The organism is Intestinimonas sp. UBA1698 (genome assembly GCF_002320075.1).
GTDB lineage: Bacteria > Bacillota > Clostridia > Oscillospirales > Oscillospiraceae > Intestinimonas > Intestinimonas massiliensis.
Map to the genome: position 1 here is coordinate 114,995 of NZ_DCJO01000033.1, position 57,163 is coordinate 172,157.

Sequence of the window (57,163 nt, forward strand, 5' to 3'; positions counted from 1 at the left end):
CACTTGGTAATCGGAGGCGACTGCACAGACGTAGTTTCCGTCCGAGTCGGGCTTGACAAGGCCCTCAAAGACGTTAAACATGACTTCTCTAGTTCCTGCGGCCGTCATTTGATACGGGTCAAGACTATCATCCAGGTCCTGGGCGATGCCCACGGTGAGTTCGTTCGCGTGGACCGCCCCGGAAGAAGGCGTAGTTTCGTCGCTGGGGGCGGGCGTCTGAGTCGTTGCTCCTCCGCATGCGCTGAGTGAACACGCCAGAGCGGCCGCCGCCAGGAAAACTGCAAGAATACGTTTTTTCATTGCTGATTCTCCTTCCGCCGTTTCCGAAGAGACGGCGTTACAACAAAATAACTTCTTCTCCCATTATTAAATTGTCGCGTCCTATTGTAGAGCATAACGGGCAAAATTACAAGTGCTCTTTTCAAAAATATCGGTGGAGCCGCATATTTTTCCGTTGGTCCACTCCTCCGTGCCCGGGGCGAAGGGCCGCAAAAAGGCGCAGAAGCCTCGGTCGGAGGCGCTTAAACCAGATCGGAGCATCTCCGTCGATGCACAGCCGGCTGTCTGGCTCAAGTCTGTTTTTGCCGTTTCAAAATCAACTGCCGGATGCCCAACGGGCATCCGGCAGTGTCCTATGTCTTTGGTTGGGGTCCCATAAACCGGGAGCTCAGCAGCGCCACCAGCGGGACCGTCAAAACGATGCCGATGGAGCCCGCCACACCCCGGATGACCTCGACGGCCATAGCATCGGTATTGGCGATCTGGATCAGGGGATAGTCATAGACCCGGAACAGAATCAGCATGTTCAGCGAGGCGCCGGCAAAAGCTAGGATCAGCGTATTTGCCATGGTGCCCATGGCGTCCCGCCCGATGTTCATACCGGAGCGAAACAGCTCCGCCCGGGTCAGGTTTGGGTTCAGCTCCCTCAGTTCATTGCAGGACGACGCGATGGACATAGCAACATCCATAACCGCCCCCAGAGAGGCGATCAGGATGCCGCTGACCAGCAGCCCGCTGATGTGCAGCTTCGAATCGCCGGCCCGAAGCACCAGTTCCTCTGCCTCCGACAGGTTGAATCCGTTCAATGGGGAGATGGTCCCGGCCAGGCCGGCAAAGATTCCCGCCGCCGCCACGCCGCCGACGCAGCCCAGCGTCGCGCACAGCGTCTTGCGGCTGAAGCCGGTGAGCAGAAGAAGGGACGCCGCCGTGGTCAGCGCCACCACGCCGATGGAGACCAGAATCGGGTCCGCCCCCCGGAGGATCAGGGGAACCAGCAGATACCACAGGCAGGCCAGCGTATAGGCCAAGCCCAGCAGCGCCATGGCCCCCTTCTTTCCCCCGATGAGGACGAGCAGCGCTCCAAACACCACCAGCAGTCCAGCCAGCACGAGTCCCCGGTCATAATTGGGCACCGAGATGATGTAGGGCTCCCCGTGATCGTCGTAGTCCAGGCGCACCACGATGCGCGTCCCCAGGCGGCAGTCCACGTTGGTATAGGCGTTGAGATAGTTGGAGGTCTCCAGGACCGTACCTTTGAACGGGCCGGTGAGCAGCTTCACCTCGATGTACTGTTCCCCCAACCGTCTGCCCTCGGTCCAGGTGTCCTCCGCACTGTGGTCCGCCAGCACATCCGTAACCCTGGCAACGGCAAACAGGCGTTTCCGGGCGGCCCGCGCCTCCCGTTCGCCTTCACCGCCCCGCAGAGCCGCGGCCGTGACGACCAGCACCGCCAGCAGGAGCAGGGCCGCGCCGATCTCCCAGACACGCCGCCCCTTCAACGGCTTTACCACAGGCTGTTTCTTCCCCTTTGACTGCTTCATGGTGTTCCCCCTCGGGCAGGAATGGCCGGGGCCGCCTCCCATGGGAGCGGCCCCGGCATGCAGGGATGGGATGCTTTTTAGGTCTGTTCCCGCTCAACGTACCGCATCAGCAGGGCGGCAAACTCGGAGCGGGCCGCCTGGTCCAGGGGCCGCAGGCAGCCGGCGGCGTCCCCCTTGAGCAAGCCCACACCCACGGCCCACCGGACGGCAGGGGCCGCCCATTCGCTGACCTGCCCCGCGTCCTTGAAGCCGATGAGATTGGTATCCTCCCCAACCGATACGTCCTCACCCTTGTACCGGGCATAGCGGTACAGGATGGCGGCCAACTGCTCCCGGGTGACCGGGTCGTTCACGCCAAACCGTCCATCGCCGTAACCCTTGGCGATCTCCCGGGCGGCGGCCCAGCTCACCCCTGTACCATACCAGGCCCCGGCGGCCATATCCCCAAAGGTGGCCGCTGTGCCGGTGTAGGTCTCGCCGGAGAGGCGGTAGAGCACCGTGGCAGTCATGGAGCGGGTCATCGGGTCATCTGGCCCGAAGGTGGTCCCGGACGTGCCCTGGAAGAGCCCGGCGCCATAGACATAGCACACCGCGTCGTAGTACCAGGCATCCTCGTCCACATCCAGGAAGGGCAGCGTCTCGTCCGGTTCGGGCTCCAACGGCACATCGGGGTTCGGAATGGTCTGCCCGGCGCTGGAGGAGCCGGAGGAGGGACGTTTGCACACGACATCCGCCCGGTCCCGGATGCGAATCCGCGGGAAGGGGCCGTCCGGAGCATTGAAGGTGTTGTCGTAGGACGCCAGGCCGGTCGCGGTGATTTTGCGTCCCACCCGCAGGTTCTGCACGTCCTGGCCCGTGGTGATATAGCCGTCAATGAACACGCGGGCCAGCTCGCCATTCTTATCCCGGACCATAATGGTCTGTACCAGGCCGTTGGCCTTCTCAAAGCTGGCCACCGTTCCGGAGATGGTCACCAGGCTGCCCAGGACACTGCCGTCGTTGAGCTGTCCGGCCGTGATCGTCTTGGGTTCCACATTGCCCTCCCCGACAGCTTTGATGGAGGTCACGGCAATCTGGCGTTCGCCCTGATAGGACGAGGTGGTGCCGGTGATGCGGACCCTGTCGCCAACCTTGTAGTCGCCAGCCACGGGGAAAGCGTTGATGCCGGCGGTGTCGTCCTGAACATAGATGCAGTCGAAGAAGGCGGTATCCTTGTCATAGCCGGAGGCATTGGAGGTGACCACGCCCTCGATGGTGAACTTGACGCCTTCGGACTCTGCCGCTTGGACATCCGCGATGGGAGTAATGGAAGTAGGATTGAGATACTGCACCAAATTCTCACAAATGGTGTAGTTGGCATAATTCTTTTCGGAACCGGAATCCTCGATGGTGGCCTGGACCTCAAAATTGGACATGAAGGCCGCGCCGGAGACGATGACCATGCCCCGGTCCGGCTGCCGCTCACTGGCCATCACCAGCAGGCGGTCGTCATTTTCGGCATAGGCATATTGGGGGATGCTGTCACCACCCAGCCCGTCTTTGTCCACGTCCACGGAATAGGTGGTGGCGTGGCCGAACACCACCGGGCTCACGGTCTCCGGGAGAGTATCAATTGGGTTGCCGGAGGCGTCCACCGCGTAGATGGAGGCGCCGCCGTAGTGGCTGAAGACCTGGGTATACATCCGGTCGAAGGGGTGGTTCGCATCAAATTCGACGTTTTCCGTCAGAAGGTTCTCCCAGTTGTAGCTGGAGAAGTAGAGCCTCCATTTGTCCACGCCGTCGGCGGCGCTGCGGACGTCGTCATACGTGGCGTCGTCGCTGATGCGCAGGCTGGAACCCAGCGCCGCCAGCAGCTCGTTCTGCGTCGCGGCCATGTGCTTGATATCCGGATTGCCCTGGATCACGTCATAGTTCTCATAGTTGTCCGACCAACCGGCCAGAATCACCATGCCGCCCGCCTCGTGGAAGGCCTTGACGGCGGCCAGCTCGGCCGGAGAGTAGGTCCTGGGGTCGCTCTGCGCATCGGCCAGACGACGGGAGGGGGCGGTAAAGATCAGCGCCTTGTATTTTTCGTTGGCGCAGGCGGCGATCAGCTCCTCGCTGGACTTGAGCTCCACCGTCCGCACACCGTAGCCCGCGGCCAGGTTGCCGAAGTTGCCCATGGAGTCCTTATAATTGCCCGCCACATACTCGTTGTAGTGGGAGGCGTCGATGCCGATATACACCAGCTTGGCGGAGTCCAGCACGTCCAGCGTCACGTCCATGGCGTATTCATATTCCACACCCTTCTGCTCCATCAGGACCGTCACGGTGATGGTCATGACCTTGGCAGTCGTCGGGGTATACCGGAACGGGATCTGGAGCGACCCAGAGGCGGGGACCGTGTAGCCGGCGGCGTCCACGCCCAAGGTCTCGCCGCCGCTGGTGTAGTTCACCGATTTGACGGTGGCGTCCGCGCTCTCGCTGTTGAACAGAGTGGTGGTGATGGTCAGTTCCTCGTCGGTAACGGGGGTGGAGGTGCCGCACACCACGCTGGAGATGCCCAGCTTCAGGGTCTCGCCCACCCAGACCGGCGCGGTGACCGCCATATCCCCGTCACCCTCGGTGACGCGGATGTAGTAATAGCTGTATGTGGGGTCCAGGGTGCAGCTCAGCAGGCCGGAGGCCAACTCAGCGGGGTCATCCCAGGCATAGGCCACCCGGCCGGAGTTGACGATGACCTCGACCTTGGAGATAGAGTCCGTCCGGTCGGGATCGGAGACCTGAACGCTGAGGTTCAGCTCTTCCGGGATCTCCTCAAGGATGGAGCCCAGCGGCTGCTCGTTGACCGTGTAGTAGATCTCCAGGTTCTTGTCCTCCGTGGCGTACATCCGGTGGTTGCGGATGGCCTCGTAGATGCCCTGCTCGCTGAAGTCGTCGGTGAGAATGACGTCTCGCGCGTCATTGGCGTTGCCCCACTTGCCCTTGTGGTTGTCCTGGTTATTGGTGGGGGCCACATGCCAGCCCTTATCCAGCGCCATAGTGTAATACTCATAGCTGGGGTAATAGCCGCCGGCACCGATGGCGCCCTCGCCGTTGCCCACCTCCACCATATACATCCGGCTGTCAATGAGGGCATCCCAGTAAGAGAAGTCGGAGAAGGTGCCGAAAGTGGAGCCCGGATGGTTGAACTGGGACAGGGAGTCCACGCCCTCCGGCTGACTCAGCAGGGCGTAATAGGCCTTCAGGCCCGCGTCTTCGGTCTTGTTGTTCAGGGCCGTGTTGTTCCGGGACACGATACCCTCGGTATTGAAGGTGTTGATGTGGCCGGGGCCGCCGGACCAAGTCATCTCAAACCCGCCCAGAGCGATCTTGCCGTTGTTCTCGGCGTTGAAGGCGTCGATGGCCGTCTTGTAGGAATTCCAGGTCTCCTGGCTGTATGCGGTGGCCAGGCTCATATCATAGAGGGCCCCTTCCGGATTGGCCGCGCCGGACTTGTCAAAATAGTTGGAGTGGTCGGTGAAGGCCACAAAGTCCACGTTGGCGCTGTCTGGCAGGTTGGCCACATAGCTCAGGGCGGACTCCAGCGTGCCGGAGCCGTCGGAGTACTGGGTGTGGGAGTGGAGCTGGCCGAAGTAGAGCCGCTCGGTGGACTGCCCCACCGTGAAGCTCCAGGTCTTTCCGGAGGACTTCCCGTCCGCGCGGGTGACCGTAACCGTGGCGGTATACCGCCCGTCTGTCAGGTCGGTCTCCGGGATGTAAACCGCCTTGCCGCCGTCCACGGTCATGACCGCCTCATCCAACGCCGTACCGCTGGACTTCAGGGTCAGCACAGCGACCGGGGCCTCTCCCCCGTTGCTGAACTCAGCCGAAATAACGGGCCGCTTCTCCGCCCCGGTCTCCGCGCCGGCCGCAGGCGTCACCGCTCCGATGACGGGTTCGTCCTTGACGGCGACGATAGCGGTCCCGGAAATGGCCGTGCCCTTGGTGTCCTGACCGGTCACGGTGATGGTGATGCTCTCGCCGTTGACTGCATCCACGGGAATGGTATAGGTGCCGTCCCCGTTGGCGGTGAGCACGGTCTCCCCCGCCTTTACGGTGAGCCCGGCCTCAGACACGCCGAACACCGCGTCCACGGTGAAGGTAAAGGTATACGACTGGCCCACATAGGCGTCCGGCAGGGTCCCAAACACGACCTGGGGGAGATTGACTACGCCGTCAGTCACCTTCACGCCGTCCGCCACAGGGTAGAACTGGAACGTATAGATGTCCTTGTCGGTGACGTTGTACATGCTGTAGGTCTTGTAGGCTCCGGCATAGTATTCCAGGTACTGGCTGTACTTGCCGTTAAACTTGGCCGTCCGGCTCTCCAGCGTAAAGCCGCCGTTGTACTCCGCCAGCGTCCAGTCGGCATCCTCCGCAGCCTCCTGCTGGTAGAAAGCGTTGTTGCCGGTGCCGTTGGAACAGAGGTAGCCGTCATGGGCCGTCTTGAAACGGTAATAGTCTCCGTTCTTCTCTACCGTGAAGACCCGTCCGCCATTGGCCGCCGCAGCTTTTCCGTCCGTGAGCTCAGCCGCGGCGCTGGTAATGGAGGGGCTTCCTGTGTTGTCATCCTGCCCGGCCAGCACGCCCTGGGAGGAGTGGTTATACAGCACCACCTGATCGCCGGCAGCCGGGAGCGCGCCGCCGGGCGTCGGGATGTCTCCAGAAACCTTATAGAACGCCTGCGCAAAAAGGCTCTCCTTGTCAGCCGCGATGGTTCCATAGGCACTCCAATTACTCTTTTCCGCATACCACTCCAGGTACATACCGCGTGCCGCATTTTTAATGTAATAGCAGTTCTCCGTCTCTGCCTCAGAGACCTCCCAGGCGGTATTTACATCATCGAGAGGCGTACTGGAGTAGCTTGCTCCCATAGACAGTTTCTTGCCATCAGCGGTCGCAAAAGTATACGTGCCGTCCGCATTAACGCCCACCGTCCACACATCGGCCGCCGTAAAGCCGGAGAGCGTCCCCTCCGATATCGTCACGTCTGTGCCCATGTTATAGTACCCGTTGTAGGTCGTGGAAAGCGACTTGCCATTGGCAGGGTTGTAAATCACTACCCTGGCACCATCGGTCAACGGGCCCTCAGGTTCAGGATCGGGGTCGGGCGTGGGGTCCGGCTCACTGGAGCCTTCGTCCAGCTTATATAGGGTAAAGTCGGAGGGATATCCATCTGGATTGCCGGATACCGTTGCACTCTTATATGCCCTGAATTTGTTCTCCGATCCCTTATTGCTGGCCAATATCACCGTGTCCTCGCCATGTCCAGCAAACTGGAAGGTCCCTGTTTCAGAGCAGGTAACGCCCCAGCTATAGGCACCGGATTGGATGCCGTTATTATTTCCTCCCTTCGGAGCAATCGTGACTCCATTGCTGTCCGTCAGGGTCACCACAGAATCTCCTACCGTGATATCCCAGACCGTATTTGCAGCCGGATTCACCACTTGGTTGTCAGATGATGATGTAATGGCTTGGGCAGATACCCAAGTTCCATCCAAAACACCTGGTCCATAATCCGTACCGACTGCCATTACATACTTGCCCGTTACCAATTCCTCCATGGAACTGATTCTTGTGTATGTGCTGTCGCCCGTTGCCCAAGCCACCGCCGGCAGCATGGTCACGACCATCACCGCAGTCAGCAGCAGTGCCAGCATGCGGCGTCTGAGTCTGTTCATAGTGATCCTCCTCTGATTTTTCACAGTGATCCCTTCGGGGGTAATCCCAAAAAGAATATCCGGGGTTCTCACCTGCTCTAGCCCAGTACGCTTTGGCCCATCACTCCTCTGTTCAGTCAAATCGTCACTCATCTTCTGATCCATCCGTTCCTGTTCCTTTTAAACTGTTTCAAATTCAAGTTTTTATGTGCAGGTTCACCTCCAACTGTTACAATTTTACGAATTCAAATCCGTATAGATCTATTGTAACGTTAATTCCGGTTACATTCAATGTACTATTGTAAAATTTACACATATTTCTGTAAATTGCCGGTCAAGTTTTCGGCAAATCGATCGCCTTCAGCCGTCTGCACATCGACCCTCGGCCTGTCTTTCCCCGTCCATGGTCACTTTCCCTTGAAAACAGCCGTTTTTAGAGGTAGATTGAAACAGGGTGGTGGCCATATGAAGCGGCGCTCATTGTTCTTGGCATCCTGCTGCTCCTTCCATTTCTCTTTATTTTTCTGGCCTATGGCTCCTTCCGTTACCGCTACTGTGATTTTCCCGTAGACGGCGTGCAGGCGGATATCGATCAAAAGCGCGCTGAGCTCTCCCACTTCTTTTTCCGGCCCCCTTCTGGAGAAACGTGTAGAGAGGAAAAAAGCCGTGCCGTGGATGAAATCCATCCACGGCACGGCTTTTTGCTCTCAGAATTATCAGCGGACCGCCTTAACGGCATCAAATTCATCACAAATGTCCTGCGCCGGAGAGGCGGTAGCCAGGGAGACCGCCACGATTGCCACACAAGCCACCAGGAAGGCGGGCAGCAGCTCGTAGATATTCCAGGCCCCGCCGATGGGCCGCACCAGGTATTTCCACACAAAGACCATGACACCGCCCGTGATCATGCCAGCCAACGCGCCCCATTTATTGCTCCGCTTCCAAAACAGCGCAAAGAGCATTACCGGGCCAAAGGCGGCGCCGAACCCCGCCCAGGCAAAGGAGACGATGGTAAAGACCGAGCTGTTGGGGTCCCAGGCCAGCACGACACTGACCAGCGCAATCGCGATGACCGTTCCGCGGGCGACCAGCATGGAGGCTCTTTCGCTCATTTTGACATGGAAGAAGTCCTGAAGCAGGTCCTGCGACACGCTGGACGCCGCAGTCAGAAGCTGGGAGTCGGCCGTGGACATGGTACAAGCCAGGATACCTGCCAGCACCACCCCGGCTGTCAAGGCAAAGAACGCGCCGTGCCGGCTGAGCAGGTCAGCCAACTGAACGATCACAGTCTCCGACTCCGCGCTGGAGGAGAACACGGGAATCTTCCCGTTCAGGGATACGCTGTAGCCGATAATGCCGATGAGAATGGCCACAAACATGGAGATAACCACCCAGACGGAGGCGATACGGCGGGATATCTTCAGCTTGTTTTCGTCCCGGATAGCCATAAAGCGCAGGAGGATATGGGGCATCCCAAAATAGCCCAAACCCCAGGCCAGAGTGGAGACAATGCTCAATGCACCGTAGGTCGCCGCCTCACCCGTTGCCATGTTGTGTCCCTGGGCCAGGTTCAGATAACCGGGCAGAGCGCTGGCATTCTGCATGACTACATCCCAGCCGCCCGCCTGCTGGATGCCGAAAAAGACGATGACCACCAGGGCGATTGACATGACGATGCTCTGGATCAGGTCTGTCGTCGATACCGCCAGAAACCCGCCCAGGACCGTGTAGCCGATGATGACCACGGCGCCCACGATCATGGCCACATGGTAATCCACCCCAAAGAGGCTGTTGAAGAGGGTGCCCACCGCCTTAAAGCCGGAGGCCGTATAGGGGATGAAGAAAATCAGAATGACCACCGCCGCAATGCACGAGAGCACATGGCGGTCGTCCCGGTAGCGGCGGGAGAAAAAGTCGGGAATGGTGATGGCCCCGGTGCGGACCGAATAGCAGCGCAGCCGTTTGGCCACGATCAGCCAGTTGAGATAGGTGCCGACCGCCAATCCGATGGCGGTCCACCCGGGTTCCGCGATGCCGCTGAGATACGCCAGCCCCGGCAGGCCCATGAGCAGCCAACTGCTCATATCCGACGCTTCTGCGCTCATGGCCGTAACGATGGGTCCCAGCTTCCGGCCGCCCAGATAGAACTCGTGCGATGATGAGCCGCTGCCCTGCCGGCTGAAGTAAAAGCCCACATAGATCATAAGGATCAGATAGATGATGATTGCCGCGATGATACAGAATTGTGCCGTAGTCATGGAAGTCCCCCCAAACAAACATTACCGCAGTCACACCACACCCAAAGCGCGAAATACGGCGAAACAAGAATGGACCTATCATACCACGACCAAAAATAGACTGCAATGCAGAACAATGTATAGACTATAGTCTATACATTGTTCTGCATTCTTCTAAAAATCATTTGTTATTCTAAGATTACAGTTCCATACTGTTTTTAGGTTTTCTATCAGGCAATAACCCGCTCAAAAAAGAGGGAAGCACCTGAGATGCATAATCCCGCAGGGAATATTCCCCGCCGCACAGGCACCAATCGTACATCAGCGCCCGCTCGCACAGGGCGTAGAGCTTGACCATATCATTGACGCTGCGCCGGGTGGACAGCTCCCCGGCGGCCTGCCCTCCGGAGATGATACGCCGCAGCAGGCGGTAATAGGTCCGCTGGTGATCCAGCAGGTGCTTCGCCCCGCTGGTCACCAGTTGAGTGGACAGCAGTCGGGCCAGCAGATCAATGGAGACGCTGTTTTCGATCATACCGAACAGCTCGCTGTTGAGAAAAAGGAGCTGTTCCATTGCGGTCATGCCGGGGTCCATGGTCTCCTGCAACGCCTCGTACTTCTCGTCAAACAGATCGCTCAGTGTACTCAGAAGCGCGTCCTTGCCGTCAAAATAGTGATAGAAGGAACCCTTGGAGGTCTGAGACTGGTCAATGATCTCTTCTACTGTGGTGTGCTCGTAGCCCTGCTCGTAAAAGAGCTGCCAGGCTGCGCTGACGATCCTGCCCCTGGTATTGCGGGCGTTTTTCTTGGCCATACGTACATCCTCCTTTTTCTCCTTGATTATAGCGGTTTCGGTGACAAAGAGCAACCTTTCCGCCGTCCTGCGCGAAAAGGACCCGGCCCCCAGCCCAGTGCCATGAAGTTAAGATTTTTGCCGAACACGAAAAAGTACCCACCCTATTCAAAACAGGGTGGGTACTTGGGGGCGCATGCATGAATGAGCTGTGTATTCTATATGATGCCACATTTCATATCATGTTTCGGAAAATTATGGGCAAACCTGTTCGAAAACTGGAATTTTGCTATTTCATTTTTTCTTGGCACTCGCTACATTCTCTGTCGTGCATAGAAACAATGCCACCGCATTTAGGACAAGTATATTTGGCTTTCTGCTGTTCCATAAAATGTTCTAAACCATGCGCTTGAACAAAGCGGCTATTTTCTATAAGACTTGCTTGATACCGTTTGTGATAGCTTTTTTCTAAGTTTTTAATCAGCTTACATGAATATTCGGCACATTCAAAACAGTAGGACAGAGATTTTTCTTTGATACAGTCCTTTATTTTGCATTTGCGACAATGCTCTGGTTTTCCTTTATCGCTATTCAAGCAACCAGCGCAAGGTTTTTTATGGTAACAGTGCTTATAACAAACCTTGCTTTCTACAACTTCCAGGTTGTCTGTCTATCTTCTTGAACCACATTATATCATCGTTTCAACCGAAGTAAAAGGGGAAAAATAGACTTTTCCTACAAATCGCTGTACTTTAAACTACATTTCGTCGACTTGTTGTATTTTCTGGCTCTGTCGCAGCGTTTTTCCTGCCCTGTCAAGTTAGGGCGGTGACTTCGATACCGGCGATAGGTTCATGCTCTGCCGTTTCGCTTAACAGGAAGCGTAGAAAGATACCCCGCCGGTCATGGGTAGATGGTACACATCTGCCCATGACCGGCGGGGTTCACGCTTAATGACATTGCCCCCAGGGCGGGTCCTTTTGAAAATCGGTTCGATCACTGCAGGTCCTTGACCATGACCAGCTCGCCGATCCCGGGCTTTACCGCATCGGGAAGCGAGCCCAGCAGCCAGTATCCCCGGCTCCGGTAAAACGCCTGAGCCCCCTGATTGAAGTCGCTGACCATCAGCGTGACCCGCCGGGCGCCGGCCCGCAGGGCCATATCCTCCAAATGCTCCATGAGGAAGCTGCCCACACCCTGTCCCCGGAAGGTATCTCGGACACCGATCAAGCTCAGATAGGGGTACAGGCCGCAGAAGCCTGTCATCACCACCCGCATGGCGCCGGCCAGCTCGCCGTCCTCGCTTACGGCCAGGTACAGTTCGCCCTGCGCCGCCGCCCGCCGCAGGCTCAACTCCAGGCGTCCCGGATCCTGAAAGTATCGCTCGTAAATGGCGCTGTTCCGAAAAACTGCCTCGCAATCCGCCGGGAGCTCCGACGCCGCACGTTCCAGCCTCAAATGCACGTCGCTTCCCTCCCCGCTGGCAGCGACAGCTTGCCCATGACCGCCGCTTCCCGGGCCCCTGTTACACTGGGAAGGGTGTTGGGTCTCTCGCGGACGCAGCAGTCTGCCAGAAGCGCAAAGGCCACGGCCTCCTTGGCGTCGCTGCTCCAGCCCAGATCCTCCTGGGTCCGCACCGCCACCCCGCGGGGGGCGAAGCGGCGCTTCAGAAAGCCCAGCAGCGTTTGATTGTAGCTGCCTCCCCCGCCGACAACAATCTCGCTGGCGTGATACCGCTGGTGCACATACCGCTCGTAGGCGTCCACAATAGACCAGGCCGTCAGGTCGGTGACCGTGGCCACCAGATCGGCGTCGGAAAGGGGATGGGTCCTCCGCCACTCCAGAATCCGGGCCGTGTACTGCTCTCCGAACAGCTCCCGTCCCGTGGTCTTGGGCAGCGGCCGGGTATAATAGGGCTCCTGCTGAAGCTGGGCGAGCAGCTCCGGGTCCACCCGTCCCCCTGCGCCCAGACGGCCACCCTCGTCAAAGGTCTGACGCCCTTCGGACAGGGCGGTCACCACCGCGTCGATGATCATATTGCCCGGACCGGTATCGAAGGCATAGACCTCTTCCGGCTTTGCCGCCGCAGGCAGAACCGTCATATTTCCAATGCCGCCGATGTTCTGGAGCAGAATGGTCTCCTTCTCGCGGCGGTAGAGCAGGTATTCGGAAAAGGGCACCAGAGGGGCGCCCTGGCCCCCCACCGCCATGTCGGCCACCCGGAAATCCGACACGGTCGGGATTCCGGTCCGCGCCGCGATCACAGAGCCCTCCCCGATCTGCACCGTATAGCGGATGGGGTAGCCGTCCTTCCCGCAGGGGGACGGCTCATGCCAGATCGTCTGGCCGTGGGAGCCAATCACGTCGATATCCTCCGGCCGCAGTCCGGCCTTCCGGATGGCCGACAGGGCGGACTGGGCGTAAAGCTCCCCCAGGAGGAAGTTCATATAGCCAACCTTGTCCACGGTGGCCGTCTCCGGGCGGAACAGGGCAAAAATCTGCTCCCGCACCGCCGGAGGATAGGGCTGGTTTTCAAAGGCCAGCAGCTTCACCTGCGGCTCTCCGGCGCTCCCGCCGATCTCCACTACAGCGGCGTCTACGCCGTCCACCGAAGTGCCGGACATCATGCCGACCACCCGGCGGACCGGCTTTTTCTGGATCTCCCGCAGCATCACCGTCTGCCCCCTTCCGCGGCCTGAATCGCCTGGGCCAGACGCCCGCCGCACTGCTCCAGCAGCGCACGGGCCGCCCCGGCGTCCAGGCCGCCTTTCAGCATCAGAATGGCCAGCTTTACATGCCCGCCGGCCTGCTCCAGATACCGGCCGGCCGTCTCGGGGGCCGCGCCGGTGGCGTGGATGATCAGACGGCGGGCCCGGTCCTCCAGCTTCTTGTTGCTGGCCTTCAGGTCCACCATCAGGTTGCCATAGACCTTGCCCAGCTTGATCATCGAGCAGGTGGTCAGCATATTGAGGACCATCTTCTGGGCGGTGCCCGATTTCATTCGGGTGGAGCCGGAAATGACCTCCGGCCCCACCAGTGGAGCGATGGTCACATCGCAGAGTCCTTCCAGCCGGGAATGTGCGTTCGTGCACAGCCCGATGGTGACGCTTCCCCGCTCCTTTGCCCGGCCCAGCGCGGCCAGGACATAGGGCGCGCTTCCGCTGGCGGTGATCCCCACTACCGCGTCGGCGTTGCCCACCTCCAGGCGGTCCACCAGGGCGATCCCGTCGGCCTCGCTGTCCTCGCACCCCTCCACTGGGTGCCGCAGCGCCGTGTCGCCGCCTGCGATATAGCCCTGCACCAGATCCGGGTCCACTCCAAAGGTGGGCAGACACTCCGACGCGTCCAGCACGCCCAGACGTCCGGAGGTCCCGGCCCCCAGATAGATGAGCCGCCCCCCCTTCTGAAAGCACTGATAAATCAAATCCACCGCCCGGGCGATCTGATGCCGCTCCGCGGCCACCGCCCCAGCCACCAGGGCGTCCTGACGGTTGATCAGGTCCACCATTTCCTCCGTCGAACACAGGTCGATGTTCCGGGTATCCTCATTGATGCCCTCCGTCGTCAGCCCTGCCAGATAGTCATCCATGCCACCACCTCCAACTCGTTCCCTCTCAGACTATCTTATCCATTCGGCTCTGTCAATAATATTTCGCATTCTTTGGTGAATTGTTGAAATATAATTTTAAAATATATGGACTTATGCCCTTAACTTTGCTATACTGAATAAAAAGCACGGGAGAGTTATTGCTATGGGTTGTACACTTTTGATTAAGGAATGCCTGAACAGCCTGACTGAGACTGAGCAGCGGCTCGGCTGCTATCTGTTGGACCACACCTCCGAGGTCATCCATATGAACGCCAAGGAATACGCCTCGGCCTGCGCCTCGTCCCCGGCGGCGGTGGTCCGCTTTTCCAAGCGGCTGGGCTTCAAGGGCTTTACCGCCCTGAAGCTGGACCTGGCTCGGGAGTCCGGGCAGGGCGATGTGGACGATTTCCAGGCCGTCATCCGGGACAACGACGATATGGAGACCATCGTCCGGAAGGCGGAGCGCATCCACCTGCAAAACACCTCCCTTACCTATCAGATGCTCAACGTTTCTATTCTCTCCCAAGCAGTGGAGGAAATCTGCGCCGGCCGACGTATCCACCTCTTCGGCGTGGGGGCCTCGGGGCTGCTGGCCATGGACTTTCTCTACAAATCCTCCCGCATTGGCATCCCCGCCACCTACCACGCCGACGCCCACACCAACCTGGCCACCGCCTCTCTGCTGGGGCCCGAGGACATTGTCATCGCCATCAGCTACAGCGGCGAGACCCGTGAGACCGTGCTGGCCGCCAAGGCCGCCAAGGAGCGCGGCGCCAAGGTGATCGCCATCACCCAGGCCAACCGCAACACTCTGTCCCGGATGGCCGACTATCCCCTCTTCGTCCCGGGCGAGGAAAAAGAGCTGCGCGTCGGCGCCATGACCTCCCGCACCTCCGGTCTGCTGATCCTGGATCTGCTGTACCTGGGCATCGCCAAGCACGATCCCCAGCGGACCGAGGAAAATCTTCGCCAGACCCGGGACCTGATCCGGGCCTTTCAGGAGGAATAAAGTTTCAAATTATTTATCTTTTTATTGAAATCTAATTTTATATATGCTACGCTAGGCACCAAGAAACACAAACGCATAATCCGAAGGGCGCAGCCTTTCGCACAAGGTCGTGTATTCCTGGAGCAGAGTGGAATATAGGGCCCTTTTTTGTATCCAAGGCCGTAAAGGCGGCAGGACGGAGGCATTTTCCATGGATTTTTCGGCGGTCAGCCGTATTTTGGAGGACTACCGCGGGCGGGGCTACTACCCGTCGGCGGTGTGCCAGATTTTTGATGAAGCGCGCACCCTGTACCACCGGGCCTTCGGCGACGTGACGCCGGACACCTGGTTCGACCTGGCCTCGGTCAGCAAAATCATCTGCACTACCCTGCTCCTCTCCGCCATGGACGAAGGGCGGCTCTCCCCTGAGGATCGGGTCCTGGAGTTCCTCCCGCCGGAGCGTCCCGGCCCCGTCACCCGGAAGCGCCTGGAGCGGGTGACGGTGTTCCAGCTTATGACCCACACCTCCGGCATTGTCCCCTGGTACCCCTTTTATGCCGATGGCCGGGCGTTCTACACCGTGCTGGAGCACGTACTGAGCAGCACCCCCGTGGAGCCCGGCATGGCCTACAGCGACCTCAACTTTATGCTGCTGGGTCTGATCTTCACCCAGGTCACCGGCCTCAGCCTCCGGGAAGGGCTGGAGCACTACATCAAAGGCCCGCTGGGCATCTCAGACCTCTCCTACGGTCCCGTGGACCCCGGACTGTGCGCCCCCTCCTGCTACGGCAATCAGATCGAACAGCGCATGTGCGCAGAGCGGGGTATCTCCTTCCAGGGCTGGCGGCCCAACGGCGTCCCGGTCCGGGGCTCCTGCAACGACGGCAACGCCTATTACTATTGGCGCGGGGCCAGCGGCCACGCCGGGGCGTTCGCCACCTCGGCCGCCCTCGTCAGGCTCTGTCAGTTCTATATGACCACACAGAAGCCCGTTTTCCTCCGCGCCATGGCGGAAAATGTGTGCGGGCGGGGCCTGGGCTTCGATAAGAGCGCCGTATTCCCCGACGGCTGCGGTCACAGCGGCTTCACCGGCACCAGCCTGTGGCTGAGCCGGGAGCATCACATCGGCGCGGTCATTCTCACCAACAAATACTTCAGGTCCCAGGGCGAACCGTCCGGAACCTCCAACGAGTTCCGGCGGGACGTCCACTACGCCCTGTTGGGCCGCACGCCTCCGGCTTCGGTATAAGCAAGGAATCCACCTTGTGAAATACGATCACCTTATGAAAGAAAAGAGGTTATCTCCATGAACAACGTGAAGAAGTGGCTGTCTCTGTCTCTTGCGTGCGCTATGCTCATGGGCGCCCTGGCCGGCTGCGGCGGCGGGGGCTCCGCCAGCTCTCCCTCCCCTTCCGGCTCCTCCGCTCCCAGCGAATCCGCCTCCGCACCCACCAGCGCCATCCTCCGCTGGGGCACCGACTCCGAGCCCACCGGCTTCGATCCCCACACCAACTCCGAAGAGGCCTCCCTCCGCGTCATGAACCAGCTCTATGAGACCCTGGTCAGCCGTAACGAGGATATGACCTTTTACGGCCGTCTGGCCGAGAGCTGGGAGATCCCCGATGAGACCACCTACATCTTTCATCTCCGCCAGGGCGTGAAGTTCCACTCCGGCCGCGAGATGACCGCCGACGACGTGGTCTACACCTTCGACCGCATCCTGGGCAAGACCGAGGCCGGCGACATCGGCGCTCTGGGCAGCAAGGCCAGCTACTACGGCGGCGTCGCCTCCGTGGAGGCGGTGGACCCCTACACCGTGAAGTTCACCCTGGCGGAGCCCAACGCCGCGTTCCTGGGCAACCTCACTAGCAACTACGGCGCCATCGTGGACAAGGACGTCATTGCGGAAAAAGGCGACCTGATGCGCGCCGACGGTGGTACTGGCCCCTTCCAGCTGGGCGAGTGGCTGCCCGACAACTATGTGACCATCACCAAGTTTTCCGACTATTGGGAGGCCGACCGGGTGAAGCTGGACGGCATCACCTACTTCCTCATCGGTGACGAGGCTGCCCGTCTGGCCGCCCTCCGCACCGGAGAGATCGACTTCGCCAGCCTCTCCGCCACCAATGTCACCGCCGCGGAGAAGGAGGCCAACCTGAAGGTCATCAGCTATCAGACCAACGACTACATCGCCGTAGGCTGCAACCTCTCCACCCCCGCCCTCCAGGACAAGAACGTCCGTCAGGCCATGAGCTATGCTATGGACCGCGCCGCCATCATCAACGTGGTCTACGGCGGCCAGGCGCTCCCCTGCTCCATGGTGCCCCCCGCCATGGGCCACTGGTCCTTGGACGTGTCCGACATGGACCTCTACCAGACCAACGTGGAGAAGGCCAGGGAGCTGATGGAGGCCGCCGGCTACAGCGACAACAACCGGCTGACCCTGAGGGTGGCCGCCGGCCTTATGGATTCCATCCGTCAGGCCGCGGTGGTGCTCCAGCAGCAGTTGGCTGAGATCTACATCGACCTGGAGATCACCAATCTGGAGTCCGGTGAATATGTGGATATCTGGGGCAAGATGAGCACGCCTGAGGCGGGCTTCGACCTGATGATTGTTAACGACGGAGCAGGCACTGACCCCAACCGCTCGCTCTCCTTCTTCTTCGGCACCGGCGCCGGTGCCAACGTCTTCGGCTTCTCCAACGAGCGCGTGGACGAGCTGTGCGCCCTGGGCATCGCCACCACTGACGAGACCCAGCGCGAGGAGTACTACAACGAGGCCCAGCTCATCTGCATCGACGACTGCACCAAGATCTGCATCGCCAGCCCCATGAAGTATTTCGTGACCGCCTCCTATGTGGAGGGCTTCGCCCCCTCCGCCGCCGACGCCAGCAACTTCCGCGACACCAATCTGGCCCGGTAAGATACTCTGCGGGGATGAGGCAGGGGAAAACCACCCGCTGCCTCATCCCGCTTCCATCCTCTAGCTTTGAGGACTGACCATCCCCCATCGGCCGGGCCACCCGGTTGGGGATGGTCAATGCTCAATGGTCTGCCAGGAGTGTGACAGTATGAAAAACTATGCCATCCGCCGTGTCCTGCAGCTGATTCCCGTCCTGCTGGGCATCAGCATCCTCATCTTTGCCGTCATGAAAATGATTCCCGGCGACGTGATCTCCGGCATTCTCGGTGTGGAGGCCACACCGGAGCTTCGCGCCCAACTAGCCGCCAAATACGGCCTGGACCGGCCCTATGTGATCCAGTATCTGGACTGGATTGGAGGCGTGCTCCGGGGGGATTTCGGCGAATCCATCCGTACCTCCGCCCCCATCCTCCCCGAGATCCTCACCCGCTTCAAGGTCACTGCGGAGCTCACCATCCTGGCCGCCGTCATCTCCTGGTGCATCGCCATTCCCCTGGGCGTGCTGGCCGCCGTAAAGCGCAACACCCTGGCGGACCGCTTCGTGCGGGTCTTTGCCCTGCTGGGTGTCTCTGTCCCCGGCTTCGCTCTGTCCATCCTGCTGATCCTGGTGCTCTCGCTTGCCTTTAACTACTTCCCGCCGCTGGGCTATGTGAGCTTCTTCGAAGACCCGCTGCGCAACCTGCAGATCATGATCCTGCCCGCCGCCATTCTGGGTGTGAGCATTTCCGGCTCGGTGATGCGCATGACCCGTTCCTCCGTGCTGGAGGTCCTGCGGCAGGATTTCATCAAAACCGTCCGTGCCAAGGGCGCCAGCGAACGGGTCGCTATCTTCAAGCATGCCCTGCGTAACGCCCTCATCCCCATCATCACCCTCATTGGAATGCAGATCGGCTCTCTGCTGGGCGGGGCCGTCATCGTGGAGCAGATCTTCTCCCTACCCGGCCTGGGCCAGATGACCTTGACCGGCATCAACCAACGCGACTACCCCGTGGTCCAGGGCTGCGTGCTGTTCATCGCCTTCATTTACGTGCTGGTGAATCTGGTGACCGACCTGCTTTACGCCTATATCGACCCCCGTATCTCTTACGACTGAGGTGATCCGCCTTGAAAAGACTTGGACAGACCATACGGGAGCTCTGGCGCGATCCCATGGGCCGCATCGGTATGCTGGGCATCCTCATCGTCATTCTGATGGCCGTCTTTGCCCCTCAGCTCTCCCACTTCGGACCTGAAAAAATGGTGGGACTTCCCAAATCTCCCCCTGACGGGGAATTCTGGTTTGGTACGGACAACTATGGGCGGGACATCTTCAGCCGCATTCTCTACGGTGCCCGCGTCTCCCTTCAGGTGGGCATCATCGCCGTCGGCATCGCCGCCACCGCAGGTTATGTGCTGGGCCTCGTGGCCGGCTACTTTGAGGGCTGGGTGGACCGCGTCATTATGTGTGTGATGGACATTTTCTTCGCCTTCCCCTCCATCCTGCTGGCCATCTTTATCTCCGCCGTGCTGGGCCGCGGGCTGGTCAACACCATGATTGCCATCGGCATCGTCAATATTCCCGTGTTCGCCCGGACGGTCCGCGCCTCCGTTATCTCGGCCAAGGGGCTGGAGTACGTCCAGAACGCCAAATCGGTGGGCGTCAGGACCGGCACCATCCTCATCCGGCACATCTCCCCCAATGTGGTGGCGCCCTTCACCGTGCAGGCCACGCTGGCCCTCTCTAGCGCCATCCTCACCGAAGCCTCCATGAGTTTCCTGGGCCTGGGCATCCAGCCTCCGGACCCCTCCTGGGGCTCTATGCTCTCCGAGGCCCGCACCTATATGGAGCAGGCCCCCTGGATGGCGGTCTTCCCGGCGCTCTTTATTATCGTCACCATCCTGCTCTTCAACATTCTGGGCGACAGCCTCCGCGATGTGCTGGACCCCAAGCTCAAACTCTGAGAGGGGGCGAACGCTATGGATCATTTACTGGAAATACGCAATCTTTCCATTGAGCTCCCCAGGGGGAAGCGGAAGCCCCCCGTCAAGCTGGTGGAGGGCGTGGATCTCTCCATCGGCAAAAGGCAGAACTTCGGCGTGGTGGGCGAGTCCGGCTGCGGCAAGAGCATTACCTGCTCCTCTATCATGGGATTGCTCTCCTTTCCGCTGACTGTGGGCCGTGAGAGCTCCATCCGCTTTCAGCAGAGCGACGGCCGGGAGGTGGACATCGCCTCCCTCCCCCCCTCTGCGCTGCGCAAGCTGCGCGGCAAGGACATCTCCATGATCTTTCAGGAGCCCATGACGGCGCTGGACCCCATGTACACCATCGAGGAGCAGATCTGTGAATCCCTGCGGTTTCACACCGATCTGAGCAGGAGCGACATGCACGAGGCGGCCCTCGCCATGCTCAAAAAGGTCAAGATCCCCCGGGCCGAGCAGATCCTTCAGGATTACCCCCACCATCTGTCCGGCGGTATGCTCCAGCGGGTGATGATCGCCATCGCCCTGATCAACAACCCCCGGCTTCTCATCGCCGACGAGCCCACCACCGCCTTGGACGTGACCATCCAGGCCCAGATCCTGGACCTGATGAACGAGCTGCGGGAGAGCTACGACACCTCGGTCATCATGATCACCCACGATCTGGGCGTCATCGCCGAGACCTGCGAGGAGGTGGCGGTCTTCTATGCCGGCCAGGTGGTGGAGCAGGCCGGTGTGGACGCCATCTTCCACGAGACCGCCCACCCCTACACCACCGGGCTGCTGCGGTCCGTGACCTCGCTGGGCGGCGCGCAGAAGGAGCTCTACACCATCCAGGGCACGGTCCCCACGGCAGGCCACTTCGGCCCCGGCTGCCGGTTTGCCGACCGCTGCGAGCACTGCATGCCCCTCTGCCGGGAACGCGTCCCGGGACTGACGGAAGTCTCTCCCGGACATCTGTGCCGCTGCTGGCTCCACGCCGGCGGGCGAGAGGAGGCGGCGGTATGAGCGAACACAACGTAATTCTGGACGTCCAAAATTTGCGGACCTACTTTCCCATCAAGGGCGGCGTCGTGCGGAAAACAGTGGGCTATGTCCACGCGGTGGAGAACGTCTCCTTCCAGATCCGGGAACAGGAGACCTTCGGCCTGGTGGGCGAATCCGGCTGCGGCAAATCGACCACGGGCAGGACCATTCTGCGGCTCATCGAACCCACCGCCGGGCAGGTCCTTTTCGACGGCGAGGACCTGTGTACGCTGGACAGGGAGGCTATGCGGCAGAAGCGCCGGGATATGCAGCTCGTCTTTCAGGACCCCTACGCCTCCCTGAATCCTCGCATGACCGTGCGGAAGCTGCTGGAGGAGCCTCTCCGGACCCATTTCCGCCTGGCACAGGCCGAGCTGGACCAGCAGGTGTCGTGGATCGCCGGCGCCGTCGGCCTGGCGGAGGAGCAGTTGGAGCGCTATCCCCATCAATTTTCCGGCGGTCAGCGCCAGCGCATCAGCATCGCCCGCGCCCTCATCACCAAGCCCCGGTTCGTGGTGGCCGACGAGCCGGTGTCCGCCCTGGACGTGTCCATCCAAGCCCAGATCCTCAATCTGCTGATGAATCTGCAAAAGGACCTGAAGCTGTCCTATCTCTTCATCTCCCACGACCTCAATGTGGTGCGCCACATCAGCAATCGGGTGGGTGTCATGTATCTGGGCCGCATCGTGGAGCTGGGCGATACGGAGGATGTGTACTGCCGGCCCATGCACCCCTACACGCAGGCCCTTCTCTCCGCCATTCCCAAAAAAGACCCCGCGGAGAAAAAAGTCCGCATCCGGCTGGAGGGCGACGTACCCAATCCGGCCTCCCCTCCCCCGGGCTGCGCCTTTCACAACCGCTGCCCCCACTGCATGGACCTCTGCAAAGAGCAGGCGCCGGAGTCCAGAGAGCTGGAGCCCGGCCACCGCGTCGCCTGCCACCTCTATGACGTGCCCCGCTCCTGAAATCATAAATCCCCCCCTGAACCAGGTTCAGGGGGGAGCTTTTCGTTTTTTCCGCATCAGTGAGAGGTCAGCCGCCCGGACGGGCGTCTTTTTCCTCTTAGAATTTTTCTTTAAGATTTCTTAAGAAGTTGGAAACCATTTGTCATGTTTTTACGTCTATAATCGTTGTAGATGTAGGAGTGGTATATTCGCCGCCCTATCACAGGAGTTTGGAAGGAGCCGTTTCTATGAAACCGAAAAAACTGTCCCGTTTTCTGTCCGCAGTTCTGGCGCTGGCCCTGGTTGCAGGCCTGATGCCCGCCGCATTCGCCGCCGAGGGCGAGGATATCATTGAGCAAACAAAACTCACCCTGAAAATCGGCGATACCGAGGCTCTGATCGCTACTTCCGAGGAGGTAGACATCGAATGGAGCAGCGACAACGCAGACATCGCCGCCGTGGATGACAGCGGCACCGTCACCGCCAAATCGGAAGGCATCGCCATCATCACCGCCAAGGCAGGCGATAGCGTCGATACCTGTTCGGTCACTGTGGAGGAACCCGCAGACCCGAAGGTCACTGGCATCACGCTCTCCCCTGACACGCTGGACCTGACCGTTGGGGACACCGAGATCCTCAGCCCAGAGGTCACCGCCGATGAGGGCGCCGACACCACCGTGACATGGGAAACCAGCAGCAGAAACGTTGCCACGGTGGACAACGGCAAAGTCACCGCCGTTGGGCCCGGCACGGCCACCATCACTGCCAAGGCTGGAGATCAGGAGGCTACCTGTGAAGTCAAGGTCTCCGCCCAGGAAATGCCCGCCGCCAGCATCACCGTGGCCCCCACCAAGCTCAGTCTGATCGTCGGGGAATCCAACACCCTGGCCGTTGCAACTGTCCCCGAAGGCCAGGCAGTCTCCTGGACCTCCAGCGACGATAAGATCGCCGCAGTAAGCGGCGGCAAAGTCACCGCCGTGGCCAAGGGCACCGCTACCATCACCGCCTCCATCGAGGTCGAGGGGCAGAAGAAATCCGCCGCCTGCGAGGTCACCGTCTCGGAAGCGACGGGTACCACCGCCCTCAGCAAGTCCTCCCTCACTCTGTCCCTGAAGGACTCGGAGACTCTGTCCGTGACCAACGCCCCCTCCGGCGCCTCCGTCACCTGGAAGAGCAGCAAGACCACCGTGGCTTCGGTAGACAGCAACGGTAAAATTACCGCCGTGGCCGCCGGCACCGCTACCATCACCGCCTCTGTCAACGGCACCGAGCTCAAATGCGAGGTAACAGTCAAGTCCCCCTCTCTCAATAAGGGCAGCCTGTCCATCGGAGTGAAAAAGACCAGCACCCTATCTGTGAACGACCTTGCCTCTGGTGCCACGGTATCCTGGAGCAGCAGCAAGACCACCGTGGCCACGGTCAGCTCCAGCGGCACCGTCACCGGTAAGGCCAGCGGCAAAGCTACCATCACCGCCACCATCACCTATGCGGACAAGAGCACGAGATCCCTGACCTGCTCCGTCACCGTCACCTCCGGCACAGACGACATCACCTATTCCGTCAAGGCCGGTGAGGCGGTCAATCTCTCCCGCTCCGATTTCAATGACGCCAGCAAGGACGCCACCGGATACGATTTGAGCTATGTCAAATTCTCCGCTTCCTCCACTTCAAAGGGTCTGCTCTGCTATAACTACGACAGTGGGGATTACGACAAGAAGGTCTCCACCAGCACCTCCTATTACTATGCCGGCAGCTCCAGCAAGTCCTATCTCTCTAAGGTCTCCTTCCTGGCCGACTCCGACGCCTCCGGCGAGACCACCTTCTCCTACACCGGTTACGATACCAAGGGCAACTCCTTTACCGGTTCGATCGTCATCACCATCAGCAAGAGCTCCGGCGACATCAAGTACACCACTGGCCTCAACGAGCCGGTCTCCTTCAGCCGCAGCGATTTTAACTCCTACTGCAAAGATAAGACCACCTCCAGCTCCACGCTGGACTATGTGAAGTTCACCCTCCCCTCCTCCAGCAAGGGCACCCTCTACTACAAGTATGACAAGAGCGGTGAGGAGAAGATTTCCTCCTCCGACAAATTCTACTACAGCGACTCCCCCGCCCTGGAGGACCTCTCTTTTGTGCCCGCCAAGAACTGGTCCGGTACGGTCTCCATCGAGTTCTCCGGCCGGAACTCCAAAAATGCCAGCTTCTCCGGCACCGTGTCCATCACCATCTCCAAGTCCAGCCAGAGCATCTCCTACACCGTGGATAAAAACGAAAGCGTCACCTTTGATGACAGCGACTTCAACTCCTACTGCAAAGACGAGACCGGCTCCTCCATGGATTACGTGAAGTTTACCCTCCCCTCCTCCAGCAAAGGCACCCTCTATTATAAGTACGATAAGAGCGGGGAAAAGGAGGTCACTTCTTCCACCAAATACTATCGCTCCGACAGTCCTGCCCTGGAGGACGTCACCTTCGTCCCCGCCAAGAACTACACCGGGACCGTCTCCATCGACTTTACCGGAAAGAGCACCGGCGACGAGACCTTCTCCGGCACCCTGAAGATCTATGTGGGAACAAGCGCCTCCGGCGACATCACCTACACCGCCGCCACCGGCGCCTCGGTTACCTTCAAGAGCAGTGATTTCAACACCTTCTGCAAAGACGAGACCAGCTCCAATCTGGACTACGTGAAGTTTACCCTCCCCTCCTCCAGTAAGGGCACCCTTTATTACAAATACGATCAGAGCGGCGAAAAGAAGGTTACCTCCTCCACCAGCTACTATCGCTCCAGCAGTCCCTACCTGGAGGACGTCACCTTTGTGCCTGCCAAGTCCGTCACCGGCAGCGTGAGCATCGACTTCAGCGGCAAAAGCACCAGCGGTAAGTCCATCTCCGGCACGGTAGTCATTCAGTACAGCACCATCAAAGACGCGTCTGTGGTCAGCTATACCACCGGGTATGCTCCGGTCAAGTTCCGCGGCAGCGACTTTTCTGCGGCCTGTTCCGCCCGCGGCAGCGCGGCTCTCACCAGTGTCAAGTTCAACCTGCCCGACGCCAGCACCGGACGCCTCTATTACAGCTACGCCAGCCCCACCTCTTATGGCGGCACGGTAAGCAGCGGCACCTCCTACGGTGTGAGCTCCGGCTCCAGCATAGACAATGTAACCTTTGTCCCTAAGGCCGGATATAAGGGCACTGTCCACTTCACCTATACCGGCACCGATAAGAACGGCAGCACCTTCACTGGGCATGTCCAGATCATTGTGACGCCTCCCAGCGCCTCCTCCCACTTCACCGATATGGGCAAATACGGCTGGGCGGCTCCCTCCGTGGACTTCCTCTACGAGAGCAAGGTCACCACCGGCACTACCTCTACTACCTATGGCCCCTCCGGTAATATCACCCGCGGTGATTTTGTCCTCATGCTGTCCCGCGCCTTCAGCTTTGCCGATTACGGCAGCGACAACTTCTCCGACGTGCCTGCCAACAGCTATTATGCCAAGGCCATTGCCTCCGCCAAGGCCATGGGCATCGCTCAGGGAAGCAACGGCAAGTTCAACCCCACCGCCGCCCTCACCCGTGAGGACGCTATGGTACTCCTCCAGCGGACCATGAGCCGCACCGGCCGCTCCATTGCAGACGCCTCCAACTCCTATCTGGATCGTTTCTCCGACGGCAGCTCGGTCTCCAGCTATGCCAAGGGTGCCGTGGCCGCGCTGATTCAGGCGGGCATTATCCAGGGTGATAATACCGGCAGGATCAACCCCAAGGGCTCTCTCACCCGTGCGGAGATGGCTGTGATCCTCCATCGGGTCCTGACCCTGTGACTGTTTGCTTTTCCCCCAAAGCGTCAGGCGGGTGTTCCAAACGGAACGCCCGCCTGACGCTTTTTTCAGATACCACCGTCCATAGCGTCCTTGAGCTTTTTCAGCGCTTTCTTCTCAATACGGGATACATAAGAGCGCGAGATGCCGCTCTCAGCGGCGATCTCCCGCTGGGTCCGCGGAGGCTTATTGTCCAAGCCATACCGCATGGTAATGATCATCTTCTCCCGCTCCTCCAAGCATTCCTCCACCAGCTTTCGCACCTGGATACAGGAGTCCCGGGCGTCCAAGTTCTCCAGCATATCGTCGTCCACGCTGATGACATCCATCAGAGACAGGGCATTCCCCTCACCATCGGAATCCAATGTATCCGACAGGGAGACCTCTCCCTGCAGCTTCTTCTGTGAGCGGAAATGCATCAAAATCTCATTTTCGATGCACCGTGAGGCATAGGTGGCTAGACGCACGTTTTTATCCGGCTTGAAGGTGCTGATGCCTTTGATCAGTCCTATGGTGCCGATGGAAATCAGATCGTCCTGGCTACCGGTCTGGGTGTAGTATTTTTTTATGATATGCGCCACCAGGCGCAAATTGTGTTCGATTAGCACGTTGCGGGCCTCCATATCCCCGGCGGCATAGCGCTCCAGATACCGCTTCTCCTCCTCAGCCTTCAGCGGCCTGGGGAAAGAACCTCCCCCATCGGACAAACGCAGAGAAAAAAACAGGCTGTTGAGCATCAGCAAGATCCAGGCTGAAAGCATGGCTGCCACCTCCAAGTTCTCATACTCCTTTACTCTATTCCAGCCGCTGCACGTCCTATACCCTGCGCCTTTACGTTGACTTTCGTCTCTTACCGTGCTAAATTGATAGCTATGACTTGCTCAGACGGGAGCGATACATATGGAAAATCTGATGTTCAGCCTCAATGCCACCATGCCGGTCTTTCTGCTGATGGTCGCCGGCTACTTTCTCCATAAAATCTGTCTCATTGACGACCGTTTTGCAGATCGGATGAACAATTTTGTCTTTAAGGCCGCGCTGCCAGTACAGCTCTTTCAAAGCCTTTCCACATCAGATGTTCAAACGGTCTGGAATGGCAGCATGATCCTGTTCTGCTTCGTGGTCTCCCTGCTCTCCATTCTCATCATGGCCGCCATTTCCCTCCTGCTGCAAAAGCGCTCCCTTCGGGCGGAGTTTATCCAAGCTGGCTATCGGGGCAGCCAGGCCCTGCTGGGCGCCGCGCTGCTCCAGAACATCTATGGCGACACCGGCCCTCTGGCTCTCGTCCTCATCGGCGCCGTCCCCCTCTACAACGTGGCCGCCGTGGTGGTCCTCACCCTGCTCTCCCCAGAGGGCGGGCGACTGGATCGGAAAACCGTGGGCAAGACCCTGTGGGGCATCGTTACCAATCCCATCATCCTGGGAATCTTCGCAGGGCTCCTCTGGTCTGTGCTGGGCATCCCGCAGCCGGTCATCCTCCAGCGGACTGTCTCCAGCTTCGCCGCCACCGCCACCCCGCTTGGACTTGTCGCTCTGGGCGCCTGCATCGACCTCAAAAAGGCCGCCAGTTGCCTCCGGCCCACCCTGGTGTGCAGCGCTTTCAAGCTCATCCTCTTCGCCGCCGTCTTCCTTCCCATTGCCGTCTTGATGGGCTGCCGGGGCGAGCTGCTGGTCGGCATGCTCATCATGCTGGCCTCCCCCACCACCGTGAGCTGCTTCAGCATGGCCCGCAGCATGGGACATGAAGGCACCCTGACCTCCAGTACGGTGATGCTCACCACCATCCTCAGCGCCTTCACCTTCACCGGCTGGCTCTATCTTCTGCGACAGCTTGCGCTCATCTGAATACAGAAGACGGGCGGGACCCAATTGGGTCCCGCCCGTCTTTACACAGGGAAAAGCGGCTCCAAACAGGGGCCTCAGGCATTGTCCGCTACGGGCTTAAGCACGTCGCCCTTGTGGACGATCAGGGTACGCCAGACAAAGATGCCCAGACACAGCCCGGCGCACACGAGCCCCACCGGATAGGCGATGGAGGTGGAGAGCCGGAAGCCCTCCTCCGCCTGAAGGATGTACGTAACCGAGACGGCTGACATAAAGGTGGCTGGCAGCGCGGCCATCAGGCTGCACATCGCCGGGAAGCCGTATTTGTGCAGGAATACCGCTCCGGCCCACAGCACCAGCATGGCCAGCGTCTGGTTGGACCAGGAGAAATACCGCCAGAGGACATTGAAATCCAGGCTGGTGGCGATGAATGCGCCCACAGCCAGCAGGGGGACGGACAGGGCGGCGCGCTTGACCACGTTGGACTGGTCGATGTGAAACCAATCCGAGATGGTCAACCGGGCGGAACGGAAGGCAGTGTCGCCGGAGGTGATGGGACAGGCGATGACACCAATCATGGCCAGCACACCGCCCACGGAACCCATCAGGGTGGTGGAAATCTGGTAAACCACCCCACCCTGACCCATGGCGTTGATGGCCGCATCCAAAGCGCCCACGCCATTATAGAAGGTCACACCGGCCGCGGCCCAGATCAGAGCGATGACGCCCTCGCTTACCATGGCCCCGTAGAATACTGTGCGGCCCTCCTTCTCGCTGGTCATACAGCGGGCCATCATGGGAGACTGGGTGGCATGGAAGCCGGAGATGGCGCCGCAGGCCACGGTGACAAACATCATGGCCCATTTGGGCAGGCCTTCGGGGTGGACGATGCCCATGGACTCCCACAGCTCGGGCATGCTGTACTCCGGCTTGAGGATCAGCATGCCTGCAATGCCCACTGCCATGATGATGAGGCAGATACCAAAAAACGGATACACCTTGCCAATGATCTTATCCACCGGCAGGAAGGTCGCCAGCAGGTAGTAAAGCAGCACCAAAACCAGCCAGAAGGTAGTGGACAGCACCATCGGGGGCAGAGACGCACCAAAGCTCTCGCTAATGAGCTGGCTAATCAGCCTGGCGGGACCCACCGAAAAGTTGACGCCCACCATCACCAGCAGGACCACCGAAAAGATTCGCATGACGAACTTCATCACTTTGCCCAGGTACATGCCCACAATCTCAGAGATGGACGCGCCGTCGTGGCGTTCACTCATCATACCCGACAGAAAGTCATGGACGCCGCCACCCAGGATGGTTCCGAACACAATCCACAGGTAGACCACAGGCCCCCAGCAGGCACCGGCCAGCGCACCATAGATGGGCCCCAGTCCGGCGATGTTTAGAAGCTGAATCAGAAAAATGCGCCAGGTCTTCATGGGGACGAAGTCCACTCCGTCCGGGTGCGCTACGGCAGGGGTAGGCCGGTCATCAATCCGGAATACCTTCTCCACCAGCTTGCCATAGGTGAAAAAACCAACCAGCAACAGCACCAGACAGGCAAAAAAGGTGATCATATGGGTTCCTCCTCTGTATTTTCCAAGTCCGCTCTCTCCGGGCCTTGGCGAAAGGTAAAAAGCGGCAAACGAAAGCCTAACGACTTTCGTCTGCCGCCCTTGGCGTCTTTTTATTATAAGCAAAAGTGCCTCGGAGTCAAGCGGTAGCACCAATTATTTTGGGGAGGAATTTCGCTCTCTTTTTGTGCAACTTTTTTTGCAGGCACAGCAGTTCCCCGCGCAGCCTCCCCCGCAGCCGCACTCACCACGGAGCTGGCGCCGGACATGGCGGATCACATACCACACGGCCCACACCGCCAGGACGCCCACGGCCAGATAGATGATATATTTCATACCGTTTCCTCACAGCCACAGGAGCAGACTGCCCACCTGATAGACCAGCAGCGAGCCCAGATAGGCGGCGCCGATCTGCCAAGCGATGGAGGCCAGGGTCCACCCGGTGGAGTTCATCTCCTTGCGGATCGTGGATACCGCCGCCACACAAGGGACGTACAGCAGCACGAACACCAGGAAGGAATAGGCGGCCAGTGGGGTCTGAAAGGTACCGGAGAGGGCTCCGGCGATGGCGGCACCGCTGGCGGTCACCGAGAAGCCGTAGAACATGCTCATGGAGGAGACCACCATCTCCTTGGCGATCAGACCGGACAGCAGAGCCACCGCCGCCTGCCAGGTGCCGAAGCCCAGGGGCTTGAGCGCCGGGGCAAGGAAGGAACCCAGCGTACCCAGCAGGGAGCCGGCCTCATCGCTGACCATGCCGAAGCGGCCGCCCTCAAAGCCGAAGGACTGAAGGAACCAGAGCAGCACGCTCATGGCCAGGATCAGGGTGCCCGCTTTCACCAGAAAGCCCCGCACCTTCTCCCACACATGGAGAGAGATGTTTTTCAGTGTGGGCAGGCGGTAAGGGGGCAGCTCCAGCACAAAGGCGGCGGGCTCGCCTTTGAAGACAACTTTTTTGAGGATGATGCCCGACAGGATGGCGAACACCAGGCCGGTGATGTAGAGAGAAAAGACCACCAGACCGCCATATCGGGGGAAAAAGGCGGCGGTGAGCAGGCCGTAGACCGGCAGCCGGGCCGAACAGGACATAAAGGGCACCAGCATGATTGTCATGCGCCGGTCCTTTTCATTTTCCATGGTGCGGGCCCCCATGACGGCGGGCACCGTGCAGCCGAAGCCCATCAGCATAGGGATAAAGGCCTTGCCGCTTAGGCCAAAGCGCCGCAGCAGGCGGTCCATGATAAAGGCGGCCCGGGCCATATAGCCGGAGTCCTCCAGGAAGGAGAGAAACAGGAACAAAATGGCGATTTGGGGCAGGAAGGTGAGCACGCCCCCCACCCCCGCAATCACGCCGTCCACCAGCAGGGCCTCCACCCATGGGGCTACTCCGGAGGCGGCCAGCACCGAGCGGACAAAATCGGCGAAATATCCGCCGATCAGCGTATCCACCCCGTCGGCCAGGAGCTGGCCGGGACCAAAGGTCAGGGCAAACATGGTCAGCATCATCAGGAAAAAGACCGGCACGGCCAGGAACCGGTGGGTAACGATGGAGTCGATCCGGTCCGACAGGGTCAGGGACCCGTGAGGCTGGCCCCGCTTCACCGCAAGCTGGACCACATCCTGGATGAAGCGGTAGCGGCTGTCGGCCACCAGGGTCTCCCGGTCGCCCAGGGCGTAAGCCCCCTCATACTCCCGGCAGATGGATTCCAGCCTCTCCCGCTCCGGACGGGTCAGGTCCAGGGCCTTCTCCACCAGGGCATCCCCCTCCAGCAGCTTGACCGCCGTCCAGTGGGCGGGCAGGCCGGCGGCGTAGGCCCGGTCGTGGACCAGCTCCCCCACCCGATGGTGGATGGCGTGGGTGTAGTCGTCGTAGAGGTCGTCGGGCTCCACCGTCACCCCCACATGCATCTGGTTGTGGGCCACCTCCAGCAGCGTCTGGATATTCTTCCCCGTCCGGGCGGTGATGGGGATGACGGGCACCCCCAGAGCCCGCGACAGCCGCTCCAGATCGATTTTGTCCCCCCGCTTCTCTACCTCGTCCATAAAGTTGAGGGCGATGACCATGGGCCGCTCCAGCTCCAAAAGCTGGGCCGTCAGATACAGGTTCCGCTCAATGTTGGTGGCGTCGATGATATTGATGATGGCGTCGGGGTGCTCCCCCACAATGAAGTCCCGGGCCACGATCTCCTCCATGGAGTAGGGGGACAGAGAATAGATGCCCGGCAGGTCCACCACCGTCACCGGCTTGCCGTCCACCTCCGCCCGGCCCTCCTTCTTCTCCACCGTCACGCCGGGCCAATTGCCCACATATTGGTTGGAGCCGGTGAGGGCGTTGAAGAGGGTGGTTTTGCCGCAGTTGGGATTGCCCACCAGGGCCAGCTTCATCTCCCGGGTATCGTGGCTGGCATAGTCCGGCGTGCCGCCGTGCTCCGCCTCCTCATGGGCGTGGTCGGCGCTCATGCGGCGCAGAGCGGCCTCATCCGGGATGTGCTGGACCATTCCCTTGTACCGGCTCCTGCCCAAGCCCGGGGCCTGGGCAGGAGGACACACCGTGATCTGGCCCGCGTCCTCCTTGCGCAGTGAGAGCTCATAGCCCCGGAGGTTCACTTCGATGGGGTCCCCGAAGGGGGCGATCTTCCGCACCGTCACCAGAGTGCCGGGCGTCAGCCCCATATCCACCAGCCGGCGCTTCACAGGCCCCTTTTCATTTCCCACCGCAAGGATGACCGCGCGCTCGCCGGGAGCCACCTCCACCAGGGTCCCGGCGCTGTGTTTCACTTCCGTCATCGGTCTCATTACCTTCCATTTGTTAGTCTCTTTTAACTTTCTGCTGTGGTATTATACTGCATCCCCACACCCTTTACAAGGGGCAGAGCAAATTTTCTGAAAAAAAGGAAATGGCCGCACGGCGGATTCTGTTCCGCCGCGCGGCCTGCCGCTGGATTTCACACAGGGCTTGGGTCCAAAGGCTGGATCCGGGTGCACAGCCGCTCCAGCAGGGCGGGCGTATGGCTGACGATGAGCAGGCCCAGCTCCCGCCGCGCCGCCTCCTCCAGCAGAAAGTTCCAGATCTGGGCCTGGGTAATGAGATCCAGCATGGTGGAGATCTCGTCGCACAGGAGAAACCGGGTCGCCGGCCCCAGAGCCCGGGCTATGCAGAACCGTTGGAGCTCTCCGCCGGAGAGCTCCGTGGGATAGCGCTCCAGCCAGCCCGGCTCGATGTGCAGTCCGTCCAGCACCCGCTGCTCCACTGGCCAGCCCTCAGCCAGGGTGTCTCCCAGCTTCATCAGCGGGTCCACTACCGTCTCCGGGTGCTGCCATATCATCTGCACAGGGCAGTAGCCCCGCCCATGCGCCAGGGGCCGGCCGTCCAGCAGCACCTCTCCCCCGTCCGGCTTTTCATAGCCGGCGAGCAGCTTGCACAGGGTGGTCTTGCCCCGGCCGCTGGGGGCGGTCAGCCCCAGCCGCTCCCCCGGCTTCAGGATCAGATTCACCCGGTCCAGCACCGCCCGGTCCTTCCGGCGGTAGCCAAAGGACAGAGCCTTTCCCTCCAGGCTCATGCCCCCGCCCCCCTCTCCGGGTGGAGGCAGCGGACAAAGCCGCCCTCCACCGGCCGGTAGGGCACCGCACTTCCGCACTCCGCCGTCCGGCGGGGGCATCGGGGCAAAAACGGACAGCCCTGCGGCGCCGCGCCCGGGTAGGGCTGGGCCCCGGGGATGGGCTGAAAGCCGTGCTGGGGCATGGCCCGCCACAGGGCCCGAGTATAGGGGTGGCGGAGGGTCTCCTCCGCCGCGAAATCCGAGGCCGGGGCCTCCTCGATGGTCTCCCCCGCGTAAAAGACCGCCACCCGGTCGGCAATGGCCAGGGCGGCCTCCAGATCGTGCGTGATAAGCAGCAGCCCCGCCCCGCTGTCGGCAATCTCCCGAAAGTGGTCCATGATATGGTGCAGAGACCGGGGGTCCAGACCCGGCGTGGGCTCGTCGGCGATAACCAGAGAAGGGGCCTCCACCACGGCGGTGGAGATGAGCACCCGCCGGGTCATACCGCCGGAGAGCTCGAAGGGATAGAGCGCCTCCACCTCGCTCCCCAGGTGATAGCGGCCCAGGATCTCCCGGCTCCGCGCCCGGGAGGCCGGGTCCCGCCGCCCCTTGCGGATCTGTGGCCCCACCTGCATCAGGGGGTCCAGATAGCCCACCGACTGGGGGATGAGGACGATCTCCCGGCCCCGCAGCTCCTCCGCCCGCCGGGGCGTCAGGGGCTCGCCCCGGTAGCGGATGCTGCCCGACTGGCGGGCGTTGTAGGGCAGGATGCCCAGGATGCCATGGGCCAGCAGGCTTTTGCCCGAGCCGCTGGAGCCCACCACCGCCACCACCTGGCCCGGCCGGATGGTCAGGTCCAGGTCCCGGATGACGGGGAGGCTCCGCTGCCGAACACCCTTGTCGTACTGGGTAAAGGAGATGGACAGCCCTTCCACCTCCAAGACCGGCATTGTCATGTCCATCCCTCCCTATTCATGCAGGCTGGCCGGGTCCAGCAGGCGGCGGAGATGCTCCCCCATCACGGCGAAGAGCACCACCGTCCCCACCAGAGCCAGGCCGGGAAACAGGGCCAGCCACCACTTGCCGGTGGTGAGGTAGCGCATGCTCTCCGACAGGATGACCCCGATGGCGGGCTGCTCCGGCGACAGACCGAAGCCCAGAAAGGTGATGCTGGCCTCGTGGAGGATGGCGTGCGGAAACTGCAAAATGAGTCCGGTGAGGAACTGGGGCAGCAGGTGGGGCAGCAGATGCCGCCTGACGATCTGGAGCCTGCTGCGGCCCAGCTTTTCCGCCACCCGGACGTAGGGAGCCTCCCGGAGCTGGAGCACCTCCCCCCGGAGGACCCGGGCCAGGGAGGTCCAGTGGCTGAGGGCCACGCCGGCCACCACGCCGGCGAAGCCCTTGCCGCAGGCCAGGGAGATGAGCATCACCAGCAGGATGTGGGGAATACCCATCACCAGGTCGATGAGCCAGGATACGGCGGCGTCCATCCACCGGCCCAGAGTGGCGGCAGCCGTTCCCAGGATCAGGGCCACCACGGCGCTGACCGCCGCCGTCAGCACCCCGATCCGGATACTGAGGGACAGCCCGGTGAGGGTGCGGGCGAGCATGTCCCTCCCCATCCAGTCGGTGCCGAAGAGGTGCCCGGCGCAGGGGGGCAGGTTCTTGCGGGAAAAGTCGGTGGTCATAGCCTCTCCGGCCAGCAGCAGCCCCGCCGCCGCCACGGCAGTCAGGAGTACGGCGCAGAGGCACAGCAGGGCCACCGTGCGCTTTCGCCGGTTGAAATTGCTCATGTCCGGGCTGCCCCCCTTCGGATCTTGGGGTCCACCGCCCCGTAGAGCAGGTCGGCCGCAAGATTGCCGCCGAACACGATGGCGGCGCTGACCACCGTAATGCCCAGCAGCAGGGGCAGGTCGCTGCCCAACCCCGCCGTCACGGCACACTGGCCCAGGCCGGGGTAGGAAAAGACCTGCTCCACCAGCACGGAGCCGCCAAAGATCTCACTGATGGAGGCGAATTGCAGGGTGAGGGCGGGCAGGGCCACATTCCGCAGGCCGTGCCGCAGGACGATGGCGGCCCTGCTCTCCCCCCGCGCCCGGGCAAAGAGGACATAGTCCGAATCCATAACATCGCACATCTTTTCCCGGGTGTGCAGGGCGATGCCGGCCACGCCGGTGATGCTGAGGGTGAGGGCGGGCAGAACGGCGTGGCGCAGCCGGTCGGCCAGGGTCACGGCGGCGGCGTCCGTTCCGATGGGGACGGACAGACCGATGGGCAGCACCCCCAGCCAGACCGAAAAGATCATCAGAAGCAGCAGGGCCAGCCAAAAGGCGGGGGTGCTGGAGATCAGCAGGCAGTAGCCCCGGATGAGCCTGTCCGGCAGCCTGCCCCGGCAGGCCCCCGCGACCACGCCCAGAGCCAGGCCCAGCACACCGGACAGCACCCAGGCCGCCGCCATCAGCCACAGGGAATTTTGCAGCCGCTGGCCCACCACCCGGGTCACCGGCTGGCGGTAGAGCAGCGAAGTGCCCAGGTCCCCGCGAACGAAATCGGACAGCCAGCCCAGGTAGCGCTCCACCGGCGGAGTGTTCACCCCCCAGTAGTCCTCCAGCTTGGCAATCTGCTCGGGGCTCATGGCCCCCAGCGCGGCCTGTCCCACGTTGGTCCGGAGCGGGTCCAGCGGAGAGGCGGACATGAGCAGGAAGGCCGTCAGGCTCACCCCCAGCAGGAGCAGCGCCATACGCAGCAGCTTCTTCCCCGCGAATTGCAGCCGGTGCTTCATCTCGCGTCACTTCCTCTTCCGCTCAAAATGGCCCTCAGGCCCAGGACCAGGCGTCCACGTTGTTGGCGATGGACCAGCCGTGGCCGTGGGGATGGATCTTCTGTGCCGCCACCTGCAGACCGTCCCGGACCCAGTACAGGTGGTTGACGTTGACCAGCCACACCCAGGGGCAGTCCCCTTCACCGGTGACACCGGTGACGCCGTCCCACTGGGCCTTCTGCCACAGAGTGTAGGACTCCTCCAAATCGCCGCAGGCCAGGGCCTCGTCCATATAAGCGTCCACCGCCGCGCTGGCGTAGGGGGAATACTCCGCAGAACCCGTGTCCCCGATGGTGTGATAGATGTTATAGAGCTCCATGGGGGTGTGGGCCCCCCAGCCCCACATCAGGGGCTCGGACCGGGCCCGGTCATAGGCGGTGTCCCAGCCCACTCCCTCGATGGAGGCCGCGATGCCCAGCTCCCTGAGCTGGTTGGCCAGGTCGGCCGCCAGGGCCTGCCGGACGGAATCGCTGCTGGGATACAGGAGGTTCAGCTCCGCCCGGACGCCGTCCTTGACCCGCACGCCGCCGTCCGCCATGCGCCAGCCCGCTTCGTCCAGCAGGGCCGCCGCCGCGTCGGGGTCGTACTCCACCTGGGAGGCGGGGTTATACCAGGGCAGCTTGTCGCAGACGCTGTAGGCCGGGGTACCATAGCCGTTCAGAACGTTGTCGATCATCTCCTGCCGGTCTACACCCAGGTTGATGGCCCGGCGGACCAGCACGTCGGCGGTCAGGTCGTTGCCTACGCCGTCTCCGGCGGGGGCGGCGGGCAGGTTGATCCCTCGGTTGTCCACACTCTCGCAGGAGAGCAGGCTGTAGCCCGCCGGGGCCTGATCGGCGTAGGTGGCGGAGGTGTAAACCAGATCGGCCTGCCCCGCCTTCACCGCCAGGAAGGCGGCGTCTTCCTCCATGAAGAGGACGGTGACCTTTTTCATTTTCGGGGCCTCGCCGTAGTAGTCGGGGTTGGCCTCGAAGATGACCTGCTGGCCCTTGTCCCACTGCTTCAGGATGTACCGGCCGGAGCCAATGGGGGCCTGGCCGTAAGAGGCGGCGTCATAAGCGTGTTCGGGCACGATGCCCACGATGGCCATGGTGTAGGGCCAGATGGAGTAGGGCCTGGTCATATGGAACCGCACCGTGGCGTCGTCCACCGGCTCGGCAGAGGCGAGCATGGTAAAATCGTTGACTGAGCTGGACGCTTTCACTGTGTTGTAGGTAAAGGCCACGTCGGCGGCGGTGAGGGGCTCCCCGTCGGTAAAGGTCACGTCGTTCCGGATCCGCACCGTCCAGGTCAGGCCGTCGTCGCTGACGGCGCAGTCGGTGGCCAGGTCGTAGCCAATGGTCAGGTCGGGATTGGTAACGGTGAGGGTGGATTGGATCAGGGGCTCATGGACGTGCTCCCCCGCTCCCCACCCGTAGGCCGGGTCAAAGCCCGCCTCGGGCTCTGACTCCATGTTCATCACGATGACCACCGCGTCCTTCTCCTCCCCCGTTTGGGAGGGGGCGGGCTGGGCGGCGGAAGGGGATGCCCCCCCGCTCTGACAGCCGGTCAGGGCGGAGACCGCCAACAAACCGGATAATACAAGACTGCAAATTCTCTCCAAGTTCCTCTTCTCCTTATAATTGAGATAAGACTTCTTTCCATACCGCTTCAAAGGACAGGCCATGTTCCAGGGCGACGGCAGCCACGTCGTCGTACTCCGGCTTGGCGTGGACAATGCCGAGGCCCTCCGCCCGCTTGACCCGAACGCTCCCCCATCGGGTCTCCGCGCGTTCCGTCCGGGGCGCCAGGAAATACTTGACGCAGCGTCGGGCCCGCAGACCGTTGGTGGCGGTGTGCTTCAGGATAGCCACCGCCACCTGGGACTCCCGGTCGGGCTCGCACAGGGCGGTGAGCACCCAGCCGGGCCGCCCCTTTTTCATCTGGCCGGGGAGGGTATACACGTCCAGAGCCCCCAGCTCCAGAATACGGGCGCTGGCAAAGGCCAGGGCCTCCGGCGTCATGTCGTCCAGGTTGCACACCAGCTCCACGATCTCCCCGTTGGGGCCGGCGGACTCCACCATCTCCCCCAGAAAGGCCCGGACACAGTTGGCGCGGCCAAACTCCTTTTTCCCCACGCCGTAGCCGGTCTTTTGGATGGACAGAACGGGCATGGGCCCGAAGGAATCGGCAAATTCCGTGAGCAGGGCCGCCCCTGTGGGGGTGCACAGCTCGCCCTGAATCTCCCCGCCCCAGCAGGGCACGCCCTCCAGCAGGGCGGCTGTGGCGGGGGCGGGCACCGGCACCATGCCATGGGCGCAGCGGACCATGCCGCTGCCCACATGGACGGAGGAGACCACGATGCGCTCGGGCTTCAGAAGGGAGAGCGCGTAGCACACGCCTGCCACGTCGGCCACCGCGTCCAGGGCCCCCACCTCGTGGAAGTGGACCTGGTCCACCGGGCAGCCGTGGGCCCGGGCCTCGGCTGCGGCAAGCCGGTCGTAGACGCTCACTGCCCGGTCCCGCACCGCCTGGGGCAGGGGCAGGGCGGCGATGTGGCCCCGGATATCGGTCAAAGCCGCGTGGTGGTGGCCCCCATGGCCGTGGTCATGAGAATGCCCCGGCCCCTCGTGGGTATGGTCATGGCAGTGGGCATGGTCGTGAGCGTGCGCGTGAACATGCTCGTGTGCATGGGCGTGGTGGGAATGCCCCTCGTCATGGCTCTCCTCCTCTTCCCCGCAGACCGTCACAGCCATATGCGTGCCTGCGATGCCACAGGTGGACGCCGCCTGGGCCTCCACTGCCACGCCGGGCAGCCCCAGGCCGTTCATGGTGCGGAGGAAGCCCGCCTGATCGTCCAGCAGTTCATAGAGCGCCGCCATCAGCATGTCCCCGGCCGCCCCCATGTTGCACTCCAAATACAAAGTCTTCATGACTTTCCGTCCCTTCCTGTCGTTAGTCGGCCTTCAGGCCCTCCATCTGATTGATCATGCTGGCCAGATACCCCGCGCCGAAGCCGTTGTCGATGTTGACCACGCTGCACCCGGAGGCGCAGGAGTTGAGCATGGCCAGCAGGGCAGACAGGCCGCCGAAGCTGGCCCCGTAGCCCACGCTGGTGGGAACGGCCACCACGGGGCAGTCCACCAGGCCGCCCACCACGGAGGCCAGCGCTCCCTCCATGCCCGCCACCGCCACTACGCACCGGGCGCGCATCAGCACGTCCAGGCTGGACAGCAGCCGGTGGAGCCCGGCCACGCCCACGTCGTACAACCGGGTGACGTGATTGCCCATGGCCTCGGCGGTGAGGGCCGCCTCTTCGGCCACCGGCATATCGCTGGTCCCGCCGGTACACACCACGATGGAGCCCAGCGCCGGCCGGTCGCCCGGAAAGGCGATGCCCAGTCTGGCCTCCGGGTGGTATTCCAGCTCCACCCCGGCGGAGACGATGGCCGCCTTCTCTGCGTCCATGCGGGTAATGAGGATGTTGCGGCAGCCCCGCTCCCCCATGGCCCGGGCGATGCCCAGGATCTGCTCCGCCGTTTTGGAGGCCCCGTAGAGGACCTCCGCCGCTCCCTGCCGGACGCTGCGGTGGAAGTCCACCTTGGCGTAGCCCAGGTCCTCGAAGGGAGAGCGCTTCAGCTCCAGCAGCGCGTCCTCCGGAGTGGCCGTTCCATCCGCTACCGCCCGCAGCAGCTCCAGGATCTCATGCTTGTTGTCCATGCGCCCCACCTCCTATCGGGTCTCCAGGTCCAGCAGCACCGCGTCAAACCGGGGACTCAGCGCCTTACGAATGGCCTCCCGCTGCTCCGATGCCCGGTCCCATTGGTCGGCTGGAAGCTGGATGCGGGCCGCGCCGCTCAACAGCCGCACCCGGAAGTCGGTGAAGCCCAGGGCAAACAGAGCCCCCTCCGCCGCCTCCACCCGCTCCAGATCCCCAGCCGTGATGGCCGTGCCCGTTGGGATGCGGGTGGCCAGGCAGGCATAGGCGGGCTTATTCCAGGTAAAGAGCCCCGCCTTCTTGGACTGTGCCCGGATCTCCGCCTTGGTGAGCCCGCACTCCCGCAGGGGAGAGCGGACCTCCAGCTCCCGCAGGGCCCGCATGCCCGGCCGGTCCCCCGCGTCGTCCGAAGCGTTGGTGCCGTCCAGCAGCAGGGTGTGACCGTCCCGGCGGGCCGCCTCCCACAGCAGGGCGAACAAGGCCCGCTTGCAGTGGTAGCAGCGGTCCGGCCCGTTGGCGGCAGCCAGGGGAACGGATAGAATATCCGCCTCCACCACCCGCAGGGGGACCCCCACCTCCTCCGCCAGGCGCCTGGCGTCTTCGTACTCGAATTCCGGCTGGAAGGCCGTGCGGACATAGTAGGCCGTCAGGTCACAGCCCCAGTGCCTGCCCGCCCACAGCAGGTAGGCGGAGTCCACCCCGCCGGAAAAGGCCAGGGCCGCCCGCGGGTTGGCCTGGAAAAAGGCTTGCAGCGTCATGTTTTTTCCTCCTTGCGCGTCAAAAGGACAAAAAAAGAGCACACCATCCCTGGTATGCCTTCTGGCCGCAGCGCAGGCTTCTTTCCTGCGCCCGTCGTTGATCGGTATGGAAAAAGTGCGGGGACACCGGGCCCTTCTGGACCCCAGGACGCCTTCTGACGCTCTGCTGTTGTCATTTTACCAACAGTTGGGGCGGCTGTCAAGAGGGCCGGGCCTCCGTCAGGGAGCCTTTTCCATTGACGAAGACGGTCGGACCCCGTAGAATAAAGAGGACAAACTTCCCATACACGGCAAGGAGCACGCTCATGAAAAAGCCATTCACCGCCCTGCTGCTGGCCTTGGTCCTGCTGGCCTCTCTGCGGACTGCGGGGGCCGCCGGGCCCAACGGCACCATCTCCGTGGACCTCTACGACCATGCCGCGGGGCGCTATCAGTCCGTCCAGGCCGACGTGGTGACGCTCACCCTGGACGGCGCCCCCCTCTCCGGCGACGTGCCCGCTCTGGTGCAGGCCGGACGCACGCTGGTGCCCGTCCGTCTGGTGGCCGAAGCCCTGGCCGCCGAGGTCCTCTGGGTGCAGGAAACCGGTCAGGTGATCCTGAAGCGGGGGACGGACACGGTGGTCCTCACCCTGGGCAGCAGTCAGGCCCTGGTCAATGGACAGAGCCTCCCCCTCCCCGACGGGGTGCCCGCCACGGTGGTCCGCTACCAGGGAATGGACCGGACCACGGTCCCCCTCCGCTTCGTCTCCGAACAGTTGGGCGCCCGGGTGGACTGGAATCAGGCCACCTATAGCGCCCTTCTCACCTCCCCCGCCGGTCAGGCCCCCGTGCGCCCTGCCCTTCAGGTCACCGACATCCAGGCCGACGCCAATGCCCAGACGGTCCTCATCACCACCAACCACAAGCCGGACTACCAGGTGCTGGACCTGGGGGACCGGGTGGTAGTGGATATAAAGGGGGCCGCCCTCTCCTCCGGCTTCCCCGGCCGAATCACGGTGGACAATGAGCTCATCTCCGCCGTCCGCTACGCCGACCACGGCGACGACCTCTACCCGGACTATGCCCATACCGTGCGGGTAGTGCTGGATCTGAGGGACGGCATCACCTATCGGGAAAATGTGACGGTGGAGGTCCAGGACAACGGCGTACTGCTCACCACTTCCCTCCCCGACCGGGCGGAGCCCGACTACATCCCCACCGCCCCCATCGACCCCCAGCGCTCCACCATCGTCATCGACCCGGGCCACGGCGGCGGACGCACCGGCGCCCAATACGAGGGCATTGCGGAAAAGACCATCAACCTGTCGGTATCCAAAAAGCTCCAGGCCATCCTCCGGGGATATGGCTACAATGTGGTGATGACCCGGACCGGAGATGCGGACGTGGGGCTCTATGAGCGGGCCGACATCGCCAACGCCGTGGAGGCCGATCTCTTCGTCTCCCTCCACTCCAACGCCGCCCCCAACTACTCGGACTTCTCCGGCATCTACACCTACTACCACCCTTCCAGCGGACGGGGCGCCCGGCTGGCACAGGCCATCCAGACTCCGCTGACCCGTCTTACGGGCGGAATCGACCGGGGCATCAAAAGCGCCGACTTCGTGGTGCTGCGGGAAACCGAGATGTGCGCGGTGCTGGTGGAGATGGGCTTCATGACCAACCATGACGAACTGATGGACCTCATCGACGACGGCTATCAGGATAAGCTGGCCCAGGGCATCGCCGAGGGCATCGTCACCTACTTAAACGGGCTTCGCTAACGGCAGGAAGGGCCGGGATGGGATATCCCATCCCGGCCCCTTTTTTACATCGCCCAGGCGCACAGGCCCAGCAGGGCCAGCCCCGCCAGATTGGCCAGGGTAAACACCCCGAGATACCGTCCGGGACGGCTGCCCTCCGAGCGGAGATAGGCCCGAAAGGAGATCAGAGAGGCCAGGGAAGCGATCGGGGTCCCCAGTCCCCCCACGTTGGTCCCCACCAGCAGGCCCCGCCAGTCCCCGGTAAAGCCAGCAAGCAGCACGGCGGCCGGCACGTTGCTGACCACCTGGCTGGCCAGGGCGGCCGTCAGGGCGGTGTGTCCCTCCAGAAGGCCGGTCAGCCAATCCCGGACCGCTCCGATGCGGCCCAGATTCCCGGAAAAGACAAAAAAGCAGAAAAAGGTGGCCAGCAGCCCGTAGTCCACCCGCCGGAAAAGCTGCCGGTTGACCGCCAGTCCCGCCGCGATCACCACCGCCGTCAGCACGCCATAGTGGAGCACACGGAACACCGACAGCAGGCACAGGGCAAACAGTCCCGCCATGACCCGGAGCTGCCCCCCCTTCTCCAGCCGCTGTACGTCGCGGAACTCCACCTGAATGGGATCGCCGCTGGTGCACAGCGCGGCGGCGGTCAGCCCCGCCAGACTCACCAGGGTCAGGGGCAGCAGGGTCGAAAAGAAATCTCTCATTGGGATCTGAAATCGGGAGCAGAGAAACAGATTCTGCGGATTGCCCACCGGCATGGCCATGCTGCCCAGGTTGGCCGCCACGGTCTGGAGGACAATGAGATAGATGCGCTCCCGGGTCCGACCGATCAGCCCCAGCACCAGGATAGTAAACGGCACAAACGTGATGAGCGAGACATCGTTGGTGATGAGCATGGAGCTGAAAAAGGGCAGCAGCACCAGAATCAGAGCCAGCAGGCGGAAGCGCTTGCGTCCCGCCAGCAGCCGCTGGGCCAAAACGGCGAACACGCCGCAGTCCTCCGTCCCGGCCACCACCAGCATCAGGCAGAACAGCAGGCATAGCACCCGAAGGTCCACATAGGCGGCATAACCCCTGTCCGGCGGCACCGGCAGCATGGACAGCAGGGCGCAGACTGCCGCAAGGGTCAGTACCGGCTCGCGCTTGAGAAATGGGACAACTCGTTTGCCTTGGATGGCTTGCATATCTGCCTTCGCTCTTTTCTTCCCGATCTTGGCTCTCAGGCCAGCAGGGCCGCCGCCGCCGTGCCCAGTAAATTGGCGTTCTCCACCCGGCGGAACACCAGATGACGGCCCAGCTCTTCCGTGATATACGTGTGGCACAGCCGCTCCAGCTTCCGCCGGAAGAGATAGCCCTTATAGAAGGTGGACCCCTCCGCCACCACGCAGGCGGGACGATGGATGCTCCGGCCCAGATCGGCCTGCTCCAGCACGGCGGCCAGGTTGCAGCACACCAGCCGGGCCGCCCGCTCCACGCTGCGGTCGATGATGGTATAGACCAGCTCCCGGTCCCTCTCACTACCGCAGGCCGCGGAGAGCAGCCCGCCGCCGTAGGGACGGGCGGCAAAGGCGTCGGCCTCCACCAGCTCCAGACCATCCAGCGCCCGGAGGGTATCGGCCAGCCCGGAGGAAAACAGGCCGTCCTCCGCCCCCTGCCGCAGCGCGTGATAGATCACCTCGCCCTGGTAGCGGCCGGAGACCATCTTTTCGTAAAGGCACTTCCCCGCATCCATGCTGCCAGCATCCAGACGCCGGTCAAACGTCCCCTGGGGCACGCCGCAAAAGCCGCCGGACTCCATATTGATGATCATGCTGGCCGCCGGCCAGGGTGTGGACAGCTTGGCGATGTTCTCCCGGCGCTCGGAGTAGCAGGTGTTGACCCCCGTACCATAGATGAGCCCCGCGTAGCCGTCAAAAACCTCATCCTCCAACCCGGCCACACCGCCCAAAACGGCGGCCACCGTGTCGTTGAGGACCACAAACTCCACTCCCGGCGCCCCCTTGGCCGCCAGAGCGGCGGAGATTTCCTCTCCCAGCAGCATCCCCTCCGAGCCGGTGATCTGCACCTGCTTGGAGATGGCCACCACCCGTCCGTCCCGGTTGGGCAGGATCTCGGCGGCGTAGGAGAAGCACAAGCCCACCCGGCGGCTCTTCCTCGTCAGCGGCAGGAGGATGTCTGACACCTGGTCCAGAAAGGCCTCCTTTGTGACGGCTCCCCGGGAGCCGGGCATGGGCTGGACCGTCAGGTCCTCGATCACCGGCCCGCCGGCGGTCATCGTAACCACTGCGGAGCGGAAGTTGGTCCCCCCGGCATCCACCACAATGACGCTCCGGTCCCGGGGCAGCTCCCCCTCCAAGGTCAGATAGGTGGGCAGCATCAGGACAGGGGTCTCCTCCCCCCGCAGACCCCTGCCCATCTCCTCCAAAAAGCTCCGGGTACACCGGTGCAGAGCGATCTCCTCCGGCCTCATGTGGTATTTTTTCAGAAATTCATCCGCGCGGTGGGAAACAGCACGCATGGAAACGCACCTCCATCCAATGAGACGGCGGCCAAGCCGCGCCCTTGTATGCTTGATATGTACTCACCCATTTTACCCTATTTTTCTCCCGCAGGCAAGGCAATCGTGTCCTTTCTTTTTTTGTTGGCACTCACCGCAGTTTATGGTATACTTTTACCAGTAACAGCCGGGGCCGCAGTCCCGGCGAAAGGAGCGATACCATATGAAAAAAGTCGCCTTCATCGGTGTGGGCGTCATGGGCCGGGGCATGGTGAAAAACCTGCTCCAAGCAGGCTTCCATGTGCAGGTCTATTCCCGCAGCAAGAACAAGCTCGCTGATTTCCTGGCAGAGACCGGCGCGGTCTGGCACGATACCATCCCAGACTGCGTGGCCGGCTGCGATGCGGTCATCACCATGGTGGGCTATCCGAAGGACGTGGAGGAGGTCTACTTTGGCCCGGGCGGCATTCTCTCCAGCGCCGGAGCCGGGACCTACCTCATCGACATGACCACCACCGATCCCAAGCTGTCCCAGCGCATCTATGGCGAAGCTTCCGCCCGTGGACTCCATGCCTTGGACGCGCCGGTCTCCGGCGGGGACACTGGGGCCAAAAACGGCACCTTGTCCATCATGGTGGGCGGCGAGCAGGCCGATTTTGACGCCTGCCTGCCCCTGTTCCAGGCCATGGGCAAGAGCATCCTTTACGAAGGCCCCGCCGGCTTCGGCCAGCACACCAAGATGGCCAACCAGATCGCCATTGCCGGGGCGGTCTCCGGCGTGTGTGAGGCGCTCTCCTACGCTGAGCATATGGGGCTGGACACCCGGAAGATGCTGGACAGCATCAGCCAGGGCGCCGCCGGAAGCTGGCAGATGAGCAACGTGTGCCCCAAAATGATGGCGGAGGACTACGCCCCCGGCTTCTTCCTCAAGCATTTCATCAAGGACATGACGATCGCCGCCAGCCAGGGCGCGGGGGAGCTGCCCGTGCTGCGGCAGGTCCTTTCGGAGTATCAGGAACTGGAGGCCGCCGGGGAAGGCGACCTGGGTACCCAGGCCCTGATTCGCTGGTACCGGAAGGACTGAAACGCTTTTATGACCGTCTCCCGCCGGACCTCTTTTGAGGTCCGGCTTTTTATTTTGATTGCGCCTGCGCAAAATTTGTAGTATACTGTTTTATCTTTTGTGGAGCCTCATTCGAAAGGAGACGCGCCCATGAGCATTGCACGGCTCTTTCAGGAGAAATCTGTGGTTTTCTCCTGTGAAGTATTCCCACCGAAAAAGACCAGCCCCATTGAAACCGTCTACCGAACCCTGGATCAGCTTCAGGACCTCCGCCCCGACTACATCAGCGTCACCTTTGGAGCGGGCGGCTCCGCCGGAGACAATCTGACCGGCCGCATTGCCGCCGCCATCCAGGACCAGTACCACATCCCCTCGGTGGCCCACCTGTCCTGCGTCAACTATACCCGGGACGAGGTGGCCGGGCTGCTGGACGGTCTGAAAGCCATGGGCATTGAAAACATCCTGGCCCTGCGGGGAGACATGGACCCAAACCACCCCCCCAAGACAGATTTTCAGTACGCCAGCCAGCTCATTGCGTTCATCAAGAGCCGTGACAACAGCTTCCACCTCTCCGGGGCCTGCTATCCGGAGGGCCACATCGAGAGCCCCGACATGGTCAGCGACATCCTTAACCTGAAAAAGAAGGTGGACGCCGGGGCGGAGCATCTGGTCTCCCAGCTCTTCTTCGACAACGACGACTTTTACGATTTCCGCGAAAAGGCCCGCATCGCCGGGATCAACGTGCCCATCCAGGCGGGCATCATGCCGGTGCTCAACAAAAGCCAGATCGAGCGTATGGTCTACCTCTGCGGCGCCAGCATCCCCAAGAAGCTGGCCCGGATGCTCAGCCGCTACGGCGACCACCCGGCGGCCCTGCGGGACGCGGGCATCGCCTATGCCATTGACCAGATCTCCGATCTGGTGGCCAGCGGCGTGGAGGGTATCCACCTTTACACCATGAACAACGCAGGGGTAGCCCGCGCCATCTTCGATCGGGTCTCCACGCTGTTCACCGTGTGAGGCTTCTCTATGGACATCACTCTGACACACATCCCCCGGGAAGAGGTCCTGCGCTATCTGGGCTGCCCCGGCACGGAGGACCCGGCCACTCTGGCCCTGGTGGAAGGCTGTTCCGCCCGGCTGCTCGCCGCCGCCCGGCCCAAGTGGACGTACCGGGTCTTCGGCCTCGCCGTTCAGACCGACGGGGTACGGCTGGACTGCGGGCTCCTGCTGCCCGGCCGGGACCTGGCCGCCCATCTGCGCGGCTGTTCCCGGGCAGCCCTTCTGGCCGCCACCCTCTCCGCCCCGGTGGACGCCCTGCTGCGCCGGGCCCAGGCCGAGGACCTGGCCGCCGCCGTTGCGCTGGACTGCTGTGCCACCGCCGCCGTCGAAGCCGTCTGCGACCTGGCGGAGGCGGAGATCCGGGCCCGGTTCCCCGGCTGCTCCTTTCCCTTCCGGTTCAGTCCGGGCTACGGGGATCTGCCCATCGAGCTCCAGGACCCCATTCTCCGGCTGCTGGACGCCCCCCGGCGCGTGGGGCTGTGCGCCACTGACCGCCACATCCTCACCCCCCGCAAATCGGTGACCGCCGTTCTGGGCATCTCCGACGGCGAGATTTCCCCCCAGAAGCGAGGCTGCGCCTCCTGCACCTTCCGGGACCGCTGTAAATTTCAATGCAAGGAGAGTATTTGATGTGGACTTTCGAACGCTCTTGAACGCGCCCGGCTTTGTCCGTCTGGACGGAGCCATGGGCACCATGCTCCAGCGCAAGGGACTGCCGGTGGGCATGGCCCCCGAGCTGGCCGGCCTGGAGCATCCGGACTGGCTGCTGGAAATCCACCGGGCGTATCTGGCCGCCGGAGCTCAGGTCGCCACTGCCAATACCTTTGGGGCCAGCGCCCTTAAGCTGGCGGGCACCGGCTGCACGCCTGAGGCAGTCATCGCCGCCAATGTGAGTCTGGCCCGGCAGGCCGTAGGAGACCGCGCCCTGGTGGCTCTGGACATCGGCCCGTTGGGCCAGCTTCTGGAGCCTACCGGCACCCTGCGCTTTGACGATGCCTACGACTGCTTCGCTCAGATGGTCCGGGCCGGCGCCAAAGCCGGCGCCGACCTGGTGCTGCTGGAGACCATGACCGACCTCTATGAGGTCAAGGCCGCCCTTCTGGCTGTAAAGGAAAATTCCAGTCTCCCAGTGATCTGTACCATGACCTTTGAGGACAACCGGCGCACCTTCCTGGGCTGCGATCTTCCCTCCATGGCCCTGACCCTGGAGGGCCTGGGAGCCGACGCCATCGGTGTCAACTGCTCTCTGGGGCCCCGGGAGTTTCCGGCGCTGCTGGAGGAGCTGGCCCGCTGGACCTCGCTGCCCCTGGTGGCCCAGCCCAACGCCGGGCTCCCCGACCCCGGCGGCAAGGGATATGACATTACACCGGAAGAGTTTGCAGACAGCATGGCTGACCTGGCCCGGCTGGGGGTCAAGTGCCTGGGCGGATGCTGCGGCACCGATCCCGCCTATATCGCCCTGACGGGGAAACGGCTGGATAAGCTCACCTACCGGCGTTCCCTCCCCCAGGTCCCCGCGGCGGTGTGCAGCGGCACCCGGACGGTGTCCGTGGACCGGGTCCGCATTATCGGCGAGCGCATCAACCCCACCGGGAAAAAGCGCTTCAAGGAGGCCTTGCTCCGGGAGGACATGGATTACATCCTGGACCAGGCCCTGCAGCAAACCGGGGCGGGGGCCGACCTTCTGGACGTCAATGTGGGCCTGCCTGAGATCGACGAGCCCGCCATGATGGTGCGGACGGTCAAGGCCCTCCAGGGAGTCACGGACGCCCCCCTCCAGTTGGATTCCTCCGACCGGCAGGCTCTGGAAGCCGGTCTGCGCGCTTACAACGGCAAACCCATCGTCAACTCGGTGAACGGAGACGACCAGGTGCTGGATGCCCTACTCCCCCTGGTGAAAAAATATGGCGCGGCGGTGGTGGGCCTCACGCTGGACCGGGACGGCATCCCCAAAACCGCGGAAGAGCGCCTCGCGGTGGCCCGGCATATCCTGGACAAGGCCCTCACCTACGGCATCCGGCGGGAGGACGTCTACATCGACTGCCTGACCCTTACCGTCTCCGCCGAGCCCCAGGCCGCCGCCGAGACGCTGAAGGCGGTGGCGCTGGTCAAGGAGAAGCTGGGACTTAAGACCGTACTGGGGGTGTCCAACATCTCCTTCGGACTGCCCGGCCGACCCCTGATTAACCAGAATTTTCTCACCATGGCCATGACCCACGGACTGGACCTGCCCATCCTCAATCCCAATGTGGAGGCTATGACCGCCGCCGTGCGCTGCTATCACCTGCTGACCAATCAGGACGCCGACGCCAAAGCATTTATCGCCGCCTATGGCGGGACCCCAGCCGCGCCCTCTCCCGCCCCGGCTGCCGGACGCAGCCTGGCGGACACCGTCATTCATGGTCTGAAGGGCGAGGCTCACGCCGCCGCCCGGGCCCTGCTGGAGACGACGGCCCCCATGGAGGTGGTCAACGGCGTGCTGATCCCTGCCCTGGACAAGGTGGGGGCTGATTTCGAGGCGGGCCGTATCTTCCTTCCTCAGCTCATTCAAGCCGCGGGAGCCGCGCAGGCCGCCTTTGAGGTGGTGCGGGAGCGCCTATCCTCCGACAGCGGCGGCGAGACCGCCAGCCGCGGCACCATCGTGCTGGCCACCGTCCAGGGGGACATCCACGATATCGGCAAAAACATCGTCAAGGTACTGCTGGAAAACTACGGCTACACCGTGGTGGACCTGGGCCGGGACGTGGACCCTGCCGCCGTGGCAGAAGCCGTCCGGCGGCATGAGGCGCCGCTGGTGGGGCTGTCCGCCCTCATGACCACCACCCTGGGCAGCATGGAAAAGACCATTACCCTTCTCCATGAGGAGGGGCTCTCCTGCCGGGTGATGGTGGGAGGCGCCGTTCTGACCCCGGACTACGCCCGGAAAATGGGCGCCGACTTCTATTCCGGCGACGCCAAGGAAAGCGTGGACATCGCCAAGCGCATTTTCGGATAAAAAAGGACCGTGTGCATGCACACGGTCCTTTTTCTGTCGTTACAGCAGATTCTCCTCGCTCTTCGGGTCGAAGAGATGGACCAGGTCCTCCCGGAATGTGAAATAGATGGGCGTCCCATAGCCCAGTCCGCCCCGGAGCTCCTCAGACAGCTCGGTGGTGGGGACCCGCAGGACCACGTCTTTGCTGTCCTGGGTGGTGACGTGGAGGTGAATCTCGCTGCCCATCATCTCGGACACGTCCACCTTGGCGGCTACAAAGTGCTCCCCCGGCGTCAGGGCAAAGGCAATGTGCTCCGGACGGATGCCCAGAATCACGTCCTGGTCGCCGTACCCCTTTTCTGCCAGCCTCTGCTGGATTCGGTCCGACAGCGGCATCACCGCCCCGGCCACAGCCGCCTGGTAGCCCGCGCCGGTCTTTTGGAGCCGGGCGTCAAAAAAGTTCATCTGGGGAGAGCCGATGAAGCCCGCCACAAAGATGTTGGCCGGGTGCTCAAACACCTCCTGGGGCGTGCCGATCTGCATGATGTAGCCGTCCTTCATGATGACGATGCGGTCACCCAGCGTCATGGCCTCGGTCTGGTCATGGGTGACATAGATGAAGGTGGTGTCGATGCGCTGGCGGAGCTTGATGATCTCGGCCCGCATCTGGTTGCGCAGCTTGGCGTCCAGGTTGGACAGGGGCTCGTCCATGAGGAACACCTGGGGGTTGCGGACGATGGCCCGACCGATGGCCACCCGCTGCCGCTGGCCGCCGGACAGGGCCTTTGGCTTGCGGTCCAGATAGCTGGTGATGTCCAGGATCTCGGCGGCCTCCCGAACCTTTTTGTCGATCTCCTCCTTGGGCAGCTTGCGCAGCTTCAGGGCGAAAGCCATGTTTTCGTACACGGTCATGTGGGGATACAGGGCATAGCTCTGGAAGACCATGGCGATATCCCGGTCCTTGGGCTCCACGTCGTTCATCCGCTTTTCACCGATGAACAGGTCGCCCTCGCTGATCTCCTCCAGACCGGCCACCATCCGCAGCGTGGTGGATTTGCCGCATCCCGAGGGGCCTACCAGCACGATGAATTCCTTGTCCGCGATCTCCAGATTGAAGTCGTGAACCGCCGTCACCTTGTTGTCGTAAATCTTTTTTACGTTCTTCAGGGTCACAGTTGCCATGTACCTGGGCCGTAAGGGCCATGCCTCCGCAAAGTCCCCCTCGCCCATGAAGAGCGAACCTCCATGGACGTTACGGCAGGTCTCCACACTGCCGCACCGCCGGCCCGGCGGAGCTGGTCTCCTCCTTTTTTACGGCTCCCGCGGCGCTATGAGGTAGGAGTAGCGGAGCGGGGCCTGTTTCGTGGGCCGTGCACCCGGCCCTGAACGGATGATACCATATCTCAGCGGATATTTCCACCGCAAACAATATTTCTCAGTCCCATATTTTTGTCCAGAATGGCCCAATTGGCCCGTTTCCCGGTTTCCAGGCTGCCCACCCGGCTGTAGATGCCGATGCCCAGGCCGGATTGACGGCGGCAGCCTTCACCGCCGCGGTCAGAGGGGCGCCCATGGACACAACCGTACGGATAAAGTCCAGGGCGCCGGCGCGCTCCGGGGCTACCGGCACCAGCTTTACCAAGCCGCCGGCCGCCGGTTATCCGCATACCGTTTCCCCGGCTTCTACCAGCGCGTGGAGCGCCGCCCGATCCCCCACCAGCGTCACGTCGGGATGGAGCTGGAGGATTGAGGCGGGCACCTGAGGGGTCACTGGCCCCCGGAAGGCCCGGCACACGATCTCCGCCTTGTCCTCCCCGCTGACCACCACCAAAATGCGCCGGGCCTGCATGATGTTCTTGATGCCCATGGTCAGCGCCCGCCGCGGCACGTCCTCCCGGGAGGCAAAGAACCGGGCGTTGGCATCGATGGTGGTCTGGGACAGGTCCACCGCATGGGTCTCCAGCTCAAAGGTGTGGCCCGGCTCGTTGAAACCGATATGCCCGTTGTGCCCCATGCCCAGAAGCTGCAGGTCGATGCCCCCCAGCTTCTGGATGACCCGGTTGTACCGGGCGCATTCGGCCTCCGGGTCCTCCGCCAGGCCGTTGGGCACATGGGTGTTCTCCGGCCGGACGTCAATGTGGTCGAAGAAATTCGTCTGCATGAAACGGCGGTAGCTCTGCTCATGAGTGGGGGCCAGGCCGCAATATTCGTCCAGATTGACCGTCCGGGTCTCGGCAAAGCTGAGGTCGCCCTTGCGGTACCATTCGATGAGCTGCTGGTAGGCTCCAATGGGGGTGGACCCGGTGGCAAGCCCCAGGACACAGTCCGGCTTCAAAATCACATGGGCGGAGAGAATATTGGCCGCTCGGCGGCTCATCGCCTGATAATCCTCCGACTGGTAGATCCGCATGGCAGTATGACTCCTTTATTTACAGTATTTGACGCTCCTATGGTGCGCTCCTTTTGCGCACTTTTCATTAGCATATACCATTTCCTCCATCCCCGTCAACTTATCCTGCGGCATATGTGCAAAAGGGCCCCGGATGCGCGGCGCATCCGGGGCCCACTTTTGTCTTACAGCAGCAGGCCGGTGAGGCACTGGCCGGCCAGAAACAGGAGGAATGCGCTGAGGACCGGCGCGGCCCGGCACACCGGGCCGGAGGACAGGCGGTCTGCCATGGAGGTATAGAGCATGGCGGTTACAGCAAAGACTGCCCCGCCCAGCAGGCACAGCTCCAGCGCCTGGGCGGCGCTCACCAGCCCGGCGCACCAGGGCAGCAGACCGAGGGTAACCCCGCCCAGCAGGATCAGGGGGACCCACGCCCGCCTGGCGCCCGGAGCCAGATAGCGCTCCACAACCAGCGCGGCCAGGGAGAGGGCCGTCACCACCGGAACGTTCAGCTCCGGCAGAACTGTGGCAGGCGCAAAGGTCCTCCACAGCAGCACACACAGGCAGGCCAGACCGACCACGGCGGCCAAAATCACATTGAGCAGCAGGCTGCGATTCCGTTCCATTACCAATCCCCCCATTCCGTCGCGCTGGAGGACACATCCGCCCCGGTGACGAAGGCCGCCGCCGAGTTGACCCCCTTGGCGATGGCCTTGGAGGTCACCGTGGCCCCGGTGAGGGCTTCGATGTCCTTCCCCACCGACGCCTCCCCCGCCGTGCCCAGGAACTGGCCCAGGAAGGCGGTGTCGGTCAGGGCCTCCCGGCCCAGGCCATAGGTCTCATGCAGGTCCCGGACCACTACGCCGGTCACGCCGCCGTCCTTGCCCACGCCCACCAGGAGCGTCACGTCCCCCGCATAGCCGGCGGTGACGGTCTCAATCACATAGCCCGCATCCGCCCCATAGACGGCCCGGATGTTCTCGTCCTCTCCGGTGTATTCCTCCGGGACAAAGCCGGAGCCGCCGGGCAGAAGGCGGGCCATCATGGCCTCCCGCTCGGCCGCCCGGTTCCGCTCCGCCACCGGGCGCAGGGCGGCGGCGGCCCCAAGCAGCACCAGTGCCGAGAGGGCAATGGCGGCTATCGGTCGTAAAAGCTCTTTCATGCCGCCCCTCCTTTCACCGCGCCGAAGCGACGGGGCGCGGTATAACGGTCGATGAGCCACACGGCGGCGTTCATCAGCAGAATGGCATAGGTCACTCCGCCAGGGAACAGTCCGTTGTAGCGGAAGAGCACCGTCAGCACGCCGCAGCCCACTCCATAGAGAAGCTGGCCGCGGGGCGTGGCCGGCGAGGTGGCGTAGTCGGTGGCCATGAAGATGGCCCCCAGCATCACGCCGCCGCCGAATAGGCTGTAGAGCATCCACTGCAGCGGGTCCTCCCCCTTGGAAAATGCCAGGGTCAGCAGGGCCACAGAGCCCAGGTAGGCCACGGGAATGCGGGGAGAAATGACCTTTCGCGCCACCAGATAAACTCCGCCCAGGAGCAGCGCCAGGGCAGAGGCCTCTCCGATGCAGCCGGCCACATTGCCCAGGAACAGGTCCAGAAGCGGCGTTTCGGGCAGAGCGGGCATCTGCATGTGGTGGAGCGGGGTGGCCGAGGTGGCCGCCTCCGCGGCGGAGCCCAACAGGGGCAGCTCCGCGCCGGGGGCGGCAAAGCGCACCAGCCAGGACGGCCACAGCATCAGCAGGAAGGCCCGGGCCGCCAGGGCCGGGTTGAAGATATTCTGTCCCAGCCCACCGCACAGGCCCTTGACCGCCACCACAGCGAACACGCCGCCCAGAGCCGCCAGCCAGTAGGGCGCGGTGGCGGGGAGGGTCATGGCCAGCAGGACGCCGGTGACGGCGGCGGAGCCGTCGGGCAGGGTGTTGTGCTGCCGGGTCAGCACCCGGAACAGCCCCTCGGACGCCAAGCAGGCCAGAACGGTCACCGCCGTCAGCAGGAAGGCCCGTGGGCCGTAGGCCCAGGTCCCCGCCGCCAGGGCGGGCACGAGAGCGATGAGCACGTCGCGCATGATGCGCCCGGTGCTCTCCCTCCCCCGGATGTGGGGGGAGGCCGTCACGGTCAGGTTCATGAGGCATTCTCCTCCTTCACGGCTCGTTTTCCCGCCCGGAAGGACTCCACCAGCGGGAGCCGTCCGGGGCAGACATAGGCGCAGCAGCCGCACTCGATACAGTCGGTGAGATTCAGCCGTCTCAGAGCGGTCAGGTCTCCCGCCTGCTCGAAGCGGTAGAGGTACAGGGGCTGGAGGCTCATGGGGCAGGCCGTCACGCATTTCGCGCAGCGGATGCACTGGGGGTGCGCCCCCTCTCGGTCCTGTGCCCGGGACAGGCAGAGTACCGCATTGGTGCCCTTGACCACCGGGACGGCCAGGTCAGCCTGCGCCACGCCCATCATGGGACCGCCGGAGAGGACCTTCCACACGTCGCCGGTCAGCCCGCCCGCGGCAGCAATGACCTCCGAAAACGGGGTGCCGATGCGAACGATGAGGTTTTTCGGCTCCCGCACCCCCTCTCCAGTGACGGTGACGATGCGCCGGGTCACCGGCTCCCCCTCGTACACCGCTTTGTAGATCGAAGCGAAGGTGGCCGCATTGAACACCGCGCAGCCCACGTCCTTCGGCAGAGCGCCGGGGGGCACCTGCCGCCCGGTGACGGCCTGAATGAGCTGCTTCTCCGCCCCCTGGGGGTAACGGGTGGGCAGGATCAGCAGTTCTATGCCGGGGAAGGTCTCCATCTGTTTTTTCAGGATACCGACGGCCTCGGACTTGTTGTCCTCCACCGCCAGTACCGCCCGCTTGGGCTCCAGCACCGCCATCAGCGCCCCCATTCCCCGCAGCACCTGCTCGGGATAGGTGCACAGCAGCGCGTCGTCGGCGGTGATGTAGGGCTCGCACTCACAGGCGTTGGCAATGAGGGTGTCCACCCGGCCCATGCCGGCCACCGTCTTTACGTCGGTGGGGAAGGTGGCGCCGCCCATGCCGACGATGCCCGCCTCCCCAATGATGGAGACGATCTCCTCCTTGGTCAGGCCGGAGAGGTCCAGATGGGGCTCCAGCGCTGAGGCGGGCGTATCCTGGTAGTCGTTTTCAATGACCACCGACAGCACCTGGCCGCCGCCGGGATGGGGGCGGGGCTCCACCGCCGTCACCAGGCCGGAAACCGAGGCGTGGACGGGCACGCACAGGCCCTCCCCGTCTCCCAGCTTCTGGCCCAGTCCCACGGTGTCGCCGGGCTTCACCAGGGGGGTGCAGGGTGCGCCGATGTGCTGGCGCAGGGGGATGACCACCTGAGCGGGAATGGGAGCCGGGGCCGGGATGCCCCGGCCGGTCAGTTCCTTGCGGTCCGCCGGATGGACGCCGCCGAAAAACAGGTGTTTCATGCTTTCACCTCAAAATCAAGTTCGGATGTAATCGGAAAATCCAGGGCTGTAACGCAATTCCCCATCCAGGTCCACCCACATGGCCTCCGCTCCACAGCGGTCCAGCAGGGCCTGGCCCTCCGCCTGGGGGAGGGTAAACAGAGCGGTGGAGAGGGCGTCGGCCAGGCCGGAGTCGGGGCACAGGACGGTGACCGCCCGCCAGCGGGCGGCAGGATACAGGGTGTCCGGGTCGATGATGTGGTGGTAACGCACGCCGTCCACCGTATAATAGCGCTGATAATCCCCGCTGGTGACCACCGACACATCCTGAACATAGACGGTGTGAAGGTAGTCCCCTTTCTCCCCGTCCGGATTCTGCACCCCCACCACCCAGGGCGCGTTCTCCACCGGCTTGGGGCCGGTGGCCCGGACGTTTCCCCCCACGCTGATGAGCAGTCCGGCCGGAGCGTTCCGGCAAACCTGCTCCACGGCGTACCCCTTGGCCACCGCCCCCACGTCCAGCCGGGCGGCGGGATCGGTGAGGCGGACGGTGGAGGCCGCCTCATCGATGACCAGCGCGTCAAAGCCGGTGTGCTCCCCCGCCTCCGCCAGGGCGGCGGCGCCGGGCAGAGCGGCGTGCTCCGGGTCCTCCACGCCGGCGTTCCGGGCCTCGTGCCACAGGGACAGCACGCTGCCCAGGACCACGTTCACCCGGCCGCCGGTGTCCTCATACAGCTCCCGGCAGAAAAGCAGCAGATCGACGATCCTCCGGTCCACCTGCACCGCCGCGCCCCCGGCGCCGTCGTTGACGGTCTTGAGGTTGCTCACGCCCTCATAGCTGTTGTAGATGTCAAACAGCCGGTGGTACTCCAAAAGCTGGTCGTGGAGCTCCTGGGCGGCGGCCCGGAAATCCTCCTCCCGCCGGGCGTAGCCCACCACGGTGGTGACGGTGTCAAAGAGGGTGAGGAAACTGGCCTCGTAGCGTTTGGGTCCCTCCTCCTCCGCCCGCGCGGAGCAGCCGGACAGCGCCAGCAGCGCCGCCAGCATCAGGGACAGCAGGCGTTTGTTCATAGCGCTCCCCTTTCAGACAGCGATGGGGAGGGCCCATGGGGCCCTCCCCATCGGGAAAAGCAATTGGCTCAGGCTGCGGCCTTCTCGATGAGGGTCTGGAACTCGCCGATGCCGATGGTGACGGAGGCGGCCAGATCGGCGTCGGTGGGGCTCTCGTGGTCGTCCACGGCAATGCCGCTCACCTCGGACACGGTCTTGCCCGTGACATAGGCGCTGAAGGCGGCAGCCTGCTCATACCACTCCTTGCCGATGGAGGACGCCTTTTTCATGCCGTAGGCATCGCCCAGCTCATTCTTAGAGGGCTGCGCGGCGGTCAGGTCGGTGGTGATCTTGCCGGCGGCGTCGAACTTCACATTTGCCTGGACGGCGTCGATGAAGCAGCTCGTGACGGTGTCTCCGTTCAGGGTGACGGCGGCCACGGTGGCGTAGGCCTGAGCCAGGCCGTCGCCCTCGGCGGAGGCGTCCTTGCTCTTGGCCATGTTGGTGACGGAGGTCAGGGCCAGCTTGTCGCCCTTCCGGGCGCCCAGATGCTCGGCGTTGTTTACCGCGCGCTCAATGCCGGCGATGAAATCGGTGATGGACAGGGTGACGGAGGCGGCCAGGTCGGCGTCAGTGGCCTGGCCGTCGGCGTTGACGGCGACGCCCTTGAGCTCCTCCACCGTCTTGCCTACGGCGTACTCCGCCATGGCGGCGGCCTGCTCGTTCCACTCCTTGCCGATGGAGGAGGCCTTGCCCATACCGTAATCGGCGCCCAGTTCATTCTTGCTGGCAAAGGAAGTGGCGGGGTCGGTCGTCAGCTTGCCGGCGGCGTCAAAGCCGATCTTGGCCTGGATGGCGTCAATCACGCAGGCGTCGATCACGCCGTCGTCACCCACCGTGACGGCCACCAGAGACACATTGGCCTGGGCCTGGCCGTCGCCCTCGGCGGAGGCGTCCTTGCTCTTGGCCA

General features: G+C 62.6%; 44 protein-coding genes and 1 pseudogene (1 of these 45 only partly in view). 14 read left to right on the plus strand and 31 right to left on the minus strand.

Annotation, left to right across the window (positions count from 1 at the left end; translation table 11 throughout):
- The 10 genes from B3H64_RS07605 to murQ form a co-directional block, all read right to left on the minus strand.
- On the minus strand, positions 1 to 300 hold the 5' end (the start) of the coding sequence (locus B3H64_RS07605) for an ABC transporter substrate-binding protein (protein WP_286734203.1). It extends 1,248 nt beyond the left edge of the window; only the first 300 of its 1,548 coding nucleotides appear in the window; its start codon is at positions 298 to 300; the stop codon falls past the left edge of the window.
- 332 nt (positions 301 to 632) lie between these two features.
- Positions 633 to 1,820, minus strand: coding sequence for a YibE/F family protein (locus tag B3H64_RS07610; RefSeq protein ID WP_286734206.1), 1,188 nt, complete (start codon positions 1,818 to 1,820; stop codon positions 633 to 635).
- A gap of 77 nt (positions 1,821 to 1,897) precedes the next feature.
- Positions 1,898 to 7,522 (minus strand): S-layer homology domain-containing protein, encoded by a 5,625-nt coding sequence (locus B3H64_RS07615; protein ID WP_286734209.1) that lies wholly within the window; start codon positions 7,520 to 7,522, stop codon positions 1,898 to 1,900.
- A 386-nt stretch (positions 7,523 to 7,908) separates the two neighbouring features.
- Positions 7,909 to 8,187, minus strand: coding sequence for a hypothetical protein (locus tag B3H64_RS07620; protein ID WP_050618518.1), 279 nt, complete (start codon positions 8,185 to 8,187; stop codon positions 7,909 to 7,911).
- Between the two features lie 30 nt (positions 8,188 to 8,217).
- Complete coding sequence (locus B3H64_RS07625) at positions 8,218 to 9,759, minus strand: sodium/proline symporter (RefSeq protein ID WP_050618519.1); 1,542 nt, start codon at positions 9,757 to 9,759, stop codon at positions 8,218 to 8,220.
- Between the two features lie 178 nt (positions 9,760 to 9,937).
- A complete protein-coding gene (locus B3H64_RS07630) occupies positions 9,938 to 10,552 on the minus strand; it encodes a TetR/AcrR family transcriptional regulator (protein ID WP_050618520.1) in 615 nt (204 codons plus the stop codon).
- A 268-nt stretch (positions 10,553 to 10,820) separates the two neighbouring features.
- Positions 10,821 to 11,192, minus strand: a complete 372-nt coding sequence (locus B3H64_RS07635) for a DUF3795 domain-containing protein (protein ID WP_286734290.1) — start codon at positions 11,190 to 11,192, stop codon at positions 10,821 to 10,823.
- A gap of 335 nt (positions 11,193 to 11,527) precedes the next feature.
- Positions 11,528 to 11,989 (minus strand): GNAT family N-acetyltransferase, encoded by a 462-nt coding sequence (locus B3H64_RS07640; RefSeq protein WP_286734212.1) that lies wholly within the window; start codon positions 11,987 to 11,989, stop codon positions 11,528 to 11,530.
- The gene (locus tag B3H64_RS07645) at positions 11,986 to 13,203 is read right to left on the minus strand and encodes an anhydro-N-acetylmuramic acid kinase (protein WP_286734215.1); all 1,218 of its coding nucleotides are present in this window, start codon (positions 13,201 to 13,203) and stop codon (positions 11,986 to 11,988) included. Before B3H64_RS07645 ends, B3H64_RS07640 begins: the two co-directional genes overlap by 4 nt.
- Positions 13,203 to 14,120 carry an N-acetylmuramic acid 6-phosphate etherase gene (murQ, locus tag B3H64_RS07650; protein ID WP_050618523.1) on the minus strand — a complete coding sequence of 306 codons (918 nt, stop codon included), beginning with the start codon at positions 14,118 to 14,120 and terminating at the stop codon, positions 13,203 to 13,205. The genes B3H64_RS07645 and murQ overlap by 1 nt, the downstream gene beginning before the upstream one ends.
- A gap of 163 nt (positions 14,121 to 14,283) precedes the next feature.
- Here murQ and B3H64_RS07655 point away from each other — a divergent pair, with 163 nt between their 5' ends.
- The 8 genes from B3H64_RS07655 (at position 14,284) to B3H64_RS07690 (ending at position 25,790) form a co-directional block, all read left to right on the plus strand.
- On the plus strand, positions 14,284 to 15,129 hold the full coding sequence (locus tag B3H64_RS07655) for a MurR/RpiR family transcriptional regulator (protein ID WP_238073157.1): 846 nt from the start codon (positions 14,284 to 14,286) through the stop codon (positions 15,127 to 15,129).
- 190 nt (positions 15,130 to 15,319) lie between these two features.
- A complete protein-coding gene (locus B3H64_RS07660; RefSeq protein WP_286734221.1) occupies positions 15,320 to 16,357 on the plus strand; it encodes a serine hydrolase domain-containing protein in 1,038 nt (345 codons plus the stop codon).
- Between the two features lie 57 nt (positions 16,358 to 16,414).
- Positions 16,415 to 18,031 (plus strand): ABC transporter substrate-binding protein, encoded by a 1,617-nt coding sequence (locus B3H64_RS07665; RefSeq protein ID WP_050618526.1) that lies wholly within the window; start codon positions 16,415 to 16,417, stop codon positions 18,029 to 18,031.
- A gap of 148 nt (positions 18,032 to 18,179) precedes the next feature.
- Positions 18,180 to 19,124 carry an ABC transporter permease gene (locus B3H64_RS07670; RefSeq protein WP_050618527.1) on the plus strand — a complete coding sequence of 315 codons (945 nt, stop codon included), beginning with the start codon at positions 18,180 to 18,182 and terminating at the stop codon, positions 19,122 to 19,124.
- Between the two features lie 11 nt (positions 19,125 to 19,135).
- The gene (locus B3H64_RS07675) at positions 19,136 to 19,972 is read left to right on the plus strand and encodes an ABC transporter permease (RefSeq protein WP_207641546.1); all 837 of its coding nucleotides are present in this window, start codon (positions 19,136 to 19,138) and stop codon (positions 19,970 to 19,972) included.
- A 15-nt stretch (positions 19,973 to 19,987) separates the two neighbouring features.
- Entirely contained in the window at positions 19,988 to 20,998 is a 1,011-nt protein-coding gene (locus tag B3H64_RS07680) for an ABC transporter ATP-binding protein (RefSeq protein WP_050618529.1), read from the plus strand.
- Positions 20,995 to 21,981, plus strand: a complete 987-nt coding sequence (locus tag B3H64_RS07685) for an ABC transporter ATP-binding protein (RefSeq protein ID WP_050618530.1) — start codon at positions 20,995 to 20,997, stop codon at positions 21,979 to 21,981. The genes B3H64_RS07680 and B3H64_RS07685 overlap by 4 nt, the downstream gene beginning before the upstream one ends.
- A 227-nt stretch (positions 21,982 to 22,208) precedes the next feature.
- The gene (locus B3H64_RS07690) at positions 22,209 to 25,790 is read left to right on the plus strand and encodes an Ig-like domain-containing protein (RefSeq protein ID WP_050618531.1); all 3,582 of its coding nucleotides are present in this window, start codon (positions 22,209 to 22,211) and stop codon (positions 25,788 to 25,790) included.
- Positions 25,791 to 25,855: 65 nt separating this feature from the next.
- On the opposite strand, the gene sigK is transcribed toward B3H64_RS07690, so the two are convergent.
- Positions 25,856 to 26,548 carry an RNA polymerase sporulation sigma factor SigK gene (gene sigK / locus B3H64_RS07695; RefSeq protein WP_050619596.1) on the minus strand — a complete coding sequence of 231 codons (693 nt, stop codon included), beginning with the start codon at positions 26,546 to 26,548 and terminating at the stop codon, positions 25,856 to 25,858.
- Between the two features lie 139 nt (positions 26,549 to 26,687).
- Here sigK and B3H64_RS07700 point away from each other — a divergent pair, with 139 nt between their 5' ends.
- Entirely contained in the window at positions 26,688 to 27,632 is a 945-nt protein-coding gene (locus tag B3H64_RS07700; RefSeq protein ID WP_286734228.1) for an AEC family transporter, read from the plus strand.
- Positions 27,633 to 27,706: 74 nt separating this feature from the next.
- Here the strand turns inward: B3H64_RS07700 and B3H64_RS07705 are convergent, their stop codons facing one another.
- The 10 genes from B3H64_RS07705 to larE form a co-directional block, all read right to left on the minus strand.
- Complete coding sequence (locus B3H64_RS07705) at positions 27,707 to 29,188, minus strand: carbon starvation CstA family protein (protein ID WP_050618533.1); 1,482 nt, start codon at positions 29,186 to 29,188, stop codon at positions 27,707 to 27,709.
- A 342-nt stretch (positions 29,189 to 29,530) separates the two neighbouring features.
- On the minus strand, positions 29,531 to 31,972 hold the full coding sequence (feoB, locus tag B3H64_RS07710; protein ID WP_286734231.1) for a ferrous iron transport protein B: 2,442 nt from the start codon (positions 31,970 to 31,972) through the stop codon (positions 29,531 to 29,533).
- A 158-nt stretch (positions 31,973 to 32,130) separates the two neighbouring features.
- Complete coding sequence (locus tag B3H64_RS07715; RefSeq protein WP_286734233.1) at positions 32,131 to 32,745, minus strand: ABC transporter ATP-binding protein; 615 nt, start codon at positions 32,743 to 32,745, stop codon at positions 32,131 to 32,133.
- Positions 32,742 to 33,680 carry an ABC transporter ATP-binding protein gene (locus B3H64_RS07720; protein ID WP_349676167.1) on the minus strand — a complete coding sequence of 313 codons (939 nt, stop codon included), beginning with the start codon at positions 33,678 to 33,680 and terminating at the stop codon, positions 32,742 to 32,744. The genes B3H64_RS07715 and B3H64_RS07720 overlap by 4 nt, the downstream gene beginning before the upstream one ends.
- A 12-nt stretch (positions 33,681 to 33,692) precedes the next feature.
- On the minus strand, positions 33,693 to 34,517 hold the full coding sequence (locus tag B3H64_RS07725) for an ABC transporter permease (protein WP_286734235.1): 825 nt from the start codon (positions 34,515 to 34,517) through the stop codon (positions 33,693 to 33,695).
- Positions 34,514 to 35,506, minus strand: coding sequence for an ABC transporter permease (locus B3H64_RS07730; protein ID WP_286734237.1), 993 nt, complete (start codon positions 35,504 to 35,506; stop codon positions 34,514 to 34,516). The genes B3H64_RS07725 and B3H64_RS07730 overlap by 4 nt, the downstream gene beginning before the upstream one ends.
- Positions 35,507 to 35,540: 34 nt before the next feature.
- The gene (locus B3H64_RS07735; protein WP_414653482.1) at positions 35,541 to 37,148 is read right to left on the minus strand and encodes an ABC transporter substrate-binding protein; all 1,608 of its coding nucleotides are present in this window, start codon (positions 37,146 to 37,148) and stop codon (positions 35,541 to 35,543) included.
- A gap of 13 nt (positions 37,149 to 37,161) precedes the next feature.
- Positions 37,162 to 38,457: a nickel pincer cofactor biosynthesis protein LarC gene (gene larC, locus B3H64_RS07740; protein ID WP_286734239.1), complete on the minus strand. Its 1,296-nt coding sequence runs from the start codon at positions 38,455 to 38,457 to the stop codon at positions 37,162 to 37,164.
- A 22-nt stretch (positions 38,458 to 38,479) separates the two neighbouring features.
- Positions 38,480 to 39,244, minus strand: a complete 765-nt coding sequence (gene larB, locus B3H64_RS07745; protein ID WP_050618541.1) for a nickel pincer cofactor biosynthesis protein LarB — start codon at positions 39,242 to 39,244, stop codon at positions 38,480 to 38,482.
- Positions 39,245 to 39,256: 12 nt separating this feature from the next.
- Entirely contained in the window at positions 39,257 to 40,000 is a 744-nt protein-coding gene (gene larE, locus B3H64_RS07750) for an ATP-dependent sacrificial sulfur transferase LarE (RefSeq protein WP_286734243.1), read from the minus strand.
- A gap of 305 nt (positions 40,001 to 40,305) precedes the next feature.
- Between larE and B3H64_RS07755 the strand changes: the two genes are divergently transcribed.
- Positions 40,306 to 41,760 (plus strand): N-acetylmuramoyl-L-alanine amidase family protein, encoded by a 1,455-nt coding sequence (locus B3H64_RS07755; protein WP_286734246.1) that lies wholly within the window; start codon positions 40,306 to 40,308, stop codon positions 41,758 to 41,760.
- Positions 41,761 to 41,804: 44 nt separating this feature from the next.
- Here the strand turns inward: B3H64_RS07755 and B3H64_RS07760 are convergent, their stop codons facing one another.
- Together B3H64_RS07760 and B3H64_RS07765 are read right to left on the minus strand one after the other, a co-directional pair.
- Entirely contained in the window at positions 41,805 to 42,926 is a 1,122-nt protein-coding gene (locus B3H64_RS07760; RefSeq protein ID WP_286734250.1) for an SLC13 family permease, read from the minus strand.
- A gap of 35 nt (positions 42,927 to 42,961) precedes the next feature.
- A complete protein-coding gene (locus tag B3H64_RS07765) occupies positions 42,962 to 44,260 on the minus strand; it encodes a hypothetical protein (RefSeq protein WP_286734252.1) in 1,299 nt (432 codons plus the stop codon).
- Between the two features lie 199 nt (positions 44,261 to 44,459).
- Here B3H64_RS07765 and B3H64_RS07770 point away from each other — a divergent pair.
- From B3H64_RS07770 to B3H64_RS07785, 4 genes and pseudogenes are all read left to right on the plus strand, one after another.
- Positions 44,460 to 45,323: pseudogene (locus B3H64_RS07770) on the plus strand (NAD(P)-dependent oxidoreductase); the annotation flags it as partial.
- A gap of 129 nt (positions 45,324 to 45,452) precedes the next feature.
- Entirely contained in the window at positions 45,453 to 46,322 is an 870-nt protein-coding gene (metF, locus tag B3H64_RS07775; RefSeq protein ID WP_050618547.1) for a methylenetetrahydrofolate reductase [NAD(P)H], read from the plus strand.
- A 9-nt stretch (positions 46,323 to 46,331) separates the two neighbouring features.
- The gene (locus tag B3H64_RS07780) at positions 46,332 to 46,994 is read left to right on the plus strand and encodes a hypothetical protein (protein WP_050618548.1); all 663 of its coding nucleotides are present in this window, start codon (positions 46,332 to 46,334) and stop codon (positions 46,992 to 46,994) included.
- 1 nt (position 46,995) lies between these two features.
- On the plus strand, positions 46,996 to 49,359 hold the full coding sequence (locus B3H64_RS07785) for a homocysteine S-methyltransferase family protein (RefSeq protein ID WP_414653483.1): 2,364 nt from the start codon (positions 46,996 to 46,998) through the stop codon (positions 49,357 to 49,359).
- 39 nt (positions 49,360 to 49,398) lie between these two features.
- Here the strand turns inward: B3H64_RS07785 and B3H64_RS07790 are convergent, their stop codons facing one another.
- From B3H64_RS07790 to B3H64_RS07825, 8 genes are all read right to left on the minus strand, one after another.
- Positions 49,399 to 50,520 carry an ABC transporter ATP-binding protein gene (locus B3H64_RS07790; RefSeq protein ID WP_050619598.1) on the minus strand — a complete coding sequence of 374 codons (1,122 nt, stop codon included), beginning with the start codon at positions 50,518 to 50,520 and terminating at the stop codon, positions 49,399 to 49,401.
- 475 nt (positions 50,521 to 50,995) lie between these two features.
- Positions 50,996 to 51,748, minus strand: a complete 753-nt coding sequence (gene nagB / locus B3H64_RS07795) for a glucosamine-6-phosphate deaminase (RefSeq protein WP_050618550.1) — start codon at positions 51,746 to 51,748, stop codon at positions 50,996 to 50,998.
- Positions 51,749 to 51,912: 164 nt separating this feature from the next.
- Positions 51,913 to 52,353: a hypothetical protein gene (locus B3H64_RS07800; protein WP_050618551.1), complete on the minus strand. Its 441-nt coding sequence runs from the start codon at positions 52,351 to 52,353 to the stop codon at positions 51,913 to 51,915.
- The gene (locus B3H64_RS07805; RefSeq protein ID WP_238073618.1) at positions 52,353 to 52,889 is read right to left on the minus strand and encodes an FMN-binding protein; all 537 of its coding nucleotides are present in this window, start codon (positions 52,887 to 52,889) and stop codon (positions 52,353 to 52,355) included. Before B3H64_RS07805 ends, B3H64_RS07800 begins: the two co-directional genes overlap by 1 nt.
- Positions 52,886 to 53,857 carry an RnfABCDGE type electron transport complex subunit D gene (locus tag B3H64_RS07810; RefSeq protein WP_050618553.1) on the minus strand — a complete coding sequence of 324 codons (972 nt, stop codon included), beginning with the start codon at positions 53,855 to 53,857 and terminating at the stop codon, positions 52,886 to 52,888. The genes B3H64_RS07805 and B3H64_RS07810 overlap by 4 nt, the downstream gene beginning before the upstream one ends.
- Complete coding sequence (gene rsxC, locus B3H64_RS07815; protein WP_050618554.1) at positions 53,854 to 55,164, minus strand: electron transport complex subunit RsxC; 1,311 nt, start codon at positions 55,162 to 55,164, stop codon at positions 53,854 to 53,856. The genes B3H64_RS07810 and rsxC overlap by 4 nt, the downstream gene beginning before the upstream one ends.
- A 15-nt stretch (positions 55,165 to 55,179) precedes the next feature.
- Entirely contained in the window at positions 55,180 to 56,214 is a 1,035-nt protein-coding gene (locus tag B3H64_RS07820; protein WP_050618555.1) for an FAD:protein FMN transferase, read from the minus strand.
- Positions 56,215 to 56,282: 68 nt separating this feature from the next.
- Positions 56,283 to 57,163: hypothetical protein (locus B3H64_RS07825; protein WP_286734259.1), on the minus strand; the 881-nt coding region annotated here is incomplete at its 5' end.

What these genes read in the sequence shown, in the direction of transcription:
- B3H64_RS07610 (WP_286734206.1), bottom strand. Translation starts at nt 1,820, where the DNA reads ATGAAGCAGTCAAAGGGGAAGAAACAGCCTGTGGTAAAGCCGTTGAAG.
- B3H64_RS07615 (WP_286734209.1), bottom strand. Translation starts at nt 7,522, where the DNA reads ATGAACAGACTCAGACGCCGCATGCTGGCACTGCTGCTGACTGCGGTG.
- B3H64_RS07620 (WP_050618518.1), bottom strand. Translation starts at nt 8,187, where the DNA reads ATGGATTTCATCCACGGCACGGCTTTTTTCCTCTCTACACGTTTCTCC.
- B3H64_RS07625 (WP_050618519.1), bottom strand. Translation starts at nt 9,759, where the DNA reads ATGACTACGGCACAATTCTGTATCATCGCGGCAATCATCATCTATCTG.
- B3H64_RS07630 (WP_050618520.1), bottom strand. Translation starts at nt 10,552, where the DNA reads ATGGCCAAGAAAAACGCCCGCAATACCAGGGGCAGGATCGTCAGCGCA.
- B3H64_RS07645 (WP_286734215.1), bottom strand. Translation starts at nt 13,203, where the DNA reads ATGCTGCGGGAGATCCAGAAAAAGCCGGTCCGCCGGGTGGTCGGCATG.
- murQ (WP_050618523.1), bottom strand. Translation starts at nt 14,120, where the DNA reads ATGGATGACTATCTGGCAGGGCTGACGACGGAGGGCATCAATGAGGAT.
- B3H64_RS07655 (WP_238073157.1), top strand. Translation starts at nt 14,284, where the DNA reads ATGGGTTGTACACTTTTGATTAAGGAATGCCTGAACAGCCTGACTGAG.
- B3H64_RS07660 (WP_286734221.1), top strand. Translation starts at nt 15,320, where the DNA reads ATGGATTTTTCGGCGGTCAGCCGTATTTTGGAGGACTACCGCGGGCGG.
- B3H64_RS07665 (WP_050618526.1), top strand. Translation starts at nt 16,415, where the DNA reads ATGAACAACGTGAAGAAGTGGCTGTCTCTGTCTCTTGCGTGCGCTATG.
- B3H64_RS07670 (WP_050618527.1), top strand. Translation starts at nt 18,180, where the DNA reads ATGAAAAACTATGCCATCCGCCGTGTCCTGCAGCTGATTCCCGTCCTG.
- B3H64_RS07680 (WP_050618529.1), top strand. Translation starts at nt 19,988, where the DNA reads ATGGATCATTTACTGGAAATACGCAATCTTTCCATTGAGCTCCCCAGG.
- B3H64_RS07685 (WP_050618530.1), top strand. Translation starts at nt 20,995, where the DNA reads ATGAGCGAACACAACGTAATTCTGGACGTCCAAAATTTGCGGACCTAC.
- B3H64_RS07690 (WP_050618531.1), top strand. Translation starts at nt 22,209, where the DNA reads ATGAAACCGAAAAAACTGTCCCGTTTTCTGTCCGCAGTTCTGGCGCTG.
- sigK (WP_050619596.1), bottom strand. Translation starts at nt 26,548, where the DNA reads ATGCTTTCAGCCTGGATCTTGCTGATGCTCAACAGCCTGTTTTTTTCT.
- B3H64_RS07700 (WP_286734228.1), top strand. Translation starts at nt 26,688, where the DNA reads ATGGAAAATCTGATGTTCAGCCTCAATGCCACCATGCCGGTCTTTCTG.
- B3H64_RS07705 (WP_050618533.1), bottom strand. Translation starts at nt 29,188, where the DNA reads ATGATCACCTTTTTTGCCTGTCTGGTGCTGTTGCTGGTTGGTTTTTTC.
- feoB (WP_286734231.1), bottom strand. Translation starts at nt 31,972, where the DNA reads ATGACGGAAGTGAAACACAGCGCCGGGACCCTGGTGGAGGTGGCTCCC.
- B3H64_RS07715 (WP_286734233.1), bottom strand. Translation starts at nt 32,745, where the DNA reads ATGAGCCTGGAGGGAAAGGCTCTGTCCTTTGGCTACCGCCGGAAGGAC.
- B3H64_RS07720 (WP_349676167.1), bottom strand. Translation starts at nt 33,680, where the DNA reads ATGACAATGCCGGTCTTGGAGGTGGAAGGGCTGTCCATCTCCTTTACC.
- B3H64_RS07725 (WP_286734235.1), bottom strand. Translation starts at nt 34,517, where the DNA reads ATGAGCAATTTCAACCGGCGAAAGCGCACGGTGGCCCTGCTGTGCCTC.
- B3H64_RS07730 (WP_286734237.1), bottom strand. Translation starts at nt 35,506, where the DNA reads ATGAAGCACCGGCTGCAATTCGCGGGGAAGAAGCTGCTGCGTATGGCG.
- larC (WP_286734239.1), bottom strand. Translation starts at nt 38,457, where the DNA reads ATGAAGACTTTGTATTTGGAGTGCAACATGGGGGCGGCCGGGGACATG.
- larB (WP_050618541.1), bottom strand. Translation starts at nt 39,244, where the DNA reads ATGGACAACAAGCATGAGATCCTGGAGCTGCTGCGGGCGGTAGCGGAT.
- larE (WP_286734243.1), bottom strand. Translation starts at nt 40,000, where the DNA reads ATGACGCTGCAAGCCTTTTTCCAGGCCAACCCGCGGGCGGCCCTGGCC.
- B3H64_RS07755 (WP_286734246.1), top strand. Translation starts at nt 40,306, where the DNA reads ATGAAAAAGCCATTCACCGCCCTGCTGCTGGCCTTGGTCCTGCTGGCC.
- B3H64_RS07760 (WP_286734250.1), bottom strand. Translation starts at nt 42,926, where the DNA reads ATGCAAGCCATCCAAGGCAAACGAGTTGTCCCATTTCTCAAGCGCGAG.
- B3H64_RS07765 (WP_286734252.1), bottom strand. Translation starts at nt 44,260, where the DNA reads ATGCGTGCTGTTTCCCACCGCGCGGATGAATTTCTGAAAAAATACCAC.
- metF (WP_050618547.1), top strand. Translation starts at nt 45,453, where the DNA reads ATGAGCATTGCACGGCTCTTTCAGGAGAAATCTGTGGTTTTCTCCTGT.
- B3H64_RS07780 (WP_050618548.1), top strand. Translation starts at nt 46,332, where the DNA reads ATGGACATCACTCTGACACACATCCCCCGGGAAGAGGTCCTGCGCTAT.
- B3H64_RS07790 (WP_050619598.1), bottom strand. Translation starts at nt 50,520, where the DNA reads ATGGCAACTGTGACCCTGAAGAACGTAAAAAAGATTTACGACAACAAG.
- nagB (WP_050618550.1), bottom strand. Translation starts at nt 51,748, where the DNA reads ATGCGGATCTACCAGTCGGAGGATTATCAGGCGATGAGCCGCCGAGCG.
- B3H64_RS07800 (WP_050618551.1), bottom strand. Translation starts at nt 52,353, where the DNA reads ATGGAACGGAATCGCAGCCTGCTGCTCAATGTGATTTTGGCCGCCGTG.
- B3H64_RS07805 (WP_238073618.1), bottom strand. Translation starts at nt 52,889, where the DNA reads ATGAAAGAGCTTTTACGACCGATAGCCGCCATTGCCCTCTCGGCACTG.
- B3H64_RS07810 (WP_050618553.1), bottom strand. Translation starts at nt 53,857, where the DNA reads ATGAACCTGACCGTGACGGCCTCCCCCCACATCCGGGGGAGGGAGAGC.
- rsxC (WP_050618554.1), bottom strand. Translation starts at nt 55,164, where the DNA reads ATGAAACACCTGTTTTTCGGCGGCGTCCATCCGGCGGACCGCAAGGAA.
- B3H64_RS07820 (WP_050618555.1), bottom strand. Translation starts at nt 56,214, where the DNA reads ATGAACAAACGCCTGCTGTCCCTGATGCTGGCGGCGCTGCTGGCGCTG.